Raw genomic sequence first — 57,671 nt, 5'->3', positions numbered from 1 at the left:
ACACCATGGTAAGACGGGTCGGGCTCATTGAGTAGCGCAAAACGCTTAGGCTGCGCTGTCCAGTCAAACTTGCCACTATCGATAATTGCGCCGCCAATAGTGGTGCCATGGCCGCCGATGTATTTAGTCAAAGAATGGATAACGATATCTGCACCATGTTCAAATGGTTTACACAGCACGGGCGTGGCAACCGTGTTATCTACAATCAAGGGCACACCGTGCTTGTGAGCAATGGCAGCTAAACGCTGTAGGTCAACAATATTGCCCGCAGGATTGCCAATCGATTCGCAAAATAGCGCCTTGGTTTTATCATCAATCAATGCATCAAGCTGCTCGAAATCATCAAAGCCTGCCATACGTACTTCAACACCTTGACGCGGCAAAGTATGAGCAAACAAGTTGTAGGTGCCGCCATAAAGCTGGCTGGTGCTAACGATGTTGTCGCCCACTTCGGTGAGCGCTTGAATCGCATAGGTAATGGCCGCCATACCCGATGCAAGTGCGAGGGCACCGATGCCGCCTTCTATCGCCGCAAGGCGCTGTTCAAGCACATCTGTCGTTGGGTTCATGATGCGAGTGTAGATGTTGCCAGGCACTTTTAAGTCAAAGAGGTCTGCACCATGCTGGGTATCATCAAAGGTATAAGAGGTCGTTTGATAAATTGGAACCGCTGCAGCCTTGGTGGTCGCTTCCGATTTATATCCGTGGTGCAGAGCTAAAGATTCGAGTTTCATCGCGTCATGTCCTATTCCATTTGATTGAAATACGAACATAACAGTTAGCCATCTAGAAGTCTAAATAATTCTAAAGCCCGAACTTTAAAGCTAAAGTTTGAAAGCTAGAGTTTTAAAGCTAGAGTTTTAAAGCTTGGGCTTAAACTCAAAGTCGCCTGCATTGTAAACGCGACTCGATGGCCCAAGCTGCCCCAATGGTGCAGAGCTAATACAGCAATCTTAAATCTTATCGAGTATTTCCGGCTCAAACTGCTCAGGCGTAATGGTTAACCCTAACGCTGCTATCTTTTCATTTAGCTGCGCCTGATCTTGCTCTACTTTGGATATCGTCAGTGTGTTGTCATCGAGGGTGTAAACCTGCTTTAAGCTAGCAAAGTAAAAACTCAAGATGATAAACGCATTGGTGTCATCATTGTCTGCTGCTGCTTTTATCTTGGCTAATTTTCGATAAATTTGGTTATGTAACTGCTTTAAACGCCAAACGTAATACACTTCTTTGAAAAACGGCTTTTGCTTTTGACTATTGAGCACCGCACTGCAGGTGGCGAGTGCTAAAAGCACACCAATAAAGTTTAAATGAAAATTCCCGGTTGATTCACCACTCGCTGACACTGGAGCACCAAAAAAGTGGATCAGCAACGCGCCAAAAGCTAGCGCCAATATTGCCAAACTTGCCACGAACCCCATGATCACTAGGTTAGTGCTCTTACGGTAGCTTTGCTTATCCACTTCCATCAATTGCATATGGGTTCTCTTATTTAAAGTCGTTATTTAGCCGATGAATAATGCCATGGCCGCGATGAGTAAAGTATATTGCAAGTAGCGCTTAGCCGCTAAAACTAAATATTAAAATGCTAAATGAAAGCACGCTAGCAATATACCCAGCATCATATGGAGCAGTGTCTAATTGGTAACGAGCCTCGGCTACTTAAGCCACACCTAAATAACCCAACCGAGTTCACAAGTTTCATTAATTACTCGATTAGCGGTAAAAACATCTAGACGTCTAAATTGACAGACGTCTTTCAATCTCATATCCTCTCAACTATTGAGATGTACCATTCTATGATTTAGCTAACACTAATGACGAGTCTGTTCCAGCTAGGAGGGCGATGGGAACAATGGTTCAAAGACTGATTGAAGATAAGAGAGATAACATTGACGACTTCCAGTAATGCCCCACAAGCCCAAAACACCGCTGCGGCCACGGCCCCATCATTTTTAGCCCTTACGCCGCTATTTTTGTTTTTAGCGCTATTTATTGGTGCTGGCGTTTACTTTCAAAGCCAAGGCGTAGATTTTGCGTTTTATCAGCTACCCAGCGTAGTGGCAATTTTACCGGCCATTATCTTTGCCATTTTGATTTCAAAGCAAAAGCTTAATCAAACGATTGAAACCTTTATCGCAGGCATCGGTCACTCAAATATCATTGCCATGTGTATGATTTATTTGTTAGCAGGTGCCTTTGCCGCAGTCGCTAAAGCAACCGGTGGTGTTGATGCCACTGTCGCCTTAGGTCTGTCTCTAGTGCCATCTAACTTATTACTACCTGGCTTTTTCGTGATAGCGGCATTTATCGCAACAGCCATGGGTACCTCGATGGGCACCATCGCAGCAGTAGCCCCTATTGCACTCGGTGTCGCCAACGAAGCGCAAATTGACTTAGCCATTATGGCTGGCGCGGTGATCTCTGGCGCACTATTTGGCGACAACTTATCTATTATCTCTGACACCACGATTGCAGCCACTCGTACTCAGGGCTGTCATATGAAAGATAAATTTAAAGAAAACCTTATCTTCGCTATTCCGGCGTCTATCATCACTTTAGTGATATTTACTCTTGCCGGACAAGGTCAAGCTGAGGTTGCACCGCAAGATGTCGACTTCATCAAAGTCATCCCATATCTAACCATTTTGTTTTTAGCCGTTGCTGGTGTAAACGTATTTGTTGTACTCACAATCGGTATCTTACTCGCAGGTATTACTGGCATAACCACCATGGATTACGGCGTGATCCAGTTCGGCCAAGATATCTATGCAGGCTTTGGTAGCATGCAAGAGATCTTCATTTTGTCTATGTTAGTGGGCGGTTTAGCCGCACTAATGCAGCAGCAAGGTGGCTTAGCTTTTGTTAGCCAACAAATTGAAAAGCTGATCGGTCGTTTCTCTAAAGCTAAGGGCGAAGCATCATGCCGCGCATCAGAGCTGGGGATAGCTGCTATCGTGGCAACCACTAACACTTGTGTGGCTAATAACACGGTATCGATTGTAGTTACAGGCGATATTGCTAAAGATCTCGCGCAGAAGCATGGCGTAACACCAAAGCGCGCCGCCAGTATTCTCGATATATTTTCATGTATCATTCAAGGGCTTATCCCATACGGTGCACAGGCGCTATTAGTGGCTTCAACCTTTAGCCTATCTCCGCTAGATGTTGTCACTCACGCCTGGTACTGCATGATCTTAGCTGTGGTCGCAATTGCGATAGTCATCTTGCGTAAACGTCATTAATCAGGCAGTTTAAAGATAGGGTCAGGAAGACCCTATTCTATTAATCAAGGAGTACATGTAGATGTGCTCCTTTTTTATTGTTCGAAAATAACAATAAGCCGGGATCACATGGACGATAAATTACAAGAACAATCAATGCAGTACGACCTTCACCGCCTAGTGGTAGTGATGATTTTTATTGGCGCATCAATTGCGGCAGCAGGCGTCTCTTTATCCGTCTGGTTTGAATATCAAAATATCGGCTTCGATGTATTAAACCGCCGCGCAGACTTTCTCGGTGATTACACCGCCACCCGTTACGCCTTTATTTACAATATGTCCTTAATGATCGCTGGACTGTGCATTTTACTGTCGATGCTAGGGTTATACTTACTTCGCCTTGGTTACTTTAGTCACTATTTGTCGCTTATTGGGGCCGTCGTGGGCTTTGCCATTATTTTAATGGGCGTATTTCCGATTAATTATCTTGAGCTACATAGATTAGTATCCACTTGCTATCTGCTTGGCACCGTGTTGATGTTTTTCCTCTGTATTAGCGATAAATTTAACCGCCATTCTATTTGTAGCTGGCCAGTGTTTTTTTTCAGCGTACTGGGATTTATCGCCGCATCAGCGCTAGTGTTTCAGCTTAACTGGCGCACGTTAGACTTTGATCCCTGTATCAATCACAATATCAAACTGCATTTTTGTTGGCCCGCCATTACCATGTGGTGCCTGATCAATATCGTCATGCTTTGGTGCCTTGCATTCGCGTGGAGCATACGTAAAATTGCAATTAATAATTACCTCGAACTGTCACAGCGTTACCTAGCTGGAGAGCATTAAGCCCATCCATGAGACTTGCAAAATACCTTGCCTTAACCGGCTGTTGTTCCCGCCGCGCCGCGACCCGCTTGATAAGAGACGGACAAGTTCGTATTAACGACCGCCTTGCTAACCATGTTGATAGTGTCACGATTATTGATACTGCAGATGGCCAGCAATGTTTAGAGCAGATTTATGTAAACCAAGAGCTTGTTCGCGCCGTTGAAGCTAAAGCGTATTGGTTATTTAATAAAGCCGTTGGCACCGACAGTCGCCTACTGCCAGACCTGCCCAACAGCCTATTGCATCTGTTGCCTGCGTCACCCCGCCTCTACCCTATCGGCCGTCTCGATAAAGACAGCCGCGGCCTACTGATATTAACCAACGATGGCGAGCTCACTCACCAGTTAATGCACCCCGATTTCGGTCATGCTAAGACTTACCATGTGCAAGTTGACCGCGATTTTGATGATGCTTTTCTTGCAAGCATGGCCGCTGGGGTGAGTTATAAAGATGTCACCACTTTGCCGTGTGTGATGCGTCGTTTGGACTCTGATAAGTACCAGATTACTTTAACTCAGGGGTTAAACCGTCAAATTCGGCGTATGTCTCAGGCGTTGGGGTTTAAGGTTATCGACCTTACACGGGTGTCGATTCAAAGTTTGCAGCTTGGGAATTTGTCAGAGGGTTCTATGCGACCTTTGAGTTACGTTGAGCTAACGGAATTGTTAGCTTCTGTTGCTTAGGTTCTAGGTTAGAGTTAACCATTAAACTTTTTCAATCAGGCTGCGCCTGACTTCTAAGTTAGACTTCGTCTAACAACTAAAGTCTTTCATAAAGAGTCCGAGCCGCCCCGACGAAGTTGTTGATCCTCAGTTATTTTCGAAAATCGCTATCGCCTCATATTCGCCGTCCATGGCTCACCTAAGGCTACCTCGTCATCCATGACTCGCTCACGCGATTGTTCTTCAATACCTTCGGCAACTCCGATGGGGAATAGGTGTTTTCTGTAAGTTAATAATGGACTGGAAGCTTGGATAATGGCTGAGACTAAAACATTTCTAACGCACTTTTGGACAAAAACGTTTTAGTACAAAGGGTCTAAAGCTGGGTAGTGGGATTAGGAAATGTATAGTAATCAGATAAAGTTTACACTAACCCCACTAAATTTAAACTGCTCAAGAATCGAGCTGCAAGCAATATTTACAGTCCAAAAAACTTATCTTCCTGTGATAAAGTCAGAATCGTATCTTTTTCATCAAAACTTGATTTTAGCTTATAAAGCTTATCATTTAATATAGATACAACTGTCTGTATTGATTGGGCGTTAGCTGTCTTAAATAAGCTACCCAGTTTATCTTCATCACTTGACTCTAAATAGTCTTGAAGCGTGAAATAAGGCAAATCAAGAGCGTTATCTTTAGCATACTTTGCAAAGGACATATCGATACACATCGTCGCAGCTCTAGGAGAACCATCACCAAAAACCTTATCTGCGTTTACAATCGAAAATTTTAACTCTTTCTGGTATTCATCAAAGTTAGAAGTAAAAAACAAGTTAAAGTCTTTGAAGGTAGACTGACTTATTTTCTTACATGACTCATTTAATGAGTTCAACTTTACCTTGAAGTTATCCATATGTTTAGAAAGAATTTTTGCGTTGATATTCCTTTTTTCATCAATACTTATCAACGAAGTTTCGATAGTTTTAATCTCATTAATTATGTAGCTAACCATACCTCGTTCTTCTTTTTCATTCTGAATCTCTTTTTCTACCAATAAAAATGAACCAAGGTTGGATTGCGATGTAAGTGATTTAAATATACTTTGCTCTTCTGATAGATTGGAATTAAGTTCGATTTTTAAAGACTCTACCTGTTTCTCCAAAGAAGACATTCTGCCCCTTACATACTCAACCTTACAATTCAGAATCGAATTATGAAAGTTAACTGACTCCTCATAAGTTCTCTCCAAATTAGGTATCAGTATTGAGGCTTCTTTGTATATTTTTGATATTGTATTCTGATCATATTCATACGATTTAGAAAGGTATTCATCAATCGTTTTCTGGTTGTAGTTAAGTTGAACTTCCAAGTTTGCTACTTTCGTAGATAGCGTTGAAATATCTAACCGAATAATTCTTAGCCTTACAAGCACGTCCTCGTGAACACCTTGTAATTCATATGCCTCTTCTTTTTCTTGTAAAGTCATAATTCGATCATCTATTGCACCTAATCTATTATGATAGAATATTATATCCTCACCGTTTAACAATGATCTCTTTCTATCTTCCTGAAGTTTAGTTTCTAGTTTGTAATCATAGTCTTTTTTTAGAAACTCATGACCAGAAAAACCTAGCAAATATGAGTAAATCAACCCATACATGTCATTCGAAGTATATGTATTATTAAATTTATAAGCATTATTTACTGTTGATTTATCGAGCCTGAAAAACCTATTAAATATAGTGCTTAAGGTTGGTTGTTCAACCGTATGATTAAATAACTCTGCAACTTTATCCTTAAATTTCTTAGCGGAATTAAAACTAATCCCATTAATTTTCCCTAACCTATAAATCCGCCCATTGCTTTCAGAGAAAAATCGTTCAATAACAATAGTGGACTCTCCCTTTTTAATAGTCAGGAAAAACTTAATCTCGCCGCTAGTTAGGGCTTTCTTTACTTTCTCGTTAGTTGTTCCTGAGTCAGGATCTTTCCAAAGCCCTTCACCGGAAGAGCCGAAGCAGTATTTAATTACTCTTAAAACAGAACTTTTACCAACTTGATTACCATTAGTACCAGAGTTAGTGATTATGTTAAGGCCATTATTAAAAACTAAATCTCGAATGACCTCGTTATTATTTGTTAGCTTTAAACTGACTAGCTGCATTTCTCTATATTTCCTAATTCATCAATATTAATTGCGCCACATATAAAGATCCAATCCAGACCATAAGAAAAGTATGTAAATGTAATATCATCAAACTTCTCCCTGTATATGTTGAACGTAGCAAGAGGGCATATATTACTATTTGAGTTTAGGATTGTTAGAATATTTGCACCAATAACAATAAGGCTTAATTTTTGTGATTGATTATTGCTTATTATCATGTTGTAGGGCGCTCTAATATTTTACAATTAATAAATCCGTATACAACAATAAGAAATATTGAAGCATCTATAATTTCTTGTTCAAACCGTTCACTGGTATGGACTTCCTCTCTAAAATCTTCAATAACTCGCTGAAAAAACAAGTCTGCATTGCTTTTTACAAACGCTAATATGGAATCTTGATCAAATTTAGTTAGACCACTTTCAAGTAGTACAGTCCTTTTGACCTTTTTATACCTTTGCTGTATCGCCCATAAGAATCTGTTACTAGCATTTGCTGAGTTAGATTCAATAGAGGTTATAGACGACTCAACAATAAACATGAAACCAGCAGCTTCTCGTATATCTTCTGAGTATAATTTAAGATCATTGTATTCCATTTTATCCTCCGTTTTGGGAGGCATTTCATAATCTTCATTTGGCTCAGAAGTCATGGGATCATAGCTACCCAAAATTCCTTTAAGCAATGGTGTCAGGGTAGATGGTATTTTTGCTAGGACAGTGATATTTACTGGACTGTTATTTCCCTTCGTCACAATAGCATGTCCACACCCCGAGCTACTGGCTTCTGTATTACCTAGTTGCATGCTATTTTCCAATATCAACTTTACTATTCTTTCCAGTAGTGATTACTGCATGACCACTACCAGATGCTGTTGCAACGTGCCCTTTGCTTGATGAGCTCATAGAAACCAAAATCACGAAGAATAAAAATATTGCGACTAAAGAGGCAATCAATGCATAAAAAGTCTGATCTGGAGTCATTACCTGAAAGGCTGGTACGGATAGCCATTGCTTCATTAGCATGAAAAAGAAAAGTGCAGATAGCCCAGCAATACCTAGGCCAAACTTAAGAATTGTTCGAATCATTGCGCCCATTTATAAATCTCTCTATTATCCATAATAACAGCAGGTTACGTGAAAGACTCCAGAGATTCAAATACAACATATGGAAATGCCACTAATCACTCTAATTTTTATCATGAACGCAAACGGGACCGAGTCTTGCCTTTTTCTTGACCATGAGTACATCTAATGCAAATTTTACTCAACAGACGACATAATTTCTCGACTCATAACTTGTTTTGGGGCAAAAATGAGTTACGAAACTCACAGAAAACACCAGTTCCCCATCGGCGTTGCCGAAATGTGTTGGAATAAATCGCGTAATGCCGACAGGGATATCGGCGTAGCTTTCGCGGGGCAGGCCGTTCTTTGGCGTCCATGCCATCACGGCATTTGTGAATCCATTCACATCAGATGCCCCATCGGAAGCGTTAGACTATTTCGAATAAGTACGAGGCCCGTATCTAATGCATGTAACTTCGCCGGGGCGGCAGGGACTCTTTATAAATGAAATGGTCAAGAGGGGGTAGCTGTTGACTCTTTTTCCCCTTCTTGCCCGTGTGTGAGCTGGAAGCTCACGACTTTAATTGTTAGACGCAGTCTAACTTTAAGCTCAAGCGCAGCTTGGTATCATACAGAAAAGTTTGAGCATGAAACTCAACCCAAACCACAAGATCAAAAAAGCCGAAACACCTTAATGTTTCGGCTTTTGCATCCAAAAGACCTATCTAACCTTGGTCTATAAGGTTAATTAACAATTTCCATCTCTTCTAGCAGGTTATCTGCATTATCCAGATACTTCATCACCCAAAGCATATAACGGCTATCCACCTGGATAGAACGGTTAGTCTGTGGATCGTAACCCCAGTCACCGATAATACTCTCGTATACGCCGTCAAACAGTAGCCCCACTAGCTCAGCACGGCCGTTTAAGGTCGGTGAACCTGAGTTACCACCTGTGGTATCAAGCGTCGATAGGAAGTTAACTGGTACTGAGTCTAGTGATTTTACATAGTAATCACCGTACTGCTTGTTTGCGATAAGCTCTAGCTGCTTAGCCGGTGCATTAAATGGCTCTACACCTGTGTCTTTGGCCAAGATACCTTCAAGGCGAGTAAACGGCACCGCTTTAAGACCATCTTCTGGTGAGTACCCTTTCACATGACCCACGGTAACACGTAGGCTTGAGTTGGCATCGGCGTAAACCGGCTTACCTTGCTCAAGGTTATAGGCGATGATGGCGTCCATATACATAGGGCGCACCTTCATTAGCTTACCTGCTAACTGCTTCTTGTCATTTTCACGCTGCATACGCTCATCGAAAGTTGCTACTGCGTACTGAATGAACGGGTCATTTGATTGCTTGAAATCAGCAACTGATTTGTCCATCCACGCTAAACGAGTGTCTTTGTCTGAAAGCTGGGTATCGGCATACATCTTATCCAGCGTCTTATTTAGCTCGGCCGCGTTAAAGTTGTTAGTAATACCAAACGCTTTATCAAATGCTGGTAGGCGCTGATCTTGTGGCAGCGCTGCGTAACGGGTTATGAGATCCGCTAGCATGGCTTTATCAACACTGGCTGCATAGCGGCGCTCAATGCGCTCCATACCAGAGGTAAAACGGGTCATATCGCGGTCTTGGAAACCTGGCTCACGTTGCATATCTGGCAATGCTTTTTCGTTCGCTAGACGATACAAACGGTTAGCTGTACTCAGCATGGTGCTGTAACCCATGTAGCTCAGCAGTAAATCACGTTCTTGGCCTTGTTGGCTCTTAGCGATTAACTTATCAAGCTCAGCCAGTACTTTGCCGTATTGCTGCTCACGCTTCTTGTCCGCTTTAATCCAGTTCGCTAACTCTTGCTCTAAGCCTTTACGGTCGTCAAGCATGGGCGATTTGCCGTAAAACTCGATCATCGAGGTAAAGTTTTTAGCATAATTTGCTAGGCCTGCAATTGAGCTTTCATACTTAATGCGCTCATCACTGCCTTCTGGCGCAGTTTCTTTGATGATTTCAATTAAGCGTTCACGTAAGACTTTACCTTCTGGATATGCCCACTCAAATTGATTTTCAACTTCGTTGGCGGTGCGGTAACGGTTGGTACGCCCTGGGTAGCCCGCGACCATCACAAAATCACCTTCGCTCACGCCTTTAGCCGACACTTTCAAGAAGCTCTTTGGCTCGTATGGCACGTTGTCTTTGCTGAAATCTGCAGGCTTGCCGTCTTTAGAGACATACGCGCGGTAGAATGAGTAATCACCTGTGTGACGTGGCCACATCCAGTTATCAACGTCGCCGCCGTACTTACCAACGCTAGCGGCTGGGTTATACACTAAGCGCACATCGCGAATCTCTAGCTGCTTAACGAGGTAATACTCAAGGCCGCCGTGAAAGCTATAAACTTTACAGCGGTAGCCGTCTTCTTTTTCACACTCGGCGACTAAGCCTTTTTCTTTCTGCTCAATGCCTTTGTAAAATGCATTACCGGTTTCGCCCTCAAGGCCTTTTTTCACCTTGTCGGTCACGTTAGTAACACTTTCAGTCACGAAAATGCGTGAGCCCGGTGTTGCCGCTAGCTCTTCGCCAAACGACTTAGCTAAAAAGCCATCGCGTAGCAGGTTATTTTCGGGCGTTGAATTGTACTGGATTGAGCCGTAAGCACAGTGGTGGTTAGTCACCACTAGGCCTTTTGGTGATACAAATGATGCCGTACAGCCACCTAGGCTGATCACGGCATTCATAGGAAATTCGGTCAATTTTGAAATCGAATTAACGTCGATTTCTAATCCCTTCGCTTTCAGTTCATCTGCCATGGCAGGAAGTTGATGAGGCTGCCACATACCTTCGTCAGCTACGGCACCAAAAGAGGTGGCGATAGCTGCTGTCAAAAGCCATTTTTTCATTTTATAAGTCCATTTTTATATTATTTTTAAAAGCATTTATTATGAGTATTTTTAAGATTTTTTGTTGATTGCTTGTGCTTCGATAGTCAATTTTGTTGGGCCCGAAAAACAAAAAAGCCGAGCCATTATTTTCATAATCGAGCTCGACTTTATCATAAGATGCTATGTTGATAACAGATTCAGAATTAATCTCTTACAAAGCTGTTACCTAATCTAATTGATATACTTATTTGTCTATAAGTAGATTAATCTTGGCAAATTATAGCGCCACCCATAGCTGGGCTAGAATAATGGTTGCCCCTGCAACCCCAGCTAAAGCAAGTGCCGTGTTACCGCCACACACCTGATAACCGCCTAGGTTCTGCTTACGCTGACGTAGTGCCATCGCTATCGGTAGGAAGATAATCATCACCACTAACGGAATCGCAGCGTAACCAAGCACCTTGTAGAAACCATCTGGATAATAAAGTGCACACAATAGCGGTGGCACAAAGGTCAGCAGCCAGGTTTGTGCGCGGCCAGCTAGGCCTTCTTTAGCGCGAGTGAGTTCGGCAATATAGTCAAACAAGCTCATGGTTACGCCAAGGAATGAGGTCACCAATGCCAGGTTAGCGAATAGATCGATGAACTGCTGCAAAATTGATGATTCAGCCACACCTTGCAGTGCGCTAACCAACATAGGTAATGAGCCGCTAAATTCATACACGGTTTTGCCACCTAAGGTACCAAGTGTCACCAACAGCCACAGGATATAACACACCAATGGAATGGTTGAGCCGATAATCAATACCTTACGCAATGACATCGCGTCACCATCTAAGTAGCGCACAATCGTGGCAATACACACATGAAAACCAAATGAGGTGAATACAATTGGAATTGCCGCTAACCACAGGTTGGTTAAGTCACCACTACTAACCATGCCTTCAGTCGAGTTGCGCATCAGTAGGCTCATATCCACTTCTGGTAGCAAGTAAGCGACCACAATCACAAGTAATGCGATCATTGAGGTAAACAGTACCCGTGAAACTTTATCAATCCAGCGCACACCAACCGCAATCAAACCACCGAAAATAGCGGTAAATATCAATACAGCAAGCTGGTTGTCCATCTTCATACCAACCAAGTCCATCTTAGACTCAAGCAGCGATGAGCCGCCCATCAGATACACCATGGTTAAGGCGAATAATAAACTTAAGAATGACGCTCCCTGAAAAATCTGCCCCACTCGGCCTAATGTTTTGCCGGTAATAGAGTGCATATTAAGACCCACACCCGTGCGCAGGTTAATTTCAAGCATCAATAGAGAGGTATAGATTGATACGCCCCAGATGGCGATGAGTAAAAGCAGTGCGGGAAGTGTACCAAGTGAAGCGGTTGCCAGAGGCAGGGCTAACATGCCGCCACCGATTGCCGTTCCGGCGACAATGGCAACTGAGCCAAGTATTTTTGAGTTCACAAAATTGTCCTGTTAAATTTTATAATTTATTTTTGTAGGTCAGATTTAGAACGACTTTGAGGGAGAGGATTTTGCAAGTTAACAATAACATTAACAGCCCCCAATCGAATCTGGTCATCATCGACCTTGCGATTCCAATTGGCCCCAACGGCTAGTTAAATAATACGTGTATTCACCTTATCAACATAGCCACTGAGGCTGGATAAATCGTGGAAAATACAGTGTGAATTGCTTCATTACGGCTCTACTCTAAAATTGACTGAGTTGACATTACCAGCTGCGTCCCTTGCTAGCAAGCCATCTAAGCCACTAAAAACCAACTTGGCACGAGTTATTAACTTGCACACAAAACTTAAGCAACACTAGGCTGACCCGCTGCTAATTTTCACAAAAATATAGGCTATTTCCACGCCAACGGCGTTGAAAAATACAACGCAATCGCTATAATGCCGCCTCCGCTTCAGGGGAGTAGCTATCAGTAGAATGACTCACAATGATTTAAGTCTTCTACTGAGTATGTATCAACATAATTGGCCAGATGCCATGGTACATACAGCAGCTCAATGTGCACTAGCCGTTGAGTTTGCCCAGCAAGACCTGAGCACCGCACCTCTTAATTTGGGGAAGAGTTGCTGTGCTTAGAATTGCTATCCCCACATAGGAATACCTCTTGGAAGCACTGCTCGCATCAACATTCACTGTTGCGATTGCTGAAATCGGCGATAAGACGCAACTACTCGCGCTAATTTTAGCCGCACGCTTTAAAAACAAAACTGCCATTATTCTGGGTATTTTTCTATCGACGCTGGTCAATCATTTTGCTGCAGCTTGGCTCGGTCAATGGGCCATATCCTGGATAAGCCCTGAAGTAGGACGCTATCTTGTTGCCGCATCCTTTTTTGCTATCGCCCTGTGGGTACTCATTCCCGATAAAGTCGATGCCGAAGAGAGCCGCTTTTATGCGATGGGGCCGTTCCTCGCCACCTTTGTGCTGTTTTTCATTGCCGAAATGGGCGATAAAACCCAAATCGCCACCGTTGTGTTATCGGCTAAGTATGACGCCTTAGCCATGGTTGTGATGGGAACCACTTTGGGCATGCTGATTGCCAATGTGCCCGTTGTCATCGCTGGGCACTTCAGCGCAGAGAAATTACCGTTAAATTGGATCCACCGCGGCTGCGCCGTCTTGTTTGCGTTACTTGGTGTCGTGACCTTAGTATTTTAGGAAGTTAAAGCTAAGACGGTTCTAGGTTCTAGGTTCAAGGTCCTAGGTTCAAGGAAAAGCTATAGCAAATCATCATTTTAGGTCGGCATTTATGCCGTCAAATTTATTAGCATGATTAAGGCTATATAAACTGATGGGCTAAAGCCCAACCTACATCAAAGATATTTGATATTTGATGTTTGATGTTTGATGTTTGATGTTAGCAAAACAGAGCTGACTGAGGAAAAACCAATTGTAGGTCAGCATTTATGCCGTCAAATTTATTGGCTTGATTAAGGCTATATAAACTCATGGGCTAAAGCCCAACCTACATCAAAGATGTTTGATGTTTGATGTTTGATGTTTGATGTTAGTAAAACAGAGCTGACTGAGGAAAAACCAATTGTAGGTCGGCATTTATGCCGTCAAATTTATTAGCATGATTAAGGCTATATAAACTGATGGGCTAAAGCCCAACCTACGTTGAGAAACGCAATGCCATCTTTTGATGGTATAGCAGGGCGAAGTCTGCTCTCGCCGCAAAGCGACCTAGCAACGAGCTTACGAGTGCTCTAGGCTTTTTAGGTTCTATCAAAACAAAAAAGGCAAAACAGTATCTGCTGTCTTGCCTTTAACTTTATGCTTGTTCAGTCCTTAGGATCTTTCTTAGCTTTTCCTAGAACCTAGGGCCTGCTTTTTCCTAGAACCTTTTCAGCTTTACCCTACTTTCAACGCCGCTTTGACTCGCTGGCCGTAATCGCTATCGGCAGCGCTAAAGTGCTCAACCATCTTAGCTTGCGTTGCTTCATTCACTACACTCAAGCTGCCGACGATGTTAGCAATCAATCGCGCTTTTTCATCTTCAGGTAGAAGACGGTATAAGTCGCCCGCTTGGCTAAAGTCATCTTGGTCATAACGGCTATAGCGGTCTGCTTCACCGTCTAAACGCAGTGGTGGCTCGGCAAATTGTGCTTGGTCTTGCAGACCGTTATTGCTATTTGGACCATAGTTGCTGCTCGCATCACCACCAGTCTGACCACCAGAGAATGGGCATTGTGTGCCGGCCATTGCGCCAGCGCGTTGGTGATGGTTTGCCTTCGTTGCATGTGGGCAGTTAACCGGTAGCTGGTTATAGTTAGCGCCTATGCGGTAACGCTGGGCATCAGCATACGCAAACAAACGTGCTTGTAACATCTTATCTGGTGAGGCGCCCACACCTGGGACTAAGTTGCTTGGTGCTAGCGCCACTTGCTCAACTTCGGCAAAGTAGTTTTGCGGCATACGGTTAAGTTCAAGCTCACCAATTTCAATCAGTGGATAATCGGTATGCGACCATACTTTAGTCAAATCGAACGGGTTGATCTTATAAGTATTCGCCTCAGCTTCTGGCATGATCTGTACTTTTACCGCCCACTTAGGGAAGTTACCATCATTAATTGCAGCAAGCATATCGCGCTGCGATGAATCAGGATCGATACCTTTAAGAATATCTGCCTGCTCCGCCGTTAAGTTCGCGATGCCCTGCTTAGTCTTAAAGTGGAATTTAACCCAGAAACGCTCACCCGCTGCATTCCAAAAAGAGAATGTATGCGAACCATAGCCGTGCATTTGACGGTAGTTAGCTGGAATTCCACGGTCTGACATTAAGATTGTCACCTGATGCATAGCTTCAGGGTTTAGCGCCCAGAAGTCCCACATCGCATGGGGATCTTTAAGGTTTGTTTGTGGGTTACGCTTTTGAGTATGGATAAAATCTGGGAACTTAATACCATCACGCAAGAAGAACGTTGGCGTGTTATTACCTACGATATCGTGATTACCACGCTCGGTATAAAAACGTAAACCAAAGCCGCGAGGATCACGTTCTGCATCAGCAGATCCCATCTCACCACCTACCGTTGAAAAACGTACAAAGGTTTCAGTCTGCTTGCCCACACCATTGAAGTGGTCTGCTAGCGTAAATTCACTCATGTCTCGAGTCAGCGTAAATGTACCATAAACCCCAGTCCCTTTTGCATGCACGATACGCTCTGGAATACGCTCACGGTTGAAGTGTGCAAGCTTCTCAATTAGATGCCAATCTTGAAGTAGCAGCGGACCACGCTCTCCTGCTGATAGTGAGTTTTGGTCATCACTAATAGGTGCGCCGTTTTGTGCAGTAAGAACTCGATTTTGCTGACTCATAAAGTATTCCTTAATCTTGGCTGGACTCGAGCCAAGTTTCAATTAAATCAAATAGTGTGGCCATGGTTTATCCCCAATTTGCAATGTGCGATACGCTATGGCGATATGGCATGGATGCCGTATGTCGATGAACAGATAATAGGCTCACAACCAAAAACATTAAAACGATTAAAACAGATAACCTTAAATCAAATAACAGATTAAGAGATGGGTAGCTAAAACAATATAAATGGAAAAATTAAGACTGGAGTAAACTGCAACTGAATTAAGGCGTTGCAGAGTAATGTTGAAAATGAATAACAACATTGATACTAATCAATAAATGAAATGTTTGAATTTAATCACTACCGGGTAGCAAAGATGTAAGCGTTAAATGCTACCAATGGCGATTTAAGCTGATGAAAAATAGTAGAAGTTGCTTAAATTAAGCGTTTTAACGTGATTTACATTTGTAAAAATGGAGGAAAACAGCTTATTTCCTCCTCAATGAACTGTGTATTAGTGTATCAAAGCTATTTTAAAGCTCTGTAAATTAGAGTTTGTAGACTATAGCTCAGTAGAGTCTTTTATATGTGAATCAGCTTTGTACAACTTCACCAAATAATAGGCGTCGATAAGCACAATAAAGAAGTTAACCAATGCCACCGGAATCGCATCAATAGCTAAACCATAGGCTACAAATAACGCCGCTCCGATAAGGTTCCACCAACGAAGCTTTTTGATGTTTGACATCATTAGCGATATCGCGACGACAACCGACGCTAGATAGCCGACCCATTCCCAAATTGTTGCGTTATCCATGCGCTATCCTCATTGGTTTTTGTCGAACCAAGTTATGCAGCAAACATAACTTGAATGTGCAATAAGTATGCGCAAAAATCAGCCATTAAAACAGCCCCTAGCCGAATAAAAGTTTAGCGATTAACCACAGCTGCTGTCATGCGAGTGATCTTGCAATAAGGCATCACTCACTGGCACGGCGTTGAAACAACACCTTTTATAGCGACGATTAAGCTGTAGTTTAAAGCCTCTGTCCGTTTAGTCTTTAGCGCTTAACCACAGCTGCAGTCATGCGAGTGATCTTGCAATAAAGCATCGCTCACTGGCACGGCGTTGAAACAACACCTTTTATAGCGACGACTAAGCCGTAGTTTAAAGCCTCTGTCCGTTTAGTCTTTAGCGCTTAACCACAGCTGCAGTCATGCGAGAGATACAGCATAACTCACCGGCACCGTTATGGATTAGCACTTCCCACACCGAGCTACGTTTGCCTAAGTGGATCGCTTTTGCGGTGGCGGTAAGAATGCCATTACGCGAGGCTTTTAAGTGATTGGCGTTAATCTCTTGGCCAACGCAATAATAGTTTTCAAAGTCGACCGCGAAGTTAGCTGCATAACTGGCTACCGTTTCCGCTAGGGCCACGTTCGCCCCACCATGAACTATACCAAGTGGATTATGTACTGCTGGGGTTGCCGGCATAGTGGCCTTCATATAGTCATCACCGATTTCAGAAATAGTGATCCCCATTGTTTGCATTAGCGTGCCTTTTCCATGCATCCCCGCATCCATTTTCGCGCATACTTCCAAACTGACAGGCTTAAACCAAATCGACATATTGTGCTTCCACTGTTGTTATTAGTTGTTATTAGTTGTTATTAGCTGTTGTTTATACTTATTACTGGGCACAGTCTACTTTGTCAGGCAGGATCTTTAAACCTGTAAGATGAGTGGTTTAAACAGGCATAGAAAGTATTGTCGAGCAGGATGTGTATTTACGATCGGTTGATATGATGTTGGCTTATAGAGTAAGAGTGAAGAGTTAAAGTTGGCCCGCGAGAATACTTAATATTTTTTGTCGATTACGCTAGAAACGTCCAACTTAGTGTGCATAATCGCGGGCCAGAGGGTAAAGAGATAAGCTGTTCTATGTTTCTTTGCTTGTTAGTGATCGCGCAGCCTATCTTGCTAAACTTAATTCTTTATTAAAGAAGATCTTCCACTGCATCTAACGTGAGCTTGATCATATCGTTTAGTGTTTGCTGGCGCTCTTCTGCAGTCAAATGCAGGCCTTGGCGCAGGTGGTCGGTTACCGTCATCATAGCCAATGCGTTAGCACCAAATTCAGTGGCAACACCATAAAGACCAGCGGCTTCCATTTCGACACCTAAAATGCCGTACTTTTCCATCAAGTCGTAACGGTTCTCATCACTGCTGTAGAACAGATCAGAAGAGTACAGGTTACCCACGTGGTAGTTAGCACCTAACTTTTCTGCTGAGTCAGCAGCACGCTTTAGCAAGTTAAAATCGGCAATCATAGCAAAATCGGTGTCTGCAAAACGGGTTCTGTTAACCGCAGAGTCAGTACTCGCGCCCATCGCCATCACTACATCCATCAACTTGATTTTGTTACTTACTGCGCCACATGAACCGATACGGATAATGTTTTGAACGCTATATTCGGTGATCAACTCTTTGGCATAGATTGAGATTGATGGAATACCCATACCAGAACCCATTACAGAGATCTTCTTACCTTTGTATTCACCGGTATAACCCAACATATTACGAACGTCAGTCACGAGCACAGCATTGTCTAAAAAGTTGTCAGCAATGTATTTAGCTCGTAGTGGGTCGCCAGGCATTAATACGGTTTTAGCAAATGCGCCATCAGCGGCATTGATATGTGGAGTCATGATACTTTCCTTACTCAAAATTAAATGCTTGCTTGCGCTATTAAACAAGCATTTCTCATTAAAAAACTAACTAAAAAATAGGTTATTTACCCAGCGGATCAACTCGCTAAACTATAAAGTAAACCTGCAATAGTACCGCTCATTAGGTTAGCTAAAGCCGCCGCAATAAGCGCCTTCATACCTAATGCACTTAAGTCGTGACGACGTTCAGGGCAAAGTGCAGCTAGGCCGCCAATCACCATGGCTAGAGAGCCTATATTGGCAAAACCACACAATGCGAAACTGATAATGATTTGCGTCTTTTCTGATAGCTGATCAGCCACTTTTAAGAAATCGATGTAAGCGACGAACTCGTTAATCACCATCTTTTGGCCGATAAATGATGCCGCTTGTGTCGCTTCGCTCCAAGGCACGCCCATCACCCATGCTAGTGGGGCAAGTATGTAACCTAAGATAGCTTGCATGGTTAGGTCTTCGATACCGAACCAGCCGCCGATACCGCCTAGCATGCCATTGACCATGGCGATAAGTGCGACAAACGATAATAGCAGTGCAGATACCGACAGTACTTGCTGCATACCCATTGCCGCACCATTAGCTGCGGCATCAAGCACGTTAGCTGGCTTGTCAGTCATATCGTCCATCACTTTCTTGATGTCGTTTAGCGGGGTTTCCGTCTCTGGCCACATCAATTTGGCAAACAGTAGACCAGCAGGCGCCGTCATAAACGCGGCAGTCAGTACGTATTTAACGTCAACACCCATCTGGATATAACCAATCATGGTGCCGCCAGCCACAGACGCTAAGCCCCCCGTCATTACCGCAAACAACTCTGAACGAGTCATATGCTTAACGAAAGGTCGCACCATAGATGGCGCTTCGATTGGGCCTACAAATATATTGGCTGTTGCTGACAATGATTCTGCGCGGCTAGAACCCAGTAGCTTAGATAAACCGCCACCGATAAGGCCAATAACCCATTGCATAATGCCGAGGTAATAAAGTACGGCAATTAACGAGCTAATAAATACCACCACAAATAGCACGTTAATCACGAAGATAAAGCCAACACCAAACTTAGCAAGGTCGCCAAATAAAAACCCTAAGCCTTCATTCGCATAGCCGATAACGTGCATCACACCATTTGATGCACCATCAAGCACCGCCTGTCCCATAGGAACATACATAACGAATGCACCAAAGGCGACTTGAAACGCCAATGCGCCGAGTACAGTTCTAAGATTAATTGCTTTTCTATTTTCAGATAGCGCTACCGCTAATCCTATAAGACAGAACATGCCGAACAAACTGATGAAAACTTCCATACATTTATTACCATTTAAATCTTGATATGACGGCAGTGTATACAGGCAGTATTTTGCTGCAAGGAAATTGGCTGAGATTGACGAAGATAAAGTAAGTTTTTATCGGTTAGAGCAGCTAATTGAATCGAAACGGTAGAAAAGCATATAAATAGAAATAATCTTAAAACATAAATAATACACAAACCCAACAGGAATGGCTCACGCAACCAGCTAAAGCAACAACAAAGCCAAAGGTTTCACTCGCAAGAACAAAGCTTAATTAGTCACAAAACGACTAATTTCAGATCCAAAAAATACAAAACTGAAAGTTTATAACTTTACTAATGACTAAAAATTATCATATTTGATGGCTAACTTAGTGTTTAACGCAATCTCTTACTTACGCACCTATTAAAAATGCTAGATATTAAGCGGAGATTAAATCTTAGCGTGTTTTTAGCAAACGTATTTAAGGTGAATGGATGATGTAATGCTTGTTCGCTTGTAAGGTCACTGAGTGCAGAAGTCGGACGCCAAAACACGCCTAAAAGGTGAGTTTTAGCGCTTCCGATACAGTGTTAACGAGCTTAAATTAAGCCTGACCATGCTCAGAGCTATGTTAAAATTAACTATACCACTACAGTTTAAAGCTATGTTCAGAGTAACGTTAGTCGTGTGAGTTTATGCTCAATACTGATAAATTCATTAGTTCAATGCATATAGATTAAGTTGGCTCTGGAATGATTGTGCCCAGCGCAGCAGTTCTACACGATTTCTCGCTTGAGTTTTTCTAAATATAGAAGAGATATGTGCCTTAACCGTATGCTCGCTAATACTCAGCTTACCTGCGATCTCTTTATTGCGTGCGCCACTCGATACCAATTGAATAATGGTTTTCTCACGATTAGTTAGCACCTCAAGTGATTCCGACTCTTCACTGGTCAAGGCTTCAGGTACGTCCATTTTGCTGACTAATTGACGCAATACACTGCTCATCAACGGCCTATCGAACCATAACTCATCGGCTAACATCTTACGTAAGCCAGTTAGCAGCAGGTCCATACGTTCATTCAAAAACAGTAGACCACGGATCCCTTGCAGCAATGCAGCTTCTGCAGCAATACCTTCTCGTTCGACATGATAAAGCGCTACAGGAACATGCTTGACCAATTGAGTCGCCACCAACGGAATACCATTAATATCGAGCGCTGCACCTTGTTGAGAAACCAGATAAAAGCAGTTATCACTACTATTGGCTTCAAGCTGTTCTACATTAGAGATAACCCGAGTTTTTAATCCGATTGACTCTGCAAGTATTGCCAAATGACAAGGGGACGCCATTTGATGCAGAAAGACGACTTCGTCAATTTTTCTCATCACTTTCCTCCCTGAAAAGTTTTGCCTGTCCGTTAAATAGAACAAACTAAAATCTAGATCCTGAAGTATTCCCAGAACAGATTAACGCTTGTTAGCTTTAGAACGAAAGCACGATTTTAAATATTGGCCCGAGCCACATCATGTAACTCGTTATAAGCAGCAGAAGTATACAGAGTTTACCTAGTCTATGCCTAGGTAAACTGGTATAGCCAGCAAGCCTACTATGATTTTTACTGACTATGATTTTTACTGACTATGATTTTTACTGACTAAGTTTTGTGCTCAACTGCTTATCATGCAAACGGCTAAGCAACAGAATGGCTGATATTGCCCCTACTAGCGCCATTGCCATATCAGACTGCGTGTCCCATACGTACCCTTGGGTGCCTAAAAACGCTTCGGCATCTTCACCGGTCAGCTCCGCAACCCACCACTCTATAAGTTCATAGAAAGCAGAGAATGCTAAAGCAAAACAGATAGCTAGAAAGTTACACCAAGCTCCTAACTTAACAACACTGAGACGTATAAATACCTCGCGGGCCAAAATAGTCGGAATAAAACCTTGAGCAAAATGGCCGACTTTGTCGTAGTTATTACGCTGAGCGCCCGTCCAGTCGCTAATCCAATCAAATAGCGGCACTTCAGCATAGGTATAATGTCCACCCACCATCAAAATGATGCAGTGAATCAAAATCAAGCCATAAGCTAAACTCGTTAAAGCAAAACTATTGCGGGTATAGATCAGAATAGGTAATGCAATTAAGGCCGGTGCAACCTCTAAAAACCAGGTAAATTGATCTTTAGGATTAATACCTGACCAGATTAATACTGCGAAGAATATCACTAGCCACACAGCGCTTTTATTCAAAATATCGCCCTCATATACCATATTGTTCTAAATTAAGAATAAACACTTTAGCCATCTAGCCCTCCACAGTCAGTAAAAAAAGTGATACTTTGTTACCTCTGTTACGCTTTCGAAGTAAATATCAGTTGTGAAGGCTTTGCAGTCCTTAGTACATTGACAGTCTATACCCAAACCACTCCTACAACGTAGAGTTTAGTCGTCTCTGCGGTGGCACTAAGTATACATAATACATATAAACTAAAAGGGTACATAAATCATGGCGAAACATTCGCTGGACAAGGATAAAATTAAGATCCTGCTGTTGGAAGGCGTCCACCAATCTGCGGTAGATGTATTTGAACGTGCGGGTTACACCAACATTGAATATCACAAAGCATCACTCGCTGGAGACGAATTAGCCTCAGCGACTAAAGATGCCCACTTTATTGGTATCCGCTCCCGTACCCAATTGACTGAAGACGTATTATCCCAAGCCGACAAACTCGTTGGCATTGGTTGTTTCTGTATTGGTACTAACCAAGTCAGTCTCGCTGCAGCTGAAAAACTGGGGATCCCTGTATTTAACGCACCATTCTCAAATACGCGTAGCGTAGCTGAACTCGTACTCGGTGAGATCATCATGTTATTTCGTGGGATCCCACAGCGTAATGCGCTAGCTCACCGTGGCGGCTGGCTAAAAAGCGCTTCAGGAAGCTATGAGGCTCGCGGTAAAACCTTAGGGGTTATCGGTTACGGCCATATTGGCACTCAGCTAGGTATTCTTGCTGAAACCTTGGGTATGCGCGTTGTCTTCTTTGATATTGAAGATAAACTGCCGCTGGGTAATGCACAGCAAGTGCACTCACTACAGCAACTGCTATCGATTGCCGATGTGGTGAGCCTACACGTACCTGAAACACCACAGACAAAAGAGATGATTAGCTATGAAGAGCTAGCTTCTATGCGTAAAGGCAGCATTTTAATTAATGCCTCTCGCGGCACAGTGGTTGATATCGATGCGTTAGCGGCATCACTAAAAGAGCAACACCTTGCTGGCGCCGCCATCGACGTGTTTCCTGTTGAGCCTAAATCTAATGACGATGAGTTTGTCAGCCCACTACGCGGCCTAGACAATGTCATACTCACTCCACATGTGGGCGGCAGTACGGCAGAGGCTCAAGAAAACATCGGTATCGAAGTCGCTGGCAAACTGGCTAAATACTCAGATAATGGTTCAACCATGACAGCGGTGAATTTCCCTGAAGTGTCACTGGCTCAACACTCTGGTACTTCGCGCTTACTGCATATTCACCGTAACCGTCCGGGGATCTTGATCCAGATTAACTCCGCGTTTGCAGAAAAAGGCATTAACATTGCTGCTCAGTATCTACAAACCACGGCTGAAATTGGTTACGTGGTGATGGAAGTCGATTCTGATAAGGCTGACGAAGCGCTAATAGAGATGCAAGCGATTGAAGGCACGATTAGAACTCGATTGCTTCACTAATAAAGTTCATTAAAGGTCAACAACGTCTAATTCACTAACTGAAGTTGAACGTCTAGTCCTTTAGCAAGCTGCACTGAATAAGGCCGTATAATCACATTATACGGCCTTTGTTTTGTCTTGATGATAGCAATGAGTTTGAACTGCTGCGCTTGCGCAGTAAGATTTTAGCGGTACAATCATTGTCCTTATTGGTTTAATTCTTGGATCCTCTTATGACGCTGTCAACTTCTCAGCCAACTTGGCCTCTTAATGGACAACAGCCTGAACTGCTTTTTTCTGAATTAACACACTTAGGCTTAATCTCTGTCACTGGAGAGCAAGGCCGCAGCTTCATTCACGGCCAAGTGACCACCGATATCAGCTCGCTTGAAAGCGACCAATGGCGCTGGGGCGCTCATTGTGATCCTAAAGGTAAGATGCTGGCCAGCTTTAGAACCTTCGCTAAAGGTGACACCCTTTTCTTAATGATGCCAAAAGACACCTTGGCACTTGACCTACCACAACTGCAAAAATACGCCGTATTTAGTAAAGCTGAACTTAGCGACGCAAGCGATGCTTGGTTATTGTTAGGTGTGGCTGGTGAACAGGCAAAGGCTTGGTTAACCGCGCAGTTTGGTGAACTAAATAACGAGCTGACCTTAATCGATAACGGCATGATTATTCATGATGCTGGTCGTTATATCCTCGCGATTGCAGCAGAACAAGCCGCTAGCCTAGTGGCGAATATCGAGCAAGTTATTTTCGATGCTAGCGCATGGCAAGCCCTTGAAATCACTGCAGGATACCCTAATTTAGGCGCTAACCATCAAGGTCAATTTGTACCGCAGATGTGTAATTTACAGGCGGTCAATGGCATCAGCTTTAACAAGGGCTGCTACATGGGCCAAGAAACCATTGCTCGAATGAAGTATCGCGGTGGTAACAAACGCGCACTTTATATTGTTAGCGGTACCGTAACAGCGCCATTAACCAATGAAAGCCAACTTGAGATTGCACTAGAAGATGATGAAGGCTTCCGCCGTGCGGGGACTATCATCGAATCTGTACAGCGTGGCGAGCAAGTGTTGTTAACTGCAGTATTAGCCAACGATACCCAGCTCGATGCTAAGTTAAGAGTTGCTGCCGATGCTGGCTCTGAACTGAGCTTAATTGCACTGCCTTACTCGCTAGAAGAGCAAGACTCATAGTAATCACTATCAGTTCTGCAGTCGCTTTTTATCAGTGTAGGCAGTAACAAATAGACCGAAAAAAGGCGCGTTATGCGCCTTTTATATTTAATGCTCAGCAATCTTTACCATAGGCTCAATGCTACTCACTTTCGTTGTGGGCATCACGGATCTTAATTGCCTCATCAATTATCTGTTTAAAGTGTTCCACCAACTCAGGATCAAACTGTTTACCCGCCTCGCTCTCAATGAGTGCAACCGTTTCTTCCACACTCCATGCTTTTTTATAGGGGCGGATAGAAGTTAATGCATCAAACACATCCGCGATTGCTACAATGCGACCTTCTATCGGGATCTCTTCTCCCACTAATCCATTAGGATAACCGCTACCATCCCACTTTTCGTGATGCGTTAATGCTATTCGACGGGCCATTTCTAGCAGGGGGTCACTGTGATCACCAATGATTTCAGCTCCAATTTCGGCGTGGCGCTGCATCTCAACCCATTCATCCTCATCCAGTTTTCCAGGCTTTTTTAGAATAGAATCAGGCGTGCCTATTTTACCGATATCATGCATAGGTGCTGCGTTATAAATAAGTTCGCAATACTTATCGGGCAGGTCTGACTCTATCGCCAACAATCGAGCATAATGACTCATTCTTATAACATGCAGGCCAGTTTCATTATCTTTATATTCTGCAGCCCGGCCAAGGCGACGAATGATTTCAAAACGAGTCTCTTCTAACTCTTTTGTACGCACTTTCACTTCTTGTTCGAGCAGACGTTTTTGATCATACAAGGTTAAATGAGTTTTTACCCTCGCTTTCACAACGGGTGCACTAACAGGTTTAGTGATGTAATCAACTGCGCCTAGCTCAAACCCTTGAGTTTCGTCGGAAACATCGGCGAGAGCGGTCACAAATATCACTGGGATATGGCAGGTTAATGGATCTTGCTTAAGCCGTTTACACACCTCATAGCCATTCATTCCCGGCATCATCACATCAAGAAGAATAAGATCCGGTGTGGTTTTAGCCGCTAAAGCCAACGCTTTAGGGCCATCAATGGCCACCTTCACTTTATAATCTCCGCCTAGGATCCCCACCAAAATATCAATATTCTCAGGGGTATCATCCACTACTAAAATGGTGGCTTTATCCATTAAACCCGTTCTCCTTTTAGTGCTCATTGAAGAGGCGTATTTATCAATCTATTTGCTAAACTGTTACCCCGTCAAAGGGCATTATTGAGTGCTAAACGGTTATCCCGTCAAAGAAGCATTATTCAGTGCTAAACGGTTATCCCGTCAAAGGAGCATTATTCAGTGCTAAACAGTGCTTCAATAAGCTCCGCGGCCTCATCAAATTGGTAACTGTTGACCATGTTTACCGCTGGGCTCATTTTTTGCCACACCGGCTCCGAAACCTGCTCGCGAATATCAGTCATTTTATCCACGGCGTCTGAATCCGCCTCTTCTAGCATAGTTAATAACTCACGCACTGCAGTTGCCAACTCTGCTTCAGACAATAAGGTCTTACTCTTTTCTGGCAGCTTTACATCATCTTGCTCAAGGCGTGATAACCATTTTGCAATGGCGTTACAAATCGAGTCGATAAGTTCGCCAAGTTCTACTAATTCAGCGTTAATATCTGCAGTCGTTGAGTCGAGTAACTTGGATTCTATTTGCTTAGCAAGCTCTACAAGTTGGGGCGAACACAAATTACCAGCAACCCCTTTTAACGTATGCGCATATCGAATCGCATCATTGCTTTTTCCCTGGCTTAAGGCGAGATCTATTTGTTCAGCCGTATGGATTTGACCATGATAAAAGCGCTCAAAAATCCTGCGATATAAGCGCACCGAATTCTGCACCAGCTGGAGGCCTTTATCGATATCTAATGCTTGATGCTGTGGCCAAAACAGCACCGCGTCGCCTACAACTCTTGCTGTAAAATCGGCAGGGGCAAATTCACTGTTACCCTCGCCCAAATATTCAAGCAAAGTGGTGTAAAGCAGCGACACCTCAATCGGTTTGGCAATATGATCATTCATACCGGCGCGCAGGCACATCTCACGATCCCCAGCCATTGCATTTGCGGTCATGGCAATCACAGGTAAGTTGGCAAGTTGTGGGATTTTTCTGAGTTCTTGAGTGGCTTGATAACCATCCATGACTGGCATTTGGCAATCCATCAACACCAAATCAAAGGTATGTAGAGCGAGTTTGTCTAGGGCAACTTGACCATTTTCTGCAATCGATAACACCACTCCGACTTGCTCAAGAAACTCTGTTGCCACCTCCTGATTCATCTCATTATCTTCAACCAATAAGATGCGCTTACCCTGCAATTGTGCCAACAACTGCTGATTAACATCACAGCCCTTGCGCCTAACTGGCATGGCGCCATTCTTGCCTAGCGATAGCATGATACCGTCGAGCAAACGCGAAGCACTGATAGGCTTAGTGATATAACCTGCAATATCACTTTGCTCTATCTGCTCGATGAACGCCTCATTAGCGTGGGCAGAAACCAGTAACACTTTAGGCGGATTACTGTTTTCAGATAAGATTTTAGTCGCCGCCTCTACACCGTTCATCTCTGGCATTAACCAGTCGATTAATGCCACCGGGTAGTCTTGATTCTTGCAGCGCTCTACCGCTTCCAAACCACTTCTAACCGTGTCGACTTCAAAGCCCATGCTCTCTAAGGTTGAGCGTAAAATATCTCGCGCAGTTGCATTATCATCAGCAACTAAGATCCGCATGCCTTCGACTTCTTGACTGACTTTTAGTAGTTTTTTATCCGCAATATTTAAGCGCACTGTAAAGTGGAAAGTACTGCCGTTTCCAAACTGGCTATCGACGCCAATTTCGCCGCCCATCAATTCCACCAGCTGTTTACTAATGGCCAAGCCTAACCCTGTGCCGCCATACTTACGTGTGGTTGACGTGTCGGCCTGACTAAATGATTTAAACAGTTTATTGCGCTGCTCTTCTGTCAGCCCGATGCCACTATCACGCACACTAAACTTGAGTAATATGTCGTCGTCAGCCTGTGCGAGCTGGCTAATAGACAGCAGAATTTCACCCTGCTCAGTGAACTTAATGGCGTTATTCATTAAGTTAATCAGCACCTGGCTTAAACGCAGCGGATCACCTTCTAAATGCCTAGGAATGTTGGGAGCAACCGCAAACAATAACTCTAGCTGCTTGTCTGCCGCTTTCGCTGAGAACATGTCACTGAGATCTTCGAGCATGGTATCGAGCTGAAAGGGTACGGATTCGATATCCAGTTTTCCGGCTTCAATTTTAGAGAAATCCAAAATATCATTGATAATGCCAAGTAAAGATTGAGAGGCTCGATCTATTTTCTCGACATAGTTCAGCTGTTTTTTATCAAGATGGGTTTGTAAGCAAAGCTGGGACATGCCGATAATGGCATTCATCGGAGTGCGAATTTCATGGGACATATTCGCCAAAAAGTCGCTCTTAGCCTTACTGGCTGCATCAGCACTGTCCTTAGCCTGCTGCAGCTCAACCGATAGCTGCTTAAGCGAAGTAATATCAGCCATCGATAGCACGACTGACTTTGACTCGCCCTGTTTATCTTGTAATCGGGTCAAAGTGAGATCCATCCACATTAACTCGCCAGAATCGTTTAGTAATCTCACTTCGGTGGTAATGCTGTCATTACCATTTTCAGTAAGCTCCCGGAACAAGGCCTTGGCATCATCACGATCTTCGCTGTATTGATAGTCAAAGAAAGAACGTCCTTTGAGCTCAGACGTCGCCACTTGCATGTATTGACTAAATTGCTCGTTACAGTCGAGTATGCTCCCGCGTTCATCAACATTGACAATGCCGATCCCAGCATTATCAAATAATGCCCTAAAGTGAGCTTCGCGATCCTCGAGCTCTTTATCGATTTTCTTACGATCGGTAATATCCATTAAATAGCCATTCCAGGTAATGCAACCATCGGCGAGTACACTGCCGTGAGCACCAGCCTGTAGCCAGCGAATATCACCGATGGGATGACGATACCTAAACTCTTCGGTCCAGCGTAAACCCTTACTACTTTTACCCGCCAATGCCTCAATAATGCGTGAATGATCTTCACTGATGATGCGCTCTGCAACTTGATCAAAGTTATTGAGCACTTCATCGCGATGAAGACCTAAGGTGGCTATGCATGCGTTAGATAGGAAAGTAAATTTACGTTCGGTATTGCTACACCAATGTAACTGGTAAACCGTACTAGGGATAGACTCGGTAATCGTCTCAAGTTGTTGCTGGGATTGGGCAATTTCTTCTTGGGCTAATTTACTGCTGGTAATGTCGTTGATGCTGCCATCGAACCACAGCACATGCCCATCATCGCCATATATCGCGTTACCTTTTTCATGCACCCAATGGATACTGCCATCGCGATGTTTTATGCGATATTGCACTTCAAAACTTTTATGCGCTAATAGCGCATCTTCTATCGTTTGACTGGTGGATGCCAAATCCTGTTCAACAATCAAGCTGACAAAGCTACGAGTCGCATTCTCAATAAAATCCGATGCAGGAAACCCGGTAATATCGATGATGTTTTCGCTGACATACTCCATCACCCATAACTCACCAATACGCGTGCGATAAACAGCGCCAGGAATATTAGTGACTAAACCTCTAAAGCGATTTTCGCTGTCTTTTATACGCTGAGCGACTTCAAGTTCGACCGTCATATCTCTCACTGACGCCGCGATTTGACGCTTGCCATCGGCATCTACGGGGAGTAAACCTAGGCTTATTTCAACCGGAAACTCACTCCCATCTGCTTTCACTGCCATCAAGATAGAGGATGAGTCAAAGCCCATTTTTCGGTCGCGTCCTTCGGCGACAAACTGAGAACGGAAATCGGCATGATTGGCGCGGATTGCCTCTGGCACCAATTCATCTACTGACATCGCCAGCATCTGCTGCTCACTGTAACCAAATAGCAATTGGCAGCGGCTATTGGTAAACACCAGCTTGCCCGACTCATCCACAATAAGCATCGCCTCTGGTGCAGATTCGAGTACCGCATTCGACCATGCCGCGGCAGAAAACTGCTCAGTGACATCGTTAAATAATATCTCAATCGAAAGCAGCACTTTTTGGTCAGATAATAACGGCTGCATAAATACATCTAAATGACGTAATTTACCCGAAGCATCAATCATCTCTATCTGGTGTGGCGGTACATTTTCACCGAGCAATGCTCGGTCCATATACTGCCAATTAACTTCGTTTATGGGATTGTCGGAGAACATACGCTGATATTTACGTTTGAGTAGTTCAGCTGAGACACCTAAGACTTTCTCGACCCCTTCGCTCACCTGATCTATCTGACCACTTGGGTCAACCGAGCAATAAAATGACTTATCACTCATACCATCAATCAACTTAGCAAAACGATTACCGCGAGAATCAAGCAGCGCTTCTTCACGCTCTTCTAACACCTCAGCCATATCATTAAATTTATTGGTTAAGGTCGCGATTTCACTGGCGGCTCCGTGGGGTTTTTTTATCCGTTTGGTTTTTCCCGCACCGAAGGCAACAATCCCCGCTTCTAACTCTTCAATAGGCCGAGTTAAGCGCCGAGAGGTTATATAGCCCGTTAATAACAGCAAAATTGACAGTAACAATAAGTTGAGACTTAAAGAGGAAAAGTCACGAAGAAACTCGTTATGGAGATGACTTTCAGCGGTCATAATCACCACCCGCCAATTCAACGTAGGTACCACCCCAACGCTGGCTAGATATCGTTCTCCTAAGCTGTCTTCTATATAGGAATAACCTGCACTACCTCGGTTAACTAAATCGATAAACCCTTGGTTATCAGCTGTTTTAGCCAGCCATTTATCTGCACCTCTTTGCAGCAACAATCCCTGATTATGATGATAAATAAGTTGACCTTTTTCATCTATAACAACGATACGTTTGGGCGAGATCCCAACCATATTAGGAATTTCATTTAGCGCTAAATCAACCGTCACGACGCCCAAGAAAGGGGGCTGTTCACCAAAGGGTTGAGAAAAGCTCACCATCAACACATTACCCGCCCCTTCATCCACATAAGGTTGCGACCAATAACCATTGATATCATTGATGGCTTTACTCCACCAGTCCCACTCACCGTTGGTATAATCGTAGCTATCGGCGCCAATGTCTAAGGTCAAAACTTTGCCATTTTCTCGATAGGCGTAAGGTGCAAACAGTTCGCGGTTATCAATAGCGAATTTGCTAAACGCGATGGCACTGCCGTAGAAATCGGCATGCCTATCAAGGCGACGGGTTAGCAGCTGTTTAAGCGTCATTTCATCAGCGTATAAGTCATCGTCATCCGCTTCAGACAAAAAATCGGCAATAGAGCGCGTATCGGTTTCTGCGGTTTCTAAGAAATACTCTAAATGCAGGGCAGCGCTCTGCGCTTTTTGGCCAAGCTGCTCATAGATATCTTGCTCTTCATCTTGATAATTCAGCCAAGCATTAATACTAAAGACCACTGTCATAATAGCGATAAGAGGCAGCGCTATTTGCGATAAAATTCTACTACGAAAAGAACGAAGTCTGCTCATATCCATAATCCACAGTGGTTAACGTTTTATTGGCTTACAACAAAGAGCGGCCATACTATCTTGCTAGAAAGGCCTGTCACGCTCTTTAGCAAAAACACTCAAACACAGTGTAGGCAAGGCTGTGACTTTGCACCGAATAAAAGAGACCCATTTACTTCTTATTAGGCACTAACTCTATGATGAACTTGAAATAACGACTTCATTAAATCACCTCAAGCATCAGCATTCAACACAAAGCCAGTTTATTTATTGAGCAATGCAGTGTCGGTTTTTAGTCCATTCTGCAGTCAATATTGCTATCTACGAGCCGAAAAACAAATAAGTCAGTAAGGATACGATCCTATTAAGATACCAATACGTAATAACAAAATGCGTAATCACTAGGGAAGATTAAACATGACACATGAAACATGTTAAATTGATTATGGCTAGAGAAAGTAGTTCTTGTAACAGGGGAAGTCATGAGTACAGAAATTGTCAGCCTGAACCACGTATCTAAGGGCTTTACTGATGGTGATAAATATCATCAGGTATTAGCCGATATTAACTTAACGCTCAATGTCGCCGACACAGTCGCACTGACAGGTCCTAGCGGAAGTGGTAAAAGTACCTTACTCAACATCATTGGCGGTTTTGAATTTATCAAGCAAGGCCAATTGTTTCTCAACTCAAATGACACCACCCTCTGGCAAGATAAACAGTGGAGCCAATTTCGACGCCAACACCTCGGTGTTGTTTTCCAGCAATTTAATCTGCTAACCCCGCTCAATGTTCGTGACAATATCGCTTTTTCACTGCGCTTGAACCAACAGAAATGGAGCCCATGGTGTGATTACTTAATTACCCAGCTTGGGCTTGATGAAGTAAAAAACAGACATGTAGAAACCCTCTCAGGCGGCCAGCAACAACGGGTCGCTATTGCGCGCGCACTCGCTCATAAGCCGCAGCTATTATTGGCCGACGAACCGACAGGTAACCTCGATGAGAAAGCCGGTCAGCAAGTTATGGCGCTCCTCACCCAACTCGCCGAGGAGTCACAAACCAGTATTTTAATGGTGACTCACAGCAATGAATGCGCCGCTTTTATGAAAAGGCGCTGGCACCTAGAGCAAGGGCAAATCCATGAGTAGCGGCTCAAATAACGGTTCAGGTTTTGGCCTAACGATACGCTTAAGTCTGGGCGTGTTTGCTCGTCACTACTTAAAATCGCCTCTGCAAGCGGGGGCTATTTTACTCGGTATTATCCTGGCGGTAACCCTGCTTATTGGTGTTAGAGCCACCAATGAAAACGCAGTGCGCAGTTACTCTGAAGCGACGGAGCTACTAAGCCAAAGGGCGCAGTTATTACTCACGCCAATCACAGGCAAAAAATCAATTGATGAGTCAGTTTATTTTACTTTAAAACAAGCAGGTATAAATCAAGCCTTAGCGGTAATAAACGATACCGTCACCGATGAGCAAGGCAGACGTTGGGATATACAAGCGAGTGATTTAGTCGCCGCCTTATCAATTCAGAGTCAGAGTAAAAACAAGAATCACACCTCAAGCACGGCGATAAGCAGCCCAGATAAAAGCCACCGCTCGCTATTATCAGCCAACCTTCCTTTAGCAAAGTTGTTATCTGCTGCGCCGTATATTTTGATGAGTAAAAGCTTTGCCGACAACGTTGCTCCCAAGGGGGAAATACAGCTTAACGGCAAAACGCTTAATGTTATTTCACTCGATGATAGCCTAGGTCTCGGCAACGCCATTTTAATGGATATCTCTCTTGCACAGCAGCTACTCAATCGACCCGGTCAATTAAGCTATATCGCCCTATTTGGTCAAGCCGACACGCTTACCGAGCAGGTCAAGCAAGCCTTTAATGAGCAGACGAGTGAGCATTTTGATTTTGCCGTACAAGATGACGGTGAAGGCCTCACCAGTTTAACCCGTAGTTTTCACTTAAATCTCACCGCCATGAGCTTATTGGCATTTGTCGTCGGACTCTTTATCGCCTATAACGGCGTGCGCTATAGCCTGCTCAAGCGACAAAGGCTGTTAGTGCAATTACAGCAGCAAGGCGTGCCACAACGGGCATTACTGGTTGCATTACTCATCGAGCTGTTCAGTTTAGTGCTGCTCGGTTCGCTTGCTGGATTTATTCTTGGCTTGCAGTTAAGTCACTGGTTACAACCTATGATTGCACTCACACTCGAGCAGCTTTATGGCGCAAGGCTGATGCCTGGGCTTTGGCAGTGGAGCTGGCTATATCAAGCCGTTGGGTTGACTTTCTTTGCCGCCCTGCTTGCTTGTTTTCCACTGTTTACCACCTTAGCGAAACAACCTTTAGCACGTAGTGCGAGCCGCTATGAACAGCAAGGTCACGCTAAGAGGCAGCAAAGAAAGCTATTTTTTATCGCGATCGCTCTACTCTTGATTAGCGCGGTTTTGTTTCCGTTTACCCAAGATTATCAACATAGCCTGATATTATTAGGCGTAGTAACCATTGCCATACCACTGCTATTGCCGCTGGCGCTGCAAATGGGGCTATCGGTGGTGGAGCGTATTACACGTAACGGCCTGTGGCAGTATGCCGTGGCTGAAAGTAAAGAGCTTATTGCGCCACTGTCGCTGGCGATGATGGCCATGCTACTGGCGTTAACCGCCAACATTTCGATGAATACCTTAGTCGGCAGTTTTGAAATCACCTTAAAACACTGGCTCGACGACAGACTGTATGCCGATCTGTATATCCGCCCACCCAGCGATAAAGTTACCCAAACACAAGCGTTATTAGCCGAGCTACCTAAGGTTACCGCAATATATGGCCAGTGGATCCATAATAGCCATTATCAAAAGGCCCCTGTCAGCCTAATGACCCGCGATGCGCATTCACTCAGAAACAGCAACCAGATAAAAGCGCAATCGGATCATCATTGGCAGCACTTTTTCAGTGGTAATAACCTCATGATCAGTGAGCCGATGGCAATCAAATACCAACTTAATGTGGGTGATAAAATCAGTCTACCTGAGTTTGACAAGGTATCGCTTGCCCCCTTGTCCATTGGTGCCATCTTCTATGATTACGGTAATCCATTGGGTCAGGTCATTGTAAGTCAACATACTTGGCAGCAGCTCAAGCTCCCCACACAGCCCACCAGCATTGCAGCTAGTTATGCTAACAATATCACTGAACTTGAATTGATACTGCAAACAAAGGTGCCACTGTCACCCGCACAGATGTATAACCAAACTAAAATAAAGCAGCGCGCACTTGAGATCTTTAAACGCACTTTTTCTATCACTTTGGTACTCAATAGCTTGACCTTAGTGGTCGCGGCAATTGGCCTTTTCAGCGCTTGCCTAATGTTAACTCAAGCAAGGCAAGCGCCCTTAGCGCGGCTTTACTCCCTTGGAGTGAGCCGCTATCAGTTACGTACTTTAGTCTGTGGCCAAATGCTGCTTATCGTACTATTTACCTGCTTACTTGCTCTGCCAACTGGCGCATTACTCGGCTATTTACTGATTAACAAAGTCACTTTACAGGCCTTTGGCTGGAGTATTGCCATGGTTTGGGACTGGCAGGCCTACTTTAGAGTGCTTGTTATCGCCATGATTGCCAGTGCGATTGCAGTAATATTGCCGCTATTTTGGCAGACCAGAAAACCACTCATTAGCAGCTTACAACAGGAAGCACTATGAAACTGTTCTGTTATTTACTCCTTCTGTTTTCACTCTGCGGTTGTGACTCAGAGCCAGGCAGTACACCCGGTATGGGACAGCTATTAGATGGTAATACTCAAGGTTATGCGCCAGTGTTGCCCGGCGTAGCACTCACGTTTCCGGCGGACCATCAAGCACATGATGATTTTCGCCAGGAATGGTGGTATTTAACCGCGAATCTAAAAACAGACACAGGTGAAGAACTTGGCCTGCAATGGACACAGTTTCGTATCGCGCTTGCTCCACCCAGTGTTGATGAAAATGAAACCAGCAATAACAAAGCCACTCAATCAGCTTGGCAGACTCAGCAGTTATATATGTCGCACACTGCACTCACCAGTAAGCAACTACATCTAACCGAAGAAAAGTGGTCAAGGGGTAATCAATACTTTGCCGGCACACAAACCTCGCCCTTGATTATTCAACAAGATGGTTGGCAATGGCGCAGCGACAACGAGCAACTGTTTCCTGCAATACTGTCGGTAGTCACTGCTGACTTTAATTACCAGTTAACCCTAGATAGTCAGTCGCCTTTTCAACTGCAAGGCGAGCGAGGCTATAGTCGTAAAAATGCCAGCGGCACTGTTGCTAGCTACTACTATAGTCAACCTTTTATCAAGGTCACTGGCACTATCGAGCAAGATGGTAAAACCACTCATGTTTCGGGTGATGCCTGGCTTGATAGAGAATGGAGTTCGCAGTTTTTATCAAAAACTCAGCAAGGCTGGGATTGGTTCGCCTTAAAGCTAGATGATGGCTCTGCATTAATGTTATTTCAGCTAAGGGATAACAGTGGTGACAAACAGCACTTTTATAGTGGCAGACGTATGTACTCTGACGGCAGGGGTCATAACATCAGCACAGATCAAATATCAATGACTGCAACCGCATGGCAGCAAACCCCGTCAGGGCGCTACCCTGTCACTTGGCAGATAGCGATCCCCTCGGAAAACATCAAGCTTAACACTCAAGCTCTCAATAGCGACTCAAGCATGCCACTGTCTATCCCTTACTGGGAAGGCCCGATCAAAATATCGGGTAGCCACAATGGCTTGGGCTATATGGAACTCACTGGATATTAACAACTAATCTTTGCCTTTATTGGGCAAGTACACGGCTTACAAACTGTCCTTTCCGCCCGCCAAACAAGAATGATTATCATTAACCAAGGTTCTGAATGTTTTGAGTTTTTAATGTAGCGCAAGCTAACATTTCGTATGGATGAAATTCAAACAAGCCTATAGTGTTTAATGGTAAATTTGCGAACTAGATCACCATCAAAAAGTTGATCTTTGTCGACAAAAAACCTCAATACCCCTTGTGAGGTATACCCACAAAATCTATGAGGTCTAGACTCGATATCAACCTTGGTAGATAGCAACTGCACTACTTAAAGAACAGCGTTATTTACCCCATTATAAAAGGTAACAAGATGAGCCAAGAATTTCATATTACCAGTCTAGTGGTGCATGCCGCGCCCCATGCTGTGACAGAGATTAAGAGCAAAATATCTGCTCTAACAGGCACCGAAATACATGCCGTTACTGACGAAGGCAAGTTTGTGGTCACCGTTGAAGGTGAGACCCAGCGTGCCATCCTCGATAGCGTTGAAGCAATAAACGCCTTAGAAGGCGTTATTAATAGCAGTTTGATTTATCACCAAGTCGATCCAGTTGAAGAGAAGAGTGAGGAACACCATGAGCATTAGCCGTCGCGAGTTTCTAAAAGCCAACGCCGCCGTTGCAGCTGCAACAGCCGTCGGTGCAACTCTGCCAGTTAAGATAGTTGAAGCTGCAGAGCAAAAAGATAGCATCAAGTGGGACAAAGCACCTTGCCGTTTTTGTGGCGTGGGTTGTAGCGTTCTCGTGGGTACAGATAATGGCAAAGTCGTTGCCACTAAAGGTGATCCAGAAAGCCCTGTGAACAAAGGCCTTAACTGTATTAAAGGCTACTTCCTTTCTAAGATCATGTACGGCAAAGATCGCCTTACTACACCGCTTTTGCGCATGACAGATGGTCAATATGATAAAGAAGGCGAATTCACACCAATCAGCTGGGATAGCGCGTTTGATATCATGGCTGAGAAGTGGAAGCACACCCTTAACACCAAAGGGCCTACCGCTATTGGTATGTTTGGTTCTGGCCAATGGACAGTTTGGGAAGGTTATGCTGCCTCTAAACTACACAAAGCGGGTTTCTTAACTAACAACATCGACCCTAATGCCCGTCACTGTATGGCATCTGCGGTTGTTGGCTTTATGCGTACATTTGGTATTGATGAGCCTATGGGTTGTTATGATGACTTAGAAGCTGCTGATCAGTTTGTGCTTTGGGGCGCCAACATGGCAGAAATGCACCCAATCTTGTGGGCTCGCCTATCAGATCGTCGTCTGAGCAGCCCAACAAGTCGCGTACACGTATTATCAACTTACGAAAATCGTAGCTTCGATTTAGCCGATAACGCCATGGTTTTCCGTCCACAGTCTGACCTAGTTATTCTTAACTATATTGCTAACTACATCATTCAAAACGATGCGGTAAACAAAGACTTCGTTAATAAGCACACTAAGTTTGCTCTAGGTACAACGGATATCGGTTACGGTCTTCGTCCAGAGCATCCATTAGAGCAAAAAGCGAAAAACCCAGGTAATGGTAAGTTTGCGCCAATCAGCTTTGATGAGTACGCCAAGTTTGTGAGCACCTACACGCTTGAATACGCAGCCCAAATGAGTGGTGTAGAGCCAGAAAAGCTAGAGCTTATGGCTAAAGCGTACGCCGATCCAAACGTGAAAATGATGAGTTTGTGGACCATGGGGATCAACCAGCACACACGTGGTGTTTGGGCGAACAACATGCTGTACAACATTCACTTGCTAACCGGAAAAATTTCAACGCCGGGTAACAGTCCGTTCTCACTAACAGGCCAACCGTCTGCTTGTGGTACTGCGCGTGAAGTGGGTACGTTTGCACACCGTTTACCTGCCGATATGGTGGTAGCAAACCCTAAACACCGTGAAATAGCTGAAAAACTGTGGCAATTACCAGAGGGCACTATTCCGCCAAAGCCTGGTTTCCACGCTGTATTGCAAAGCCGTATGCTTAAAGATGGCAAGCTGAACTGTTACTGGACTATGTGTACCAATAACATGCAAGCCGGTCCAAACATTAACGATGAAATGTATCCTGGTTTCCGTAATCCTGAAAACTTCATTGTCGTGTCTGACCCCTATCCGACGGTTACAGCTATGGCGGCGGACTTGATTCTACCAACGGCAATGTGGGTAGAAAAAGAAGGCGCTTATGGTAATGCTGAACGTCGTACTCACATGTGGCACCAGCAAGTTAAAGCACCTGAAGGCGCAAAATCTGACTTGTGGCAGCTAATGGAGTTTTCAAAGCGCTTTAAGGTATCTGAAGTATGGCCCGCTGAGCTGATTGCTAAGAAGCCTGAGTACGCTGACAAGACACTTTACGACGTACTTTATGCTAACGGCGTTGTGGACAAGTTCCCTGCTTCTGAATGTAAATCTGAGCTAAATGATGAGTCTGATGCATTTGGTTTCTACGTACAAAAAGGACTATTTGAAGAATATGCCCAGTTTGGTCGCGGCCATGCACACGACTTAGCGGACTTTGATACTTATCATGAAAACCGTGGTGCACGTTGGCCTGTGGTGAATGGCAAAGAAACCCTACGCCGTTTCGTTGAAGGTAGCGATCCTTATGTTAAGGCTGGCGAAGGCTTTAACTTCTACGGTAAGCCAGACGGTAAAGCGGTTATTTTCGCCCTCCCCTTTGAGCCTGCAGCAGAGGAACCAAACGAAGAATATGATATCTGGTTATCAACCGGCCGTGTACTTGAGCATTGGCACACAGGTTCGATGACAGCTCGCGTGCCAGAGCTTTATCGCGCCTACCCAGATGCACAAATCTTTATGCATCCTGAGGATGCTAAAGCACGTGGTCTAAAGCGTGGTGATGAAGTGATTGTGGCTTCACCTCGTGGTGAAGTGAAAACCCGTGTTGAAACTAAAGGCCGCAACAAACCACCAAGAGGCGTGGCATTTATGCCATTCTTCGATGCGCGCCAGCTGGTCAACAAGTTAATACTTGATGCGACGGATCCGCTGTCAAAAGAGACAGACTTCAAGAAGTGTCCAGTTAAAGTGATGAAAGCGTAAGTCTTTCACAAACAAATTTAACTTAATCGCTTGAGCAAAGCGGAGAAAAGGCAGCAAATGAGTACGGTCAATCAAAGTAAGTTCAAAGCAAAAGGCGTTAATCGCCGTCAGTTTTTAGCCACCACGGCTAAAGCTAGCTGTGCGATGAGCTTACTAGGAATGGGATTAACGGCAGTTGCAAAACAATCAACTCAATTAGACCCCTTCGCGATTAGACCGCCAGGAGCATTAAGTGAAGATGATTTTCTCTCGGCCTGTGTGCGTTGTGGTTTATGTGTAGAAGCTTGCCCTTACGACACCCTCAAACTCGCTCGCTGGTTTGAGGGTGCGCCAACGGGCACGCCTTACTTTACTGCGCGCAAAATACCCTGTGAGATGTGTGAAGATATCCCCTGTGTTAAGGCCTGCCCTTCGGGTTCGCTTGATCACAATTTAACGGATATTGAAGACGCTAAAATGGGAATTGCGGTACTTATCGATGAGAAAAATTGCCTGAACTTTAAAGGGCTACGTTGCGATGTTTGTTACCGGGTTTGCCCGCTAATTGATGACGCTATCACCCTTAATATGCAACACAATGCCCGTAGTGGTCATCACGCCATGTTTTTACCAACAGTCAACAGCGATAGCTGTACAGGCTGCGGTAAATGCGAACATGCTTGCGTGCTAGAGCAAGCTGCGATCAAAGTGTTACCGACTCATGTTGCTTTAGGTAAAACGGCAGCACACGATACATATATCAATACCGAATCCACCACACTTGAGATGTTAAACAAGGGGCTTGCATTATGAGCCAACCACTAAAGCAAAAACCGACAACACATGGTTTTGCGAAGGCGGCAATTAAAGAGCTAGGATGGTGGCGTGCCCACAAATTCCTATTTCTTCGCCGCCTAAGCCAAGTCAGTGTCTTTGCACTGTTTGCCATTAGTCCTTTGTTAGCACCTTTATTAGGATTGTGGTTGCTTAAAGGCAACCTCTCTACCAGTGAAGCCTTAGGTGTGGTGCCTTTATCTGATCCACTTACCACTTTGCAGGTGTTGCTGACAGGGCATCTACCCGAGCTTAGCCTCATACTCGGTGCCGCCATTATTGCTTTGTTTTATGCAGTGCTAGGCGGGCGAGTATTTTGCAGCTGGGTCTGTCCCGTGAACATAGTGACAGATCTTGCAAGCTGGTTACGACGCAAACTGAACTTGCCGCGTACAACGCAGATGCCTAGAAACTTACGTTACTATCTGCTAGCACTTGTGCTCGTTCTGCCAGTCCTTACAGGCCTTACAGTATGGGAATGGGTTAACCCTGTACCTATTTTGTATCGCGCCGCATTGTTTAGCGCTGGCAGCGGTTTATGGATCTTAGCAGCTATCTTCTTACTGGATCTATTTATCAGTGAAAGAGCATGGTGCGGACACTTGTGCCCAACAGGTGCACTCTTTGGCCTACTCGGCAAAGTCAGTCCGGTAAAGGTATCTGCCGTCAATGCAAAAGCGTGTGACAACTGTATGGATTGCTTTGTTGTATGCCCTGAAAGACAGGTCTTAAAACCTGCACTTAAAGGAAAACAACCTATGATAATCAGCAGTGATTGCACTCAATGTGGCCGATGTATCGATGTTTGTGCTCAACGCGTTTTCCAGTTTAAAAATCGAAAATATCAAAATCGAATTGCCCTAAAGGCGGAGAACACCCAATGAAAAAACTACTCACCTTAGCTGCGCTAGTGATGGCGCTTAGTGCTTGCACTGGTCAGCAAGCGAACACTCAAGCAGAGCCGGTAAACATCAGCTCACTTGGTAAGTCTGAGATCACAGATATTCGAGCCGCCGACCCAGCGCCGCTTTATCCAAAGCGTGGAAAATCTATCGAGCGTACTTTTGTACACCAGCCGCCGATGATCCCACACAAGGCAGATTATCCAATCACGCTAAAGAGAAATGGATGTATCAGTTGTCACAGCCCTGCTAAAGCTAAACGTATGAAAGCGACTGCAGTGGACCCATCGCATATGTTAGCTGATGGCAAACTAAACAACGAATATTACAACTGTACTCAGTGTCATACGCCACAAGCAGAAAACAAGCAGCATTTAGTTGAAAACGAGTTTTCAACTCAGTAAGTACTGAGCTGTTTTCACGGCTAATACTCATTGGTATATCGCATTTAAAAACCACCTTAACCTAGGTGGTTTTTTTATGTGAGCTTTACGTTAGAGGTTGCAAAACACCTTCACGCGCAGGCACGATAAGTACATTACTGCGAATACGGTTGAGTATTGATTCTGCCATATTTCCCACCACATAAGCATAAACGCCCTGACGCTGAACCGCGCCAAGCACTAAATAACGCACCTTATGCTTACAGGCTAATTGATAAATACACAGATCCGGTTCACCCACAGTAATATGGATACATTTAGGGTCAATATTGAGCTCATCAAACAATTCTTGATGTGTTTCCCGAGCTTTTCTTATCATTCCATGGATGTCGACAATTTCCATATCGTGGATCACCTGCGGCAATCGAATAACAAATGCAAGATGTAGCTCGCAGCTTGTGGCCTCAGCCAAAGCAACAGCCTGGCGAATAACGGCATGATTTAATTGTTTCTTTATCGTTTTGCTACTACCAAGATCTAACGCCATCATCACAGTATTATTGTTCTGTAGCGGATTATCCGTTAACAGCATTAATGGTATTCGGGTATGACGAATAAGACTCCAGTCCAATGGAAGATAATGATCAACGTGATGCACTCCTTTAACCATTAAATCGAAACCATGTCGCTTAGAGTGATGACATGCATGTTCTGACAGATCTTTACTCCACACACTATGGGCTGGCGTGTCTGCGGCATCGATACACTCTAACTCTTGCTCAACTTTCGCCATGCGCTGCTTCATCACATGTTTTTGCGCCACGGCAACAAACTTGGGATTGTAATACTCAGCATTACCAAAGTATTCAAAACTATAGGCAAATACCTCAGCACGCTTTCCTAGCACTCTAGCAAGTTCTATCCCCGCCGATATTGCGTTGACATGGGCCTCTTCTCTTTGGGAAATAATAAATACTTTGTCCATCGCTATCTCCGGTTACAACAACCTAGTATTAGCTTAGACAAATTTAATTGTTAATGCCGTGAAAACTGAATGATTGATGACCTAGGTCAAATGGTAAAAGGCGATGATAAATAAAAATAAAACATCAAAGTTAGTCGCGTTTTACCTATAAGAATCTGAAAGATAACTATTGCCTTCGGCCTTATTTCAGGTAACGTTATAGCTACATCAATTGAAAAAAGAGCATTACTATGAAGTCAGGTAAGCACGATGCACAGCTACTCAAACTCGCGTTAGAAATTGGTGTTGGCTATGCCAAGAAAAGAGGCTTTGCCGATTTTGGTCAAGGGATCTCTCCCAAAGACAAAGTTGAATGTATCTATCGATTACTGGTGCAAGATAATCTGATCCAAGCATTATCAAAAGATAAAGAAGATGGCCCCAATATGAAGCACAAATTAGTATTATGGATCAGTCGTCAATTGCCAGCCAATCATGAGTTACTCAATTAACATCATCATTCATATATTCAGTTCTGTGCAGCTTATTGCAGCGCAGAACGCTTATTACAATCCCTCAACTCCTTTAGTATTATTTATGCATAGAGAGTGATCTTTATCCTACACTGCCAACGTAATTAATCGGTATGAATAGATTAAACCCAAAAAAGCTGCTTCATAGTAAATGGACAGCCATTAAACCTAAAGAAAAGCAGAAGCATTTTATGGTCACTAAGGTGGAGTTTGATGAAGAGGGGGAAGTCAGCTTGTGCATTATTGAAGCAGTGCTGACTCGCACCGAATATCAAATTAATTGGCGCGAGCTAATGCAGCAAAGAAATTGGAACTTTGGTTGGAAGTAAAACGGTTCTAGCAGTGATACTTTGCCTAGGATTAGCGCACCTTACTCTTGGTTTTTTGCGCAGAACATTGACGCTGACCAGAGTTGGCATTGAGTTTTTGTTTCTGTTCTTTATCTAATGGCTTGGCAGCTAAATAGAGTGCTTGAGCGAATAAACCTTGATATGCCTTCATTTTATTTCCTATTAATTGCAACAAAAATAGACACAACAGTGTGCTTGCGGTCAAAGTAATCCTTATCCTATTATTAGTAAAATGAATAATAACTATCAACTGGATTCCATAAAAGCATGAACGTACAAATTAAGAGCTTACACTGCTTTATTACGTTACTTGAGGTGGGAAATTACACCCGAGCTGCTGAAAAGTTACACCTCACTCAGCCGACACTGAGCAAGATGATCCAGCGTTTGGAGGAACACCTAGAACAACCTCTACTTATCCGAAATAACCAAAAAGTCATTGCTACAGAAGCAGGCAGAATGCTTGAAAGTACCGCGAAGCAGATAGTGGGACAATGGCATAGGTTACAAGAAGATTTAAACAACTTAAATGGATTACAAACAGGGCAGCTTCGCTTAGGGGTATGTCCTATGATGGGAGAGATGATCATCAATCTCTTATCAGAATATCGAAAACGCTTTCCAAAAATAGAGATTAGTATTGTCGAGCTCGGCGGATATGGTGCGGAGCAAGCTCTGCTTAATGACACGCTAGATCTAACCTTTACCGCATTACCTACAACTCATTCACACGAGTTTGATAGCCATAACCTCAAAGGCTATCCCCTACTTGCTTGTATTCCGAAAGAGCATTTGCTGGCAAAGTCCAGAGCCATTACCTGGTCAGCTATTGAGCCTCATCCTTTTATTCTCTATAACGATGATTTTTCTCTGTCAAAGCTTATCCATAGGCTAAGCCGTAAGGCCAATGTAGAGCTTAATATTGCCGCTCAGAGTGGCCAATGGGATTTTATCGCCGCGATGGTAGAGGCTAAGATGGGCATAGCCATATTACCTAAGCCAATTTGCGATAAAATCGCCTCAAAAGAACTGTTATACCGACCACTATCACCAGCGCTAACATGGGATTTAGCACTGATTTGGCGTAAGAACTTACCACTTACCCCCGCAGCTGAGAGTTTCATCAATTTAAGTCGGGAGCTCAGCCCTAATAATCAGCTCGGTATAACGCCTGTGTAGCGTCAAGCAAAACGGTAGCCGTTTTTTCCTTGGCGCTTTACCTCATACATTGCACGATCGGCTTGTTCATAGGCAAAGCTAAAAGATTGATCTGAAAATAAACTGATCCCGATACTCATCCCAATTGTCACATGCCTATTTTCGACCTCGATAGACCCCATAAAAGCACTCAAGATCCTGTCTGCTATACAAGCAAGTAATGCTTTATCACTAAACTCAAACAGCACAACAAACTCATCACCTCCAAGCCTTGCGATTACTTGGGACTCTTGCACCTGCAGCTGCAGCATTTCTGCGATTTTAATTAGTAAGCTATCGCCAAACTTATGTCCATAGCGGTCGTTGTTAGCCTTAAAGTCATCTAAATCGATAAACATTAAGGCACCCTTTATTGAAGATTGACGCGAGCTATTAAACACCTCAATGATAGCTTGTCGATTGAACAGCTCAGTTAAAGGATCGCGATGAGCAAGCTTAGCTAACTCCTGCTCGTAGCGTTTCTCTTTCGTTATATCAACATGCGTCCCCATGATCCGTAATGGTTCCCCTCTCAAGCCAAATTCAATCACCCGCCCACGATCTGATACCCAAGTTACCGAGCCATCTTTATGCAACATTCTATGGGTCACATCGTAGGAGTCAGTTCTCCCCTTGATATGATCATCAAAGTTAGCGATCACCCAATCACGATCTTCTGGATGAAGATTACCTTTCCAGCTATCGATATGGGCTGCCAGATCATCTATGGTGTAACCGAGCAGTGACCCCCACTCCATATTAAACATGGTTAAATTACCGCTGGGAATATGCTGCTCCCACAAACACAAGCCGGTTCCATCTAACGCAGCATTGAGCTTTTGCTGTAAGACTTTATTTTGTTCACGTAACGAGGCATTTTCTTGTTCTATTAACGCGTTTTCAGCTGTTAAATTTGCCAGTATTTTGTCTTTATCTATCGAGGTCGTAATAATCCTCTCCTAAGTGTCCACTGATTAGCTTTAGCGGTTTTAAACCTACACCAACCCACGACGATAACAAGTCTGCAACATAAAAACATAACACCCCATCCCCGTATACATCCCACGCCACTTTTTATTTTCGAAGCGATAAATCTTACTCACATCAGGTTTGAGTCATGTAAACTTACCCCAAGTTAACTGATAGCTAATGCTGAATATATGATACTTAAGATCGGAATCGCTGGAGCGGGGTTCTCTGGTGCTGTTATTGCCAATGAGCTCGCCAAAGCTGGCCACCAAATAACAGTATTTGAACCTCGCAAACACATTGCTGGTAACTGCTACTCTTCAAGAGATCCTCATAGCAATGTAATGCTGCACCACTTTGGCCCTCATATTTTCCACACAGATAAAGCGCACATTTGGAACTATGTCACCCAACTTGGGCAAATGATGCCATTTACCAATAGAGTGAAGGCGATGAGCCAAGGGCAGGTTTACTCATTGCCAATTAATCTGCATACAATAAATCAGTTTTTTAATGCGCGGATGTCACCCGCTGAAGCTGAGCAATTTATTGCTAAACAAGCAGATAGCAGCATTATCGAACCACAGAATTTTGAACAACAAGCGCAAAAAATGATTGGTGAATCGCTGTACCAAGCTTTTTTTAAATACTACACCATTAAGCAGTGGGGACGTTCACCAGATACGCTACCTGCGAGTATTTTAAAACGGCTGCCTGTTAGATTTAATTACGATGATAATTATTTTAACCACCCATTTCAGGGAATGCCGATTGAGGGCTATACCCCCTTAATAGAAAAGTTACTCGATCACCCTAACATTGCACTGCAACTCGATTCGGCCTTTTGCGCCACAATGAAATCCGAGTACGATCATGTTTTTTTCTCAGGGCCGTTAGATGCGTATTTTGATTTTAAGCTCGGTAGACTCCCCTATCGAACCTTAGACTTTGATAAAGAAACCCATGAAGGGGACTATCAAGGCAATGCTGTTATTAACTATTGCGATAATAGCCAAGCCTATACACGGATCAGTGAGCATAAGCACTTTACCCCTTGGGAGACACACTCAAGAACAGTGATTTTTAAAGAGTACAGCCGCGAAGCAACCGCAGATGACACTCCCTATTATCCAGTGAGGCTTAGTGAAGATAACACCTTACTTGAGCGCTATATCCAACTGGCTAAACAAGAAAAAAATATCACCTTTGTCGGTCGATTAGGCACTTATCGCTACTTAGATATGGACGTGACAATTGATGAAGCATTGACGGCCAGCCAAGTGTTCCTAAATACACTCGCAACCAAACAAACCATGCCAGCTTTTACTGCGCAATAGCGACATTTATAGAGCCATTTGATATGAAAAAATACTTAGTCATTGCCCGTGTAGGCGATAACTCCCTGCATCCGCATTGGTTAGAAAATGCAGTCCCTAATTTTGACTTATTCTTAAGTTACTTTGGCGATAAGCCTAATCATTACCAAGCTGAAGCGACTTATTATGAGCAAGTAAAAGGTGGCAAGTGGCCAATAATCCATAAGCTCGTTGAAGCCAACTGGGCGATCATATCGCAATATGATGCAGTCTGGTTACCCGATGATGACATCATGACTGACGCTAATACTATCAATAAGATGTTCAGTCTTTTTGATGGTTTTGGCTTAGCGCTGGCACAACCGGCACTGACCATGGATTCTTACTTCTCGCACTCAAGCTTATTGCGTCAACCACACTCAGTTTTGCGCTACAGTAATTTTGTAGAGGTGATGGTGCCCGTTTTTTCGCCCAGTGCGTTGATCACCCTAAAAGAGAGTTTGGGCCAAAGTCCATCAGGGTGGGGACTCGATGCCCTGTGGCCTCACCTTATTGCTAATACTGACTTCAAACGTATCGCCGTTATTGATGCAACGCCCGTTATTCACACTCGTCCAGTCGGTGGTGAGCTGTATAAACTTAACCCTGAGTTATCACCAGAGAAAGACGCGCTGCAGCTACAAAGCTTATACCCGCAGTTCAATATCTGTCGTCGTCATGGGCCAAATAAATTTAAAGTTTATAGTCAGATCTCGCAATCCAGCCAGTGTTCCTCAATCTTGGCGAGCATAAGAGGAAAATATCAAAGAGTCATTGCCAAACACAGAGCTAAAAAGCACGCCAAATTTAACCATAGTTAAAGTGGAAGCCCCGACAACCGTGTACCTTTGATACTGGTCAATTAAACGCCTGAAAACATATCTTGCCCTATAATTATTGACTATAGATAAAGGGACGAAGCAAAGCTGTACTGCTGGAGGCTATGTGGCAATTCAGGGGCTGACAACCGAGCAGGCACGGGAGCGGTTAAAGCAAAATGGGGCAAACTGCTTGCCTAAGCCGCTTAGGAATAGTTTTTTTAAACTGTTTCTTATCCAATTTCGTAGCGCATTTATCTATGTGCTATTGGTTGCAGTGATTGTTTGCTTACTCCTCGGGCAACTTATCAATGCTTTTTTTATCTCCATTGTTTTACTTATTAACGCGCTTATTGGCACGATTCAAGAATTTTCAGCTCAAAAAGCCGCCGACTCATTAGCGCATATGGTGCCGCAGCAGAGCCGCGTTATCCGTGATGGCCACCCAATGCTTGTTGATAGCAAAGATCTAGTGGCAGGTGACTGGGTCATACTCAACAGCGGCGATCGTATCGGTGCAGATATCAGCTTAAAACAAGCAAATTTATTTCAAGTTGATGAGTCAGCTCTCACAGGAGAGTCCGCCTCTGTTAGCAATAAAAAACAGGCTTTTGCTGGAACCTTAGTCACCCATGGGCGAGCCGAAGGCGAGGTCATTGCGACCGGAGCCAATACTCAAATAGGGCAGATAGCCCATTTAGTCCACCAGGGCGGTAGCACCAAGCCACCGCTGATGCAAAGAATCGATCTATTCACTCTACGTATCGCGATAGCCATAATCATCATCATCGCGCTCATATTTGGCCTGACTCTACTTCGAGGCGCGCCGCTCTCTGACGTGTTCTTACTCGGCGTTGCATTAGCTGTATCTGCGATCCCTGAGGGGCTTCCGGCTGCCATTACCGTGGCTCTTGCTATCGGTATGAAACGAATGGCTAAAGCTAACGTGATTGTGCGCAAACTCGTTGCAGTGGAAGCACTCGGCTCTTGTACGTTTATCGCCTCCGATAAAACTGGCACATTAACGGTCAACGAGATGACCATTGGTCAAATTTGGCTTACTAATGAGCAGGTTTACCTTGTCTCCGGCGAAGGACTCAGCCCCATAGGTGGTGTGTATCCCTCTGGAGAACAGACTCAGGTTGACTTAATTCAACCTAATTCAGAGAGCAATCACTTAGTGGCAGGCAGCTTAACAAGTGAATCCACACTTAAGCAGTTAGTCACGGCGGGGACACTCGCTAATGAAGCGCACTTAGTTTTTGAGGAGCATCACGTGCACGCCGATGGTGATGGCGTCGATCTTGCGTTTCTTGTCTTAGGCCACAAGTTCAAACTCCCTTTCGATCCAGTACAGCAACGGCTGAACTTATTCCCCTATGAGTCAGAAAAAGGCTTTAGTGCCAGCATAGATAATAGCTCGTTAGGCCCTATGATCTCAGTAAAAGGAGCGGTAGAGAAACTTATCCCCATGTGCTCGATTAACAAAACGTTACGACAAAAGGTACTTAATCAAGCCCACATAATGGCGCAGCAAGGATATCGTGTACTAGCTGTCGCTCACGGCTTAGGTACTCCTATAGATGATCATTTTAGTGGGCTGAAACTTCTCGGTTTAGTCGCCATGAGCGATCCCCTTAGACCCGACGCTATCGAGGCCGTTGCAGCATGCCGAAAAGCGCACATTAAAGTCGCGATGATAACTGGCGATCACCCTGCCACCGCCCTCACCTTATCCAAACAACTTAAGATTGCAGATGAAACTGATAGTGCGATTACTGGGCCTGCACTTGAACAAGCAAGATTGCAGGATATCAATACATTTGACCGGCTTGTCGCCAATCATAGAGTGTTTGCTAGGGTCAAACCGCAACAGAAGATGGAGATCACTCAGTCGCTTATCAGGCAGGGAGAGTTTGTCGCCATGACAGGCGATGGCGTTAATGATGCCCCCGCCTTAAAACACGCCCATGTGGGAATAGCCATGGGACTTAGAGGTACTGATGTCGCAAGAGAGAGCGCCTCATTGGTGCTAACCGATGATAAATTTAGCTCCATTGTAAAGGGGATTGTTGAAGGTCGCGTCGTATATAACAATATTCGCAAGGTGATCTACTTACTGATCAGCACAGGTGCTGCAGAGATCTTGCTGTTTATCCTCAGCGTATTGTTTGCATTGCCAATCCCACTTTTCCCGCTGCAGATCCTCTGGCTAAATATTGTCACCAATGGGGTACAGGATGTTGCACTCGCCTTCGAACCTGCCGAAGGCAAAGAACTACTTCAAGCACCGCGGTCGCCTAAGGAGCCTATTTTCGATCGATTGATGCTCGAAAGGGTCTGTTCGAGCGCACTCACCATGGGGCTGATCGCATTTGGTTTATTTACCATATTACTGCAAACAGGCTCCAGTGAAGCAGAAGCCCGTAACCTCACGTTAATGTTGATGGTGCTGTTTGAAAATGTACATGCCCTCAATAGCCGCTCAGAACACAGGTCGATATTACAGATCCCTTGGTTTAGTAACCCAATATTACTTATCGGTATTGTCGTTGCACAGGGGATCCATATTGGTGCCATGTATACACCAGGACTCAGTGATGCGCTGCAAATCAGTCCAATTAGCCTCGGTCACTGGTTGATTTTGCTCGCTACCGCCTCAGTACTCTTTGTTGTAGATGAACTACATAAAAGGTATTGGCGTACCAAGCATCATCCGAAGGTCGCTGCGGCCATAGCGAGTCAACGACAAGAGTAGTCAGCTAGCAGCAGTCATCATTAGCTCTTAACTCATTTTGCAGCTTAGCTTTAGAACTAGCACTTTAGCTAAATCGGACTCACGGTAAGTACAAAATACAGGCCTTGGCCATCACCAAGGCTCGATTAGATATTAGACTTTATACAGCCAGACAACTATTCTCATACTAGTCGAGCTGGGGGTAAAATACAGATGCGTTTTCTCTATTTAGTTCTTGTATTGCTGGCTGTTACCCGGATTTTTGCGGTTATAGCCAAACGCTTAAATTTACCGCCGATTGTAGGCGAGTTAGTGTCTGGGATCGCACTGGGGTTATTCCTGTATCGTTTTCAAGACACATTTCCATTGCTGTGGGAAGTGACTCAAGGAGAAGCGTTTGAAGCGCTGGCCGATCTAGGGATGTTTTTCCTGATGCTATTGGCTGGCGTACGCATGAGCCCACTCGACTTTAAGAAGACCTCAAGCTCAGCCCCTGCTGTAGCGGTCGGCGGCATGTTAGTGCCTATTATCTCTGGTACCTTAATAGGGCTTATGCTGTTTCCAGAATCCCCCTTTAAAACAGTTCAAAGTTGGTTCTTGGGAACGGCTCTTGCCGTTACGGCGGTGCCTGTCACCATTCGCATGCTGATGGAGTTTAACCGCTTAGATACCGAAGAGGGTAAAACCATTGTCGCCGCCGCGCTGTGGGACGATCTACTCAGCTTATTTATTCTCTCCTTATTGTTAGCCACTATTAGTAATGGGGGCACCCTATCTTTTACTCTAGATTTATGGGGCCCACTTTTAGCTAAAGTACTGCTCTTTTTCGTTATCACAATACCTGTCGGCTACTATTTATTTCCTTTTGTTGGTCGCTATCTCAAGTACACCAATATCCCTGATATTGATTTTAGTATGCTATTAATCGCCTCTCTGGGATACGCTGTACTCGCCGAAATACTGGGTTTACATTTTATTATCGGTGCCTTTGTCGCAGGTATGTTTTTCCATCCTGCGGTTGTGGAGCAAAAAGTATATGACCGCGTTGAGAGACAAACGTCGGGTATCACCTCAGGTTTTCTCGCGCCAATTTTTTTCGTGTCGATAGGGTTTCATTTAGACTTGACGTCACTGGCATCAATCCCTGGGTTTGTCGCTCTACTGATTACTGTAGCCTTGCTCAGTAAGCTCATTGGCGCTGGGCTATGTGCACGGGCTACGGGTCATAGTAGCCAAGAGTCACTGCGAATAGGCGTTGCAATGAGTGGCCGCGGAGCAGTTGAAATCGTTTTAGCGGGAGTCGCGTTACAAGCCGGGCTATTTAATCATCCAGACCCTACACCGCCCATCATATCTGGGCTATTTTCCGCCATAGTCATCATGGCGATAGCAACCAGCATTATCACCCCATTGTTGTTAGCATTTTTAATTCGCTATCAGGGGGTCGATAAGTCCTGAAAGCAACTATATCCGATCTGTATAAAGTTAATCGGTATAAAGTTAATCGATATAGCGCTAGTCAGTATCAAGCCAAATCAGTATCAAGATATGAATGCCTAGCGAATTTTAGACAAAAAAATACCCACATTATGTGGGTATTTTTTAGGTCTAATTCGCTACGCTTTCACTCATCTTAACTGACCTTAAGTTAGGCTGCGAAGAAGTACACCAAGTTGCTAGGCTACCGGAGACACAACAAACAGTAACTCACCTTGAGAGACTTGCTGACCGTTACTGTTAAGAATACGCTCAATACGATACTGTTGATCTTCAGGGTAAAGTATCGCGTTCTTACGGTTAAAGCCTGCTAAGGTTACCTGCGAGAACATCTTCATTGCTTCTGTAAGCGCTAAAGTCTGATCGACAGTAACTATGTCGCCTTCTTTAACAAAGTCAGCTTCACCCGGTGCTGGAGAGGTATAGAAGATACCTGCGCCTTGAGCCATCACTTTAAGCTCATTACTTTCACCAACGCGAAGTGATGCAGTATCAACACCTACCGTTTCTGCCGCCGCTTCCATTTCAGCAATCATCTCTGGCACGTCTAGCTCTGCCATAAAGCGTGGTAGATAATTAGTATCGTATACGCCTTCGTTGAAGGTGCCATCTTTAAGGATGCGCGTGAGCAACGGAATGTTAGTTGCGATACCTTTTATCACCACTTGGTTTGCTAGGTAGTCGTGTAGCTTAACAATCACATCTTCACGGCTCTCACCACGACAGATAATCTGCGCAATCAAGCTATCGTAATAAGGAGAAACCTCTTTACCTTCGCCTGCAATTGAGATGATTTCGATGTCGTCACGCTCTGGCATCTGGTACTCAGTGATTAGACCTGGGTACGGTAATAACTGTAATACGCCATTACTATCAAGAGCCGCTTTTTCAGCCGTTACACGCACTTCCATCGCATAGCCAATATCTTGTGGCTCAAGCTCGGCAATCGAGCGACCTGCTGCGATATCAAAACCAGCGCTAACGATATCAATGCCTGATGTTGCTTCAGTAACTGGATGCTCAACCTGTAAACGAGTGTTCATTTCCATAAAGTAGACTTCGTTCGCGTCTAAGTTATAGATAAATTCAACCGTACCAGCACCCATGTAATCGGTTGCGTCACCAAGTAGACGGGTGTATTCCATCACCTTTTGCTTAAGCTCATCTGGCAACATAGTTGAACCAGACTCTTCAACCACTTTCTGGTTATTACGCTGTACAGAACAGTCACGTAGGCCGAGTACTTTAGTATTACCAAACTGATCACGTAGTAACTGGACTTCAATGTGACGTAGCGAGGTTACATACTTCTCTAGGTACAAGTCACCGTTACCAAATGCGGCAGCTGCTTCAGTAGAGGTCTTTTGGAACAAGGAGATCATGTCACCTGGACGTTCAACAACCTGAATACCTTTACCGCCACCACCTTGTACCGCCTTAAGCAGTACTGGGTAACCGATTTCGCTAGCAACGTTTACCGCTTGCTCTGCGTTAGTCAAAATACCGTGACTACCCGGTACAACAGGCACGTTTTGCGCTTGTGATGTCTTAATCGCGTTCGACTTGTTACCCATAGTCGTCATGCTATGCACGCTTGGACCAACGAAATTAATACCGTTGTTGACACAAAGTGCAGCAAATTGCGGGCTTTCAGACAAGAAACCAATACCTGGGTGCAATGCATCCACATTTTCGTATTCAGCCACTTTAAGTACAGAATACGCGTTTAGGTAACTCTCATCAGAAGTGTTACCACCAATACAAACTAACTTGTCGTTGCCTTTTAGCATATCAGCTGGAACTGACGTCATATCAGGATCTGATGCAACCAATACCACATTGATATTATTGTCATGAGCCTTGCGGATAAGCTTAACCGCAGTACAACCACGAGCATGAACCAATACTTTTTCAATCGGCTTCATTAGTTGACGCGGATCATCCTGAACAATCACTTCTTCAGCAATCAGTCTTTCAGGAACCAACGTCGATACTGCACTACCAATCACATCAATAATCTTAGCCGTCGGCTTAGGCATTAACGGATCGATGCTTTGTAATTGTTCGTCAATCGTGTCACTAAATGGGTTCGTCACCAATGCATCCATCGCGCCAGGTACTTTAGACAAGTAGTTAGACAGCGTGGACGTAGACGGTAAGTAAGCTGGAACAACCATTTGGCCCGCAAACGGCATGTTAGTGCCAGACAGGTAATAAGTTTGTACCAGTGGATGTGTCACAAAACTTGCCTGTGCACCACCGGTACAATCACCATAACCAAACATCAATACTGGCAATTCGTTATCACGAATAAAGCGAGTAATACGATCGTTCACCACTGCCATAGAGAAAAGCGCGGCTGCACCTTCTTTAGTCTGCATACCACCTGAGCTGATGAAACAGATAACCGGTAGTCTGCGCTTAGCACACTCAATCAATAACGCGCTGAACTTCTCAGCTGCCGCCATATCGAATGCACCCGCCTGGAACGCCGTATTTGATACTGCAACACCCACGCGCATTGGCTGACCGTTATGATCAAAATCAGCAAGACCTGTGATTAAACCACATGGGCGAATGCCCTTGTCTAATGCATCTTCGATTGAAAGACGGAAACCGGGGAAGTTAAGCAAGTTAGCTGAAATCTTATCGCCGTTAATCTCTTCAAACTCAGAGAAGAACTTAGCGACAATTGATTCCCAACCCATTTTTCCTGCACGTTTTTCGTCGCGAAGTACTTTCTGGATTAACAAATCTTGATAACCCATAGTCAAACGGTTCCAGAAGTCTTTACGACGACCGATACGAACAGGGTTAATTGCGCCAGTGTATTCACCGCTTTCTTCTTCGCTGTCAAAATACTCAGGCAGTAAACGCTCGAAAAAGTAAGTCAGAATAACAAATAGACTGTCGTTCAGTTGTGGGAAACCAACACTCTTCCACTGCTCAGTACGAGTCAGTAGTTCTGCGCGGTTTGACTGTGACATAAAGTACTTCAGCCACTTGTAGAACTTGTTCTTATCGTTAGCAACGTTTTGCGTCGATAGTGCACGGTCAATAGAGTCATGCAGCAAGTTATCAACCGAGTTACGTGACAAGCTCTTAGACATCATGGCTTCTTTTGCGATAGACGCAAGATTACCCACAACGTTGTCGTAAAGCGCATCGAATACCAAGATGTTATGACATTGCCAGATGAAATCTTCACGCAGCTCATCATGAACAATCACATCTAACACGGTTAGCTTGTTCAGTTCAGGCCAATCAGCTTGCGTCACTTCAGATGGAAGCGTCTCAAGATAATTAATCAGCCCTTTGAAGTTGTTCTCTGCGTTGCCTTTCCAGCGGTGGTATAGCGACCAGCTGATGTTAAAGATAAGCGCCTTACGGGCTTTCTTATAGTTCTCTTTTGGCTCACCCAAAATCAAACGCGTTAGCATATTACGCTCGGTAGACACATCATCACGCTTAGCGATGAAGTTACCCCATAGCTTGTTCAGCTCTTCGTCATAAACCAGTTTATCAGGGCTTGATAACCAAGACTGGAATACACGGTCTTGCTCTTGCTGAATACGCGCTAACAAATCACCTTCAGGCACGCTGACCTTAGATAGACGACCGTACTGCTCTTGCGAGATAGAATGGATACGGCTACGCAACGTTAGATAACGCAAGTAACGGTATGTACTACCAAACAAGTTCAAGTGCATTGTAGGGTTGTTAGCTACCGCAAGCTCAGCGTTAAGCTCTAACGCTTCAAGATTCTTAGACGGGCTTAGGAAACGCGCTAAACTGCGGTCATAATGCTCACGTAGATCTTCTGACTCACGCACAAAGTTAACCGCTGCTTTTTCTACCGCTTCGATACTGCTAATAATTGCACGGCGTAAATTGTGCTGACGCTCATCTCGGTCTGATGGCGAGAAATCGATAATGCCATCGATACAACCAGAGGTATAAAGCTCTTCAGGCGATACACCAACTGACTTAGCACATTCCTGCCAAGACAAGTTGTATTTACGGGCAATGCTTTGCAAACCTTGTGGCTGGATGGTGTTAAAAATACCATCACGTAGCGATAACAAGATGTTTGCAGCAGCAAGTGGAATCGCGCCACCAGAGTAACCCGCACCGATAACTATACCCACAGTAGGTACGTCAACGTTCGCGCTCTCGGCAATCGCTTTAGAAATAGAGTGTGCTTGGTTCTGGCTGTTAGCTATTTCACCTGCATCGGCACCAGGCGTGTCGATAAGGTAAACAATCGGCATAGACAGCTCAGCAAAGTGGCGAATCGCTTTACAGCAAGCAATATGATGCTCAGGCATCCATGCTCCGTTTGCGGTTGTGCGTTCTTGCGCGACAAAACCGATACGGCGAGTACGAGATCCAAAATTCAGTTCAATCTCTGCACTATAAAAAGGGCCGATATGGGTTTCGGTAATGAGCTTACCTTTAAGATCCGCAATGATGCGTTTAGCACCCGGGCGATTTTTATCTTGAGTTGGTTGAATCACCTTAGTGACATAACCATCAACGTCTAACTGAGCCAAGTCTTTAAGATTAGCTTGAATCGCGTCATCGTCTAAAAGACCTTTAATCTCCTCTGAAAGCGTTTGCTTACTGTGCTCAGGAAACAGTGAAAAGTCTTTTGCTAACTGCTCTGCTTTTAGAAAAAGCGGGTCGGCAGTTTGCACTTGAGTCATGTTAGCGGGCTGATTTTTGCTGGTCATCGAAAGATCCTCTGCTTTAGCCTCTGAAATTTTTAGCCCGTAAATATAACTTTGTTATCCCGTCAATTGCTATTAAACTGCACTAGACGCTTTGTTCCATATTTGAGACAGTGGAGATAACATGCCTGATTTAAACGGTATGATGCTCTTTGCAGCGGTAGTTAGAGCCAAAGGTTTCTCTCAAGCTGCCCGTGAAATAGGCATGCCAAAATCAACCATTAGTCGTAAAGTTGCTCAACTAGAAGAGCAGCTTGGCGTGCGACTTTTACAACGAGATACCCGTAATTTAAGCCTGACTCAGGTCGGCGCGCTGTTTTTTCAGCATTGCTCCAGTATAAGCGATGAAATAGAGGCTGCCAAAGCCACAGTAGAAAATACCCATAACGACGTTTCTGGCTTATTGCGTATTGCTATTCCCGTCTCTTTTAGCCAAGAGTTAATTGCCACATTATGCAGTGGCTTTCTACGTCTATACCCCAATGTTGAGCTCGACGTGCAATTTACCGATAGTGATATTGGACTCGTAGGAGAAGGTTACGATATCGCCATCAAATATGGCCCATTACAGTCATCTGATTTAGTCGCAAGACTGTTATTTGAGCGCCAACCTATCTTGGTCGCAAGCCCTAGTTACTTAAAAATTCATGGCACGCCAGCAACACCACAAGATTTGGCTGAACATAGTGGTATTTTATTAGGGACCTCACGCTCTGCCCCTATCTGGCCGCTGGGTAAAGGCACCAGAAAAACCATGGTTAACTTTCAGCGAAAAGTGCGCGTTAACAGCGCGGTGATGGTCAAGCAACTCGCTATGGACGACTTTGGCATTGCCATGCTGTCAAACTCAGTGTGTAAGAACGAACTCGCAAGTGGCTCTTTAGTCCCCTTATTACAAGAATGGCCAATGGAGGCCTTTAAAGTATACGGTGTGTATTCGAGCAGGCGTCAGCTGGCCACTAACATCAGTGTGTTTTTAGACTTCTTCCATAAGCGCTTTACTAGCCAAGAGTCACTACAATCTATGATGATGTAATTGAGCTAGCGACAATGGGCCACTAACATCAGTGTGTTTTTAGACCTCTTTATATAACATAAGCGCTTTACTAGCCAAGAATCACTACAATCTATGATGAAGTAATTGAGCTAGCGACAATGGGCCACTAACATCAGTGTGTTTTTAGACCTCTTTTATAACATAAGCTTTATAACATAAGCGCTTTACTAGCCAAGAATCACTACAATCTATGATGATGTAATTGAGCTAGCGACAATGGGCCA

General features: G+C 44.2%; 43 protein-coding genes (1 of these 43 running past the window's edge). 22 read left to right on the top strand and 21 right to left on the bottom strand.

What is annotated here, in order from left to right; all coding sequences use genetic code 11:
* Positions 1–734: the 5' portion of an O-acetylhomoserine aminocarboxypropyltransferase/cysteine synthase family protein gene (locus ACVBJC_RS11640; RefSeq protein WP_447160927.1), read on the bottom strand. Its footprint begins 547 nt before the window's first position; only the first 734 of its 1,281 coding nucleotides appear in the window; its start codon is at positions 732–734; its stop codon lies beyond the left edge, outside the window.
* A gap of 219 nt (positions 735–953) precedes the next feature.
* Positions 954–1,478: a DUF3087 domain-containing protein gene (locus ACVBJC_RS11635; RefSeq protein ID WP_447160926.1), complete on the bottom strand. Its 525-nt coding sequence runs from the start codon at positions 1,476–1,478 to the stop codon at positions 954–956.
* 414 nt (positions 1,479–1,892) lie between these two features.
* On the opposite strand from ACVBJC_RS11635, the gene ACVBJC_RS11630 reads away from it, so the two are divergent.
* From ACVBJC_RS11630 to ACVBJC_RS11620, 3 genes are all read left to right on the top strand, one after another.
* The gene (locus ACVBJC_RS11630; RefSeq protein WP_447160925.1) at positions 1,893–3,245 is read left to right on the top strand and encodes a Na+/H+ antiporter NhaC family protein; all 1,353 of its coding nucleotides are present in this window, start codon (positions 1,893–1,895) and stop codon (positions 3,243–3,245) included.
* A 108-nt stretch (positions 3,246–3,353) separates the two neighbouring features.
* Positions 3,354–4,070: a DUF998 domain-containing protein gene (locus tag ACVBJC_RS11625; RefSeq protein ID WP_447160924.1), complete on the top strand. Its 717-nt coding sequence runs from the start codon at positions 3,354–3,356 to the stop codon at positions 4,068–4,070.
* Between the two features lie 8 nt (positions 4,071–4,078).
* A complete protein-coding gene (locus tag ACVBJC_RS11620; protein ID WP_447160923.1) occupies positions 4,079–4,795 on the top strand; it encodes an RNA pseudouridine synthase in 717 nt (238 codons plus the stop codon).
* Between the two features lie 457 nt (positions 4,796–5,252).
* Here ACVBJC_RS11620 and ACVBJC_RS11615 read toward each other — a convergent pair whose 3' ends face one another.
* From ACVBJC_RS11615 to ACVBJC_RS11590, 6 genes are all read right to left on the bottom strand, one after another.
* Entirely contained in the window at positions 5,253–6,938 is a 1,686-nt protein-coding gene (locus tag ACVBJC_RS11615; RefSeq protein WP_447160922.1) for a DUF2326 domain-containing protein, read from the bottom strand.
* Positions 6,929–7,159, bottom strand: a complete 231-nt coding sequence (locus ACVBJC_RS11610) for an ABC-three component system middle component 6 (protein ID WP_447160921.1) — start codon at positions 7,157–7,159, stop codon at positions 6,929–6,931. Before ACVBJC_RS11610 ends, ACVBJC_RS11615 begins: the two co-directional genes overlap by 10 nt.
* On the bottom strand, positions 7,156–7,746 hold the full coding sequence (locus ACVBJC_RS11605) for a hypothetical protein (RefSeq protein ID WP_447160920.1): 591 nt from the start codon (positions 7,744–7,746) through the stop codon (positions 7,156–7,158). The genes ACVBJC_RS11610 and ACVBJC_RS11605 overlap by 4 nt, the downstream gene beginning before the upstream one ends.
* Position 7,747: 1 nt before the next feature.
* On the bottom strand, positions 7,748–8,038 hold the full coding sequence (locus ACVBJC_RS11600) for a hypothetical protein (protein WP_447160919.1): 291 nt from the start codon (positions 8,036–8,038) through the stop codon (positions 7,748–7,750).
* Positions 8,039–8,752: 714 nt separating this feature from the next.
* On the bottom strand, positions 8,753–10,909 hold the full coding sequence (locus ACVBJC_RS11595; protein ID WP_447160918.1) for a S46 family peptidase: 2,157 nt from the start codon (positions 10,907–10,909) through the stop codon (positions 8,753–8,755).
* Positions 10,910–11,168: 259 nt separating this feature from the next.
* A complete protein-coding gene (locus tag ACVBJC_RS11590; RefSeq protein WP_447160917.1) occupies positions 11,169–12,368 on the bottom strand; it encodes an amino acid permease in 1,200 nt (399 codons plus the stop codon).
* 670 nt (positions 12,369–13,038) lie between these two features.
* Between ACVBJC_RS11590 and ACVBJC_RS11585 the strand changes: the two genes are divergently transcribed.
* On the top strand, positions 13,039–13,593 hold the full coding sequence (locus tag ACVBJC_RS11585; RefSeq protein ID WP_447160916.1) for a TMEM165/GDT1 family protein: 555 nt from the start codon (positions 13,039–13,041) through the stop codon (positions 13,591–13,593).
* Positions 13,594–14,289: 696 nt separating this feature from the next.
* Here ACVBJC_RS11585 and katB read toward each other — a convergent pair.
* From katB to ACVBJC_RS11550, 7 genes are all read right to left on the bottom strand, one after another.
* A complete protein-coding gene (gene katB / locus ACVBJC_RS11580) occupies positions 14,290–15,756 on the bottom strand; it encodes a catalase KatB (RefSeq protein WP_447160915.1) in 1,467 nt (488 codons plus the stop codon).
* Positions 15,757–16,302: 546 nt separating this feature from the next.
* Entirely contained in the window at positions 16,303–16,557 is a 255-nt protein-coding gene (locus ACVBJC_RS11575; RefSeq protein WP_447160914.1) for a YgjV family protein, read from the bottom strand.
* A gap of 375 nt (positions 16,558–16,932) precedes the next feature.
* Positions 16,933–17,370 carry a PaaI family thioesterase gene (locus ACVBJC_RS11570; protein ID WP_447160913.1) on the bottom strand — a complete coding sequence of 146 codons (438 nt, stop codon included), beginning with the start codon at positions 17,368–17,370 and terminating at the stop codon, positions 16,933–16,935.
* 368 nt (positions 17,371–17,738) lie between these two features.
* Complete coding sequence (deoD, locus tag ACVBJC_RS11565) at positions 17,739–18,449, bottom strand: purine-nucleoside phosphorylase (protein WP_447160912.1); 711 nt, start codon at positions 18,447–18,449, stop codon at positions 17,739–17,741.
* A 98-nt stretch (positions 18,450–18,547) separates the two neighbouring features.
* On the bottom strand, positions 18,548–19,774 hold the full coding sequence (locus tag ACVBJC_RS11560) for a NupC/NupG family nucleoside CNT transporter (protein ID WP_447160911.1): 1,227 nt from the start codon (positions 19,772–19,774) through the stop codon (positions 18,548–18,550).
* Positions 19,775–20,458: 684 nt separating this feature from the next.
* Entirely contained in the window at positions 20,459–21,130 is a 672-nt protein-coding gene (locus ACVBJC_RS11555; RefSeq protein WP_447160910.1) for a response regulator transcription factor, read from the bottom strand.
* A 262-nt stretch (positions 21,131–21,392) separates the two neighbouring features.
* Positions 21,393–21,998 (bottom strand): DUF2238 domain-containing protein, encoded by a 606-nt coding sequence (locus ACVBJC_RS11550; protein WP_447160909.1) that lies wholly within the window; start codon positions 21,996–21,998, stop codon positions 21,393–21,395.
* 256 nt (positions 21,999–22,254) lie between these two features.
* On the opposite strand from ACVBJC_RS11550, the gene serA reads away from it, so the two are divergent.
* Together serA and ygfZ are read left to right on the top strand one after the other, a co-directional pair.
* Positions 22,255–23,484 carry a phosphoglycerate dehydrogenase gene (serA, locus tag ACVBJC_RS11545; protein ID WP_447160908.1) on the top strand — a complete coding sequence of 410 codons (1,230 nt, stop codon included), beginning with the start codon at positions 22,255–22,257 and terminating at the stop codon, positions 23,482–23,484.
* A 212-nt stretch (positions 23,485–23,696) separates the two neighbouring features.
* Positions 23,697–24,671: a tRNA-modifying protein YgfZ gene (gene ygfZ / locus ACVBJC_RS11540; RefSeq protein WP_447160907.1), complete on the top strand. Its 975-nt coding sequence runs from the start codon at positions 23,697–23,699 to the stop codon at positions 24,669–24,671.
* Between the two features lie 121 nt (positions 24,672–24,792).
* On the opposite strand, the gene ACVBJC_RS11535 is transcribed toward ygfZ, so the two are convergent.
* Together ACVBJC_RS11535 and ACVBJC_RS11530 are read right to left on the bottom strand one after the other, a co-directional pair.
* Positions 24,793–25,812, bottom strand: coding sequence for an HD domain-containing phosphohydrolase (locus ACVBJC_RS11535; protein ID WP_447160906.1), 1,020 nt, complete (start codon positions 25,810–25,812; stop codon positions 24,793–24,795).
* A gap of 155 nt (positions 25,813–25,967) precedes the next feature.
* On the bottom strand, positions 25,968–31,262 hold the full coding sequence (locus tag ACVBJC_RS11530; protein WP_447160905.1) for a PAS domain S-box protein: 5,295 nt from the start codon (positions 31,260–31,262) through the stop codon (positions 25,968–25,970).
* Positions 31,263–31,717: 455 nt separating this feature from the next.
* On the opposite strand from ACVBJC_RS11530, the gene ACVBJC_RS11525 reads away from it, so the two are divergent.
* The 8 genes from ACVBJC_RS11525 (at position 31,718) to ACVBJC_RS11490 (ending at position 41,261) form a co-directional block, all read left to right on the top strand.
* Positions 31,718–32,386 carry an ABC transporter ATP-binding protein gene (locus ACVBJC_RS11525; protein ID WP_447160904.1) on the top strand — a complete coding sequence of 223 codons (669 nt, stop codon included), beginning with the start codon at positions 31,718–31,720 and terminating at the stop codon, positions 32,384–32,386.
* The gene (locus tag ACVBJC_RS11520) at positions 32,379–34,940 is read left to right on the top strand and encodes an FtsX-like permease family protein (protein ID WP_447160903.1); all 2,562 of its coding nucleotides are present in this window, start codon (positions 32,379–32,381) and stop codon (positions 34,938–34,940) included. Before ACVBJC_RS11525 ends, ACVBJC_RS11520 begins: the two co-directional genes overlap by 8 nt.
* Complete coding sequence (locus ACVBJC_RS11515; RefSeq protein ID WP_447160902.1) at positions 34,937–36,043, top strand: lipocalin-like domain-containing protein; 1,107 nt, start codon at positions 34,937–34,939, stop codon at positions 36,041–36,043. Before ACVBJC_RS11520 ends, ACVBJC_RS11515 begins: the two co-directional genes overlap by 4 nt.
* Positions 36,044–36,393: 350 nt before the next feature.
* Positions 36,394–36,669 carry a chaperone NapD gene (locus ACVBJC_RS11510; protein ID WP_447160901.1) on the top strand — a complete coding sequence of 92 codons (276 nt, stop codon included), beginning with the start codon at positions 36,394–36,396 and terminating at the stop codon, positions 36,667–36,669.
* Entirely contained in the window at positions 36,659–39,142 is a 2,484-nt protein-coding gene (gene napA / locus ACVBJC_RS11505) for a nitrate reductase catalytic subunit NapA (RefSeq protein ID WP_447160900.1), read from the top strand. The genes ACVBJC_RS11510 and napA overlap by 11 nt, the downstream gene beginning before the upstream one ends.
* Before the next feature lie 57 nt (positions 39,143–39,199).
* On the top strand, positions 39,200–39,934 hold the full coding sequence (gene napG / locus ACVBJC_RS11500) for a ferredoxin-type protein NapG (RefSeq protein ID WP_447160899.1): 735 nt from the start codon (positions 39,200–39,202) through the stop codon (positions 39,932–39,934).
* Positions 39,931–40,839, top strand: a complete 909-nt coding sequence (gene napH / locus ACVBJC_RS11495) for a quinol dehydrogenase ferredoxin subunit NapH (protein WP_447160898.1) — start codon at positions 39,931–39,933, stop codon at positions 40,837–40,839. Before napG ends, napH begins: the two co-directional genes overlap by 4 nt.
* The gene (locus ACVBJC_RS11490) at positions 40,836–41,261 is read left to right on the top strand and encodes a nitrate reductase cytochrome c-type subunit (RefSeq protein ID WP_447160897.1); all 426 of its coding nucleotides are present in this window, start codon (positions 40,836–40,838) and stop codon (positions 41,259–41,261) included. The genes napH and ACVBJC_RS11490 overlap by 4 nt, the downstream gene beginning before the upstream one ends.
* A gap of 85 nt (positions 41,262–41,346) precedes the next feature.
* On the opposite strand, the gene ACVBJC_RS11485 is transcribed toward ACVBJC_RS11490, so the two are convergent.
* Positions 41,347–42,225 (bottom strand): universal stress protein, encoded by an 879-nt coding sequence (locus tag ACVBJC_RS11485; protein WP_447160896.1) that lies wholly within the window; start codon positions 42,223–42,225, stop codon positions 41,347–41,349.
* A 230-nt stretch (positions 42,226–42,455) separates the two neighbouring features.
* On the opposite strand from ACVBJC_RS11485, the gene ACVBJC_RS11480 reads away from it, so the two are divergent.
* Together ACVBJC_RS11480 and ACVBJC_RS11475 are read left to right on the top strand one after the other, a co-directional pair.
* Complete coding sequence (locus ACVBJC_RS11480; RefSeq protein WP_447160895.1) at positions 42,456–42,716, top strand: DUF5062 family protein; 261 nt, start codon at positions 42,456–42,458, stop codon at positions 42,714–42,716.
* A gap of 134 nt (positions 42,717–42,850) precedes the next feature.
* Positions 42,851–43,066 (top strand): TIGR02450 family Trp-rich protein, encoded by a 216-nt coding sequence (locus ACVBJC_RS11475; RefSeq protein WP_447160894.1) that lies wholly within the window; start codon positions 42,851–42,853, stop codon positions 43,064–43,066.
* 31 nt (positions 43,067–43,097) lie between these two features.
* On the opposite strand, the gene ACVBJC_RS11470 is transcribed toward ACVBJC_RS11475, so the two are convergent.
* Complete coding sequence (locus ACVBJC_RS11470; protein WP_447160893.1) at positions 43,098–43,238, bottom strand: hypothetical protein; 141 nt, start codon at positions 43,236–43,238, stop codon at positions 43,098–43,100.
* Positions 43,239–43,354: 116 nt separating this feature from the next.
* Here ACVBJC_RS11470 and ACVBJC_RS11465 point away from each other — a divergent pair, with 116 nt between their 5' ends.
* Positions 43,355–44,266: a LysR family transcriptional regulator gene (locus ACVBJC_RS11465; RefSeq protein ID WP_447160892.1), complete on the top strand. Its 912-nt coding sequence runs from the start codon at positions 43,355–43,357 to the stop codon at positions 44,264–44,266.
* A gap of 2 nt (positions 44,267–44,268) precedes the next feature.
* Here ACVBJC_RS11465 and ACVBJC_RS11460 read toward each other — a convergent pair whose 3' ends face one another.
* A complete protein-coding gene (locus ACVBJC_RS11460; protein WP_447160981.1) occupies positions 44,269–45,222 on the bottom strand; it encodes a diguanylate cyclase domain-containing protein in 954 nt (317 codons plus the stop codon).
* A 222-nt stretch (positions 45,223–45,444) separates the two neighbouring features.
* On the opposite strand from ACVBJC_RS11460, the gene glf reads away from it, so the two are divergent.
* The 4 genes from glf (at position 45,445) to ACVBJC_RS11440 (ending at position 51,621) form a co-directional block, all read left to right on the top strand.
* The gene (gene glf, locus ACVBJC_RS11455; protein WP_447160891.1) at positions 45,445–46,590 is read left to right on the top strand and encodes a UDP-galactopyranose mutase; all 1,146 of its coding nucleotides are present in this window, start codon (positions 45,445–45,447) and stop codon (positions 46,588–46,590) included.
* A 23-nt stretch (positions 46,591–46,613) separates the two neighbouring features.
* A complete protein-coding gene (locus tag ACVBJC_RS11450) occupies positions 46,614–47,429 on the top strand; it encodes a hypothetical protein (RefSeq protein ID WP_447160890.1) in 816 nt (271 codons plus the stop codon).
* 124 nt (positions 47,430–47,553) lie between these two features.
* Positions 47,554–50,184 (top strand): cation-translocating P-type ATPase, encoded by a 2,631-nt coding sequence (locus tag ACVBJC_RS11445; RefSeq protein ID WP_447160889.1) that lies wholly within the window; start codon positions 47,554–47,556, stop codon positions 50,182–50,184.
* Between the two features lie 192 nt (positions 50,185–50,376).
* Entirely contained in the window at positions 50,377–51,621 is a 1,245-nt protein-coding gene (locus ACVBJC_RS11440) for a cation:proton antiporter (protein WP_447160888.1), read from the top strand.
* Between the two features lie 218 nt (positions 51,622–51,839).
* Here ACVBJC_RS11440 and ACVBJC_RS11435 read toward each other — a convergent pair whose 3' ends face one another.
* Positions 51,840–56,393: an ATP-binding protein gene (locus ACVBJC_RS11435; protein WP_447160887.1), complete on the bottom strand. Its 4,554-nt coding sequence runs from the start codon at positions 56,391–56,393 to the stop codon at positions 51,840–51,842.
* Between the two features lie 121 nt (positions 56,394–56,514).
* Between ACVBJC_RS11435 and ACVBJC_RS11430 the strand changes: the two genes are divergently transcribed.
* Positions 56,515–57,426, top strand: a complete 912-nt coding sequence (locus tag ACVBJC_RS11430) for a LysR family transcriptional regulator (RefSeq protein WP_447160886.1) — start codon at positions 56,515–56,517, stop codon at positions 57,424–57,426.
* Positions 57,427–57,671 lie beyond the last annotated feature (245 nt).

Source organism: Shewanella sp. 0m-6, assembly GCF_052977325.1.
The sequence above is the reverse complement of the archived record's forward strand: the minus strand, read 5'-3'. Positions and strand labels throughout refer to the sequence as shown.

Coding starts and splice junctions, on each gene's coding strand:
- ACVBJC_RS11605 (WP_447160920.1), bottom strand. CDS start 7,746: ATGCAACTAGGTAATACAGAAGCCAGTAGCTCGGGGTGTGGACATGCT.
- ACVBJC_RS11625 (WP_447160924.1), top strand. CDS start 3,354: ATGGACGATAAATTACAAGAACAATCAATGCAGTACGACCTTCACCGC.
- ACVBJC_RS11610 (WP_447160921.1), bottom strand. CDS start 7,159: ATGATAATAAGCAATAATCAATCACAAAAATTAAGCCTTATTGTTATT.
- napH (WP_447160898.1), top strand. CDS start 39,931: ATGAGCCAACCACTAAAGCAAAAACCGACAACACATGGTTTTGCGAAG.
- katB (WP_447160915.1), bottom strand. CDS start 15,756: ATGAGTCAGCAAAATCGAGTTCTTACTGCACAAAACGGCGCACCTATT.
- ACVBJC_RS11510 (WP_447160901.1), top strand. CDS start 36,394: ATGAGCCAAGAATTTCATATTACCAGTCTAGTGGTGCATGCCGCGCCC.
- ACVBJC_RS11600 (WP_447160919.1), bottom strand. CDS start 8,038: ATGGGCGCAATGATTCGAACAATTCTTAAGTTTGGCCTAGGTATTGCT.
- ACVBJC_RS11615 (WP_447160922.1), bottom strand. CDS start 6,938: ATGCAGCTAGTCAGTTTAAAGCTAACAAATAATAACGAGGTCATTCGA.
- ACVBJC_RS11560 (WP_447160911.1), bottom strand. CDS start 19,774: ATGGAAGTTTTCATCAGTTTGTTCGGCATGTTCTGTCTTATAGGATTA.
- ACVBJC_RS11555 (WP_447160910.1), bottom strand. CDS start 21,130: ATGAGAAAAATTGACGAAGTCGTCTTTCTGCATCAAATGGCGTCCCCT.
- ACVBJC_RS11515 (WP_447160902.1), top strand. CDS start 34,937: ATGAAACTGTTCTGTTATTTACTCCTTCTGTTTTCACTCTGCGGTTGT.
- ACVBJC_RS11470 (WP_447160893.1), bottom strand. CDS start 43,238: ATGAAGGCATATCAAGGTTTATTCGCTCAAGCACTCTATTTAGCTGCC.
- ACVBJC_RS11475 (WP_447160894.1), top strand. CDS start 42,851: ATGAATAGATTAAACCCAAAAAAGCTGCTTCATAGTAAATGGACAGCC.
- ACVBJC_RS11520 (WP_447160903.1), top strand. CDS start 32,379: ATGAGTAGCGGCTCAAATAACGGTTCAGGTTTTGGCCTAACGATACGC.
- ACVBJC_RS11620 (WP_447160923.1), top strand. CDS start 4,079: ATGAGACTTGCAAAATACCTTGCCTTAACCGGCTGTTGTTCCCGCCGC.
- serA (WP_447160908.1), top strand. CDS start 22,255: ATGGCGAAACATTCGCTGGACAAGGATAAAATTAAGATCCTGCTGTTG.
- glf (WP_447160891.1), top strand. CDS start 45,445: ATGATACTTAAGATCGGAATCGCTGGAGCGGGGTTCTCTGGTGCTGTT.
- ACVBJC_RS11535 (WP_447160906.1), bottom strand. CDS start 25,812: ATGGATAAAGCCACCATTTTAGTAGTGGATGATACCCCTGAGAATATT.
- ACVBJC_RS11570 (WP_447160913.1), bottom strand. CDS start 17,370: ATGTCGATTTGGTTTAAGCCTGTCAGTTTGGAAGTATGCGCGAAAATG.
- ACVBJC_RS11635 (WP_447160926.1), bottom strand. CDS start 1,478: ATGCAATTGATGGAAGTGGATAAGCAAAGCTACCGTAAGAGCACTAAC.
- ACVBJC_RS11525 (WP_447160904.1), top strand. CDS start 31,718: ATGAGTACAGAAATTGTCAGCCTGAACCACGTATCTAAGGGCTTTACT.
- napA (WP_447160900.1), top strand. CDS start 36,659: ATGAGCATTAGCCGTCGCGAGTTTCTAAAAGCCAACGCCGCCGTTGCA.
- ACVBJC_RS11450 (WP_447160890.1), top strand. CDS start 46,614: ATGAAAAAATACTTAGTCATTGCCCGTGTAGGCGATAACTCCCTGCAT.
- ACVBJC_RS11465 (WP_447160892.1), top strand. CDS start 43,355: ATGAACGTACAAATTAAGAGCTTACACTGCTTTATTACGTTACTTGAG.
- ACVBJC_RS11530 (WP_447160905.1), bottom strand. CDS start 31,262: ATGGATATGAGCAGACTTCGTTCTTTTCGTAGTAGAATTTTATCGCAA.
- ACVBJC_RS11575 (WP_447160914.1), bottom strand. CDS start 16,557: ATGGATAACGCAACAATTTGGGAATGGGTCGGCTATCTAGCGTCGGTT.
- ACVBJC_RS11440 (WP_447160888.1), top strand. CDS start 50,377: ATGCGTTTTCTCTATTTAGTTCTTGTATTGCTGGCTGTTACCCGGATT.
- ACVBJC_RS11430 (WP_447160886.1), top strand. CDS start 56,515: ATGCCTGATTTAAACGGTATGATGCTCTTTGCAGCGGTAGTTAGAGCC.
- deoD (WP_447160912.1), bottom strand. CDS start 18,449: ATGACTCCACATATCAATGCCGCTGATGGCGCATTTGCTAAAACCGTA.
- ACVBJC_RS11435 (WP_447160887.1), bottom strand. CDS start 56,393: ATGACCAGCAAAAATCAGCCCGCTAACATGACTCAAGTGCAAACTGCC.
- ACVBJC_RS11595 (WP_447160918.1), bottom strand. CDS start 10,909: ATGAAAAAATGGCTTTTGACAGCAGCTATCGCCACCTCTTTTGGTGCC.
- ACVBJC_RS11490 (WP_447160897.1), top strand. CDS start 40,836: ATGAAAAAACTACTCACCTTAGCTGCGCTAGTGATGGCGCTTAGTGCT.
- napG (WP_447160899.1), top strand. CDS start 39,200: ATGAGTACGGTCAATCAAAGTAAGTTCAAAGCAAAAGGCGTTAATCGC.
- ACVBJC_RS11485 (WP_447160896.1), bottom strand. CDS start 42,225: ATGGACAAAGTATTTATTATTTCCCAAAGAGAAGAGGCCCATGTCAAC.
- ACVBJC_RS11480 (WP_447160895.1), top strand. CDS start 42,456: ATGAAGTCAGGTAAGCACGATGCACAGCTACTCAAACTCGCGTTAGAA.
- ygfZ (WP_447160907.1), top strand. CDS start 23,697: ATGACGCTGTCAACTTCTCAGCCAACTTGGCCTCTTAATGGACAACAG.